A 56,384-nucleotide genomic window follows, 5' to 3' on the forward strand; every position below is an offset into this window, starting at 1 on the left:
AAGGCTTCGCGATGTTCGCGCTGAATCAGGGCGAAGTCTGCACCTGCCCGTCGCGCGTGCTGGTCGAAGAATCGATTTACGACCGCTTCATGGAGCGCGCGGTGAAGCGCGTCGCCGCCATCCAGCAGGGACACCCGCTCGACTCGAAGACGATGATCGGCGCGCAGGCTTCGCGAGAGCAACTGGAAAAGATCCTGTCGTACATCGATCTCGGCAAGCAGGAAGGCGCGCAATGCCTGATCGGCGGCGAGCAGAACAAGCTCGACGGCGAACTCTCGAAGGGCTATTACGTGAAGCCGACCGTGTTCCGCGGTCACAACAAGATGCGCATCTTCCAGGAAGAAATCTTCGGCCCCGTCGTTTCCGTCACGACGTTCAAGAACGAAGAAGAAGCATTGGAGATCGCCAATGACACGCTGTATGGCCTCGGCGCCGGCGTCTGGACGCGCGACGGCACGCGCGCCTATCGCTTCGGTCGCGAGATTCAGGCGGGCCGCGTGTGGACGAATTGCTACCACGCGTACCCGGCGCATGCGGCGTTCGGCGGCTACAAGCAGTCGGGCATCGGACGCGAGAATCACAAGATGATGCTCGATCACTACCAGCAAACGAAGAATCTGCTGGTCAGCTATAGCGACAAACCGTTGGGCTTCTTCTGAGCGTAGTGCTCCTGTTGGGCGGATCGCGCGATGCGGTTCGCCCTTTTTTCCCAGCGGATCAAGCCAAAAGAGGAAGCGCGATGAGCAAAGAAGGCGTTGCGCGTGTCGTGGCAACGGATGCGGCGGTCAAGCTGATCCAGCAGTTGAGCGCCGAGCACGGCCCGATTATTTTTCATCAGTCGGGCGGATGTTGCGACGGCAGTGCGCCGATGTGCTTTCCGTCGAATGAATTCATGGTCGGCGGATCGGATGTGAGGCTCGGCGAGATTGCAGGCGTGCCGTTCTACATGAGCGAATCGCAATTCGAATACTGGCAGCACACGCAGTTGATCATCGATGCCGTGCCGGGCAACGGCGGCATGTTTTCACTGGAGCGGCCGACGGGTCTGCGGTTCTTGACGCGCTCGCGCCTGTTCGACGATGAAGAGAATGCGTGGCTCGAAAAGCATCCGGTGAGCAAAGCCGACGCTGTTTGATGTCGATGTTTCGAGTGCCCAAACGCTGCGTGCGTCTGGGCACTTTTCTATTTCTTCGAGGCGTCAGGTATAGCGGACGCAGCTTCTTCAGCCTGAAGCAGCGCGTCGCTGTCGTCCTTCAAGCCGACGCCCGTCAACCCCAGACGACGCGCATGCGTCAGCAGATAGTGCAGCTTGTGCGCCGCGGCTTCGTAATCCAGTCCTTCCGGCCGCACGTTTGAAATGCAATTGCGCTGCGCGTCGCTGCAACCCACTTTCGGTGCGTACGTCAGATAGATGCCGAGACTATCCGGCGAACTCAGCCCCGGCCTTTCGCCGATCAACATCACGACGAGCTTCGTCTTCAACAACTCACCGATCTCATCGCCCAACGCGACACGCGATTGACGCGCGACCACGACAGGTCCGATCTTCCAGTCGGTGAGACGCTTCGTGATCGCTTGCAGGAACGGAATCGATTGTTTCGACGCGGCGAATGCAGATAGTCCATCGGCGATGACGAACACAACATCGGGCGCATCATTGGTCGCCGCCTTGCTTAGCGCGTCGCGGCTCTCATCGGACAGGCGCCGCCCCATATCCGGACGCCGCAAGTAATGCGCGCGATCCGGCGCCGCGCTATGCACGTCGAGCGACGTGAAGCCATGCGCGCGCAACTGTTCATGCAATACGTCAGCATCGAGCGGATGATGCACGGCGTCGCGCGCCTGCGCATGCGACAGATTGAACGCGAGCAGCGGCGCAGTCGGCAGACTGTTGCCCGCGCGGCCCAATGCGATGCGTGCATTCGTGAACGCACGCAACGCTTGCCACGCATTCTTTTCGATCGAATCGCTCATGCGATGCCCATCCATTCGCTCGCGCCTTCGAGCAACGGCTGACGCGTCGGCGCATTGAGCAGCGCACCGCGCGGATCGGTGATCTGCATCGACTCCAGCCATTCTTCGAACTCGGGCGCGCGGCGCAAACCCAATACGTCACGCACATACAGCGCGTCATGGAACGACGTGCTCTGGTAATTCAGCATCACGTCATCCGCGCCGGGAATGCCCATGATGAAGTTGATGCCTGCCACGCCAAGCAGAGTCAACAGATTGTCCATGTCGTCCTGATCGGCTTCCGCGTGATTCGTGTAGCAGATGTCGCAGCCCATCGGCACACCGAGCAGCTTGCCGCAGAAGTGATCTTCGAGACCCGCGCGCGTGATCTGCTTGCCGTCGTACAGATACTCGGGGCCGATAAATCCGACTACCGTATTCACCAGAAACGGATTGAACTGACGCGCGACGGCGTACGCGCGCACCTCGCAGGTCTGCTGATCGACGCCATGATGCGCATCGGCCGAGAGCGCACTGCCCTGACCCGTCTCGAAGTACATCACGTTGTTGCCGACCGTGCCGCGCTTGAGCGACAACGCCGCTTCATACGCTTCCTGCAACAGCGCAAGCGAGATACCGAAACCTGCGTTCGCCTTCTCGGTGCCTGCAATCGACTGGAACACGAGATCGACGGGCGCGCCCTTCTCGATCGCCGCAATCGTGTTGGTGACGTGCGTGAGCACACATGATTGCGTCGGCACCTGATAGCGCGTGCGGAAGTCGTCGATCATCATGAGCAGCTTCGTGATCGCCGAAAGACTGTCGGACGCGGGATTGATGCCGACCATCGCATCGCCGCAACCGTACATCAGGCCGTCGATCATCGATGCAGCGATGCCCTTCACGTCATCCGTCGGATGATTCGGCTGCAGACGCACCGACATGTGACCCGGCAAACCGACCGTGTTGCGAAAGCGCGTGACGACGGGACGCTTGCGCGCCGCGAGGATCAGATCCTGATTGCGCATCAGCTTCGACACGGCCGCGACCATCTCGGGGGTGAGCCCTTTCGTGATGCGCGTGAGCGCGGCCGTATCCGTCGAACTCGAGAGCAGCCAGTTGCGAAACTCGCCCACCGTCAAATGTGAAATCTCGGCGAATGCTTCCGGCGAATGCGTATCGACGACGAGGCGCGTGACTTCGTCGCTCTCGTATGGAACCAGCGCTTCGTTCAGGAACGTGCGCAGGGGCACTTCCGCGAGCGCCATCTTCGCGGCGACGCGCTCTTCCTCGCTGGCCGCCGCGATGCCGGCGAGCTGGTCGCCAGACCGCAGCGGGCTCGCCTTCGCCATTAGCGTCTTCAGATCGGCAAAACGATACGTGCGGCTGCCGATTGTCTCCGTGTAGCTCATGTCGTGTACTCCATCGCCGCAGCTACTGCACGGCTTGTTGCAGGTACGCCAGTGCTTCTACAGCTTGGTCATTCTTCGAGCAGTGCGTCGGCAGGTGCGATTTCGCGTTGATGACGCGTCATCAGGAAGTAGCCGTAGCCGAGCGCGATGAACGCGGCGAAAACCAGCGCGACGAGCAGATTGAAGTAGATCATCGTCGCCAGCGAAATCACCGCGGCCACCAGCGCGAACGCCGGGAAGTACGGAAACAGCGGCGCGCGGAACGGGCGCTCCATGTCCGGGTCGCTGCGGCGCAGCTTGAAGAGCGAAAGCATGCTGATGATGTACATCACGATAGCGCCAAATACCGACATCGTCACGATGTTCGCTGTCAGCGTCTGGCCGCCGAACTGGATCAGCTCGTCGCTATAGATCGCTGCAATGCCGACCACGCCGCCCGCAAGAATCGCGCGATGCGGGGTCTTGAAGCGCGGATGCACTTTCGACAGCCATTCGGGCAAGTAGCCTGCGCGCGCCAGCGCAAAGATTTGCCGCGAGTAGCCAAGGATGATGCCGTGGAACGACGCGACGAGGCCGAACAGTCCCAGCCAGACCAGCATGTGCATCCAGCCGCTGTTTTCACCGACGATGTATTTCATCGCTTGCGGCAGCGGGTCGTTGATGTTGGAGAGCTTGGTCCAGTCGCCCGCCGCGCCCGCGAACACCATGACGCCGATGGCCAGCACGACGAGGGTCAGGATGCCCGCCACGTAGGCGATCGGGATGGAGCGCTTCGGGTTTTTCGCTTCTTCGGCGGCCATCGCGACGCCTTCGATCGCGAGGAAGAACCAGATCGCGAACGGAATCGCAGCGAACATGCCGTGGAACGAGCCCATGCTGAACGTGTCGGCGCCGGCCCAGCCGCCCTTTGTGAAGTTCGACCACTGGAAGCCCGGCGACACGACGCCCATGAACACGAGCAGCTCGAAGATCGCGAGCAGCGTCACGCACAGCTCGAACGCCGCTGCGATCTGCACGCCGACGATATTCAGCGCCATGAACACCAGGTATGCGCCCATTGCCGCGTGCTTCGGCTCGAGGCCGGGGAACTGCACATGCAGATACGCGCCGATCGCGAGTGCAATCGCGGGCGGCGCAAACACGAACTCGACGAGCGTTGCAGCGCCCGCGATGTAGCCGCCCGTCGGGCCGAACGCGTGGCGCGCATAGGCGAACGGGCCGCCCGCGTGCGGAATCGACGTGGTGAGTTCGGTGAAGCTGAAAATGAACGTCGTGTACATCGCGGCGATGAACAGCGCGGTGATCACGAAACCGAGCGTGCCGGCACTCGCCCAGCCGTAGCTCCAGCCGAAATACTCGCCGGAGATCACGAGGCCGACGGCGATGCCCCAAAGCTGCCAGGTGCCGAGCGTCTGCTTCAGTTCGTGATGCGTAACGGCCCCTTTGTGCTGGGTTGTCGACTCTGATTTCATCTGAGGCTCCCTTGTTGAAGTTGCCGGCTGATCGGCCCGCGTGGTGGGCCCACGGAGCGGTCTTTTTGGCGGCGGCATCTGGCGATGGTAGGAAGCCATTAATCGAGGTGTTATCGAAAATCGGCAAAGTTTTGATCGGATTGTTGTGTTTTCTTTTGTTGAGCCCGGGGTTAAGTCGATGCTGAATATGCGCGACGATTGACGGGCAGCAGCAGCGAAAAATCCGCAGGATTTGGTAAATCGCCGCGTGCTATCGTGTTTTCATCGATCCTTTTCCGATCCTTGCCATGAACGATATCGGCCATCGCGCGCGCTACGCTGCACGGCTCGCTCACGTGCTCGACCATATCTACGATCACCTCGACGAACCGCTCGATATCGACCGGCTTGCCGGAATTGCGTGTCTGTCGCCGTATCACTGGCACCGGATTTATCAGGCCATGTACGGCGAAACGGTCGCGACGACCGTGCGCCGGTTGCGTCTGCATCGCGCGGCCGGCTTTCTCGCCAATGGGTCGATGCCGATTGCCGAGATCGCCGAGCGGTCCGGCTATAGCAGTTTGCAGTCGTTCACGCGGACGTTCAGCGCCGTCTTCGGCATGCCGCCCGCGCTGTATCGGAAGGCCGGGACACACAGCCGGTTCCGGCCATCACTTGCGGATTCAGGAGAGTGCCAAATGACGATGAGAGATGTGGTGATACGCGATATCGAGGGCTTCGACGTGCTGAGCGTCGATCATGTCGGGCCGTATATGCAGATCGGCAAGGCGTTCGATACGCTGATGGGATGGCTGGCTTCCCGTGGCCTGCTGTCGAACGAGATGCGGATGATCGGGATTTACTACGATGATCCGACGGCCGTGGCCGAGGGTGAGTTGCGGTCGAAGGCGGGTGTATGGCTGCCGCGTGCCGTCGATGTGTCAGGTGATGGGCTGGTGAGCGTCACGTCGATCGCGGGCGGCAGGTACGCGGTGTTGCGGCATAAGGGGCCTTACGCGGATATGGCGTCGGCTTATCAGTGGCTTTACGGCGAGTGGCTGGTGAACTCAGAACATGAGGCCGCCGACGCCCCGGTGTTCGAGGAGTATTTGAATAATCCTAAGGAGACCGCTCCGGCGAACTTGCTGACGGATATTTGCTTGCCGGTGGTTTAGGAATGGTTCGTGCTCGATTCCGATGTTCTGCTGGTGTCGGATGTGGGTGTGAGGATGAAGCGGTATCGGGATTTGAGCGGCCAGTCGGGTGTCGTGGCTTACGAGGTATCGGATGACGCGATCACCGTGAAGTTTCGTGACGGTGACGTGTATCTGTACGACCATGCGACGACGGGACGGCGGGAAGTTGAGGAGATGAAGCGGCTGGCCGTCGCAGGGCAAGGCTTGTCGACTTATATCTCGCGCGTCGTGAAGGATCGGTATGCGCGTAAATGGTCTTGAGATTTCTTCGGCGATAAAAAAACTCCAACCGGTGACGGTTGGAGTTTTTGTTGGTGCCTAGCTGATTCCGCTCGGGACGCTCAAACGTCGATATTCCCCGCCCGCAACGCATTGCTCTCGATAAACGCGCGACGCGGCTCGACTTCATCGCCCATCAGCGTCGTAAAGATCCCATCCGCTGCAATCGCATCTTCGATCTGGACGCGCAGCAAGCGACGCACGCTCGGATCCATCGTCGTTTCCCAGAGCTGTCCAGGATTCATCTCACCGAGTCCCTTATAGCGCTGCTTAGAAACGTTCCGCTCGGCATCGGCGATTAGCCATTTCATCGCGCTCTTGAAGTCGCCGACAGCCATGCTCCGCTCACCGCGCTTGATGACAGCGCCCTCGCCGATCAGTCCCTTGAAGGTGTTCGCCGTGTTCACGAGTTGCTGATAGTCCGCCGTGAGCTGGAACTCTTCGTCGATGACCGAAACCTTCACGTTGCCATGATGACGACGCTCGACGCGCAGCGAACGCAGTTCGCGCACCGGGTCGTACATCGGGATCACGTTGACTTCGGGTTTGAGCGGATCGTCGCGCAGCTTGGCCTGAAGTGAAGCGGCCGATACCTCCGTCGACTGCTCGCTCGACAGATCGATCGTCACGCCATCCATCACCGCGCCAAGCGCCGCTTCGTCGTACAACCGGCTCAGACGATCCACGACTCCCTGCGCCAGCAGATAGGAACGAGCCAGCTCGCCCAGCGCATCGCCCGCAATCGGCGTCGCGCCTTCTGACGGGATCAGTTCAGACCCGTTCAGAGCCAGACGCAGCATATGTGCGTTCAACTCCGCGGTGTCCTTCAGATAACGCTCGTCCTTGCCCGCCTTCACCTTGTACAGCGGCGGTTGCGCGATGTAGATATAGCCGCGCTCGATCATCTCCGGCATCTGACGATAGAAGAACGTCAGCAGCAGCGTACGGATGTGCGCGCCGTCGACGTCCGCGTCGGTCATGATGATGATGCGGTGATAGCGCAGCTTGTCGAGGTTGTAGTCTTCCTTGCCGATGCCGCAGCCCAGCGCCGTAATCAGCGTGACGATCTGTTCCGACGACAGCAGCTTGTCGTAACGCGCCTTCTCGACGTTCAGCACCTTGCCGCGCAGCGGCAGAATGGCCTGGAATTTTCTGTCGCGACCCTGCTTTGCCGAGCCCCCTGCCGAATCACCCTCGACGATGTAAATCTCAGACTTCGCGGGATCTTTCTCTTGGCAGTCTGCCAGCTTGCCGGGCAGACCGACGCCGTCCAGCACGCCCTTGCGTCGCGTCATTTCACGCGCCTTGCGCGCTGCGTCGCGAGCACGCGCGGCATCGACGATCTTGCCGCAAATGATCTTCGCGTCGTTCGGTGTTTCGAGCAGGAATTCTTCGAGCGCCTTCGCGACCACTTCTTCCACGGGCGCGCGCACTTCCGAAGAAACCAGCTTGTCCTTCGTCTGCGAACTGAACTTCGGCTCGGGCACCTTCACCGACAGCACACACGACAGCCCTTCGCGCATGTCGTCGCCCGACGTTTCGACCTTCGCCTTCTTCGCGATTTCATGGTCGACGATGTACTTGTTGATCACGCGCGTCATGGCCGCGCGCAGACCCGTCAAATGGCTACCGCCGTCGCGCTGCGGAATGTTGTTCGTGAAGGTCAGTACGTTCTCGTTGTAGCTATCGTTCCACTGCATCGCCACTTCGACGCCCACGCCGTCCTTCTCGCCGACGATATGGAAAATGGTCGGATGCAGTACGGTCTTCGTCTTGTTGATGTACTCGACGAAGCCCTTCACGCCGCCGACAAATGCGAAATCGTCTTCCTTGCCGGAGCGTTGATCCGTGAGACGAATCCGCACGCCGTTGTTCAGGAACGAGAGTTCGCGAATACGCTTCGCGAGAATGTCGTAGTGATATTCGACATTGCCGAAGATTTCCAGATCGGCCATGAAATGCACTTCGGTGCCGCGATTCTCGGTGTCGCCAACCACGGGAATCGGCGACAGGCGTTCACCGTCCGCTTCTTCGATCACGCGGTTTTGCGGCACGCCACGGTGGAACTCCATGAAGTGCTTCTTGCCGTCACGACGCACGGTGAGGCGCAGCCACGACGACAGCGCGTTCACGCACGACACGCCCACGCCGTGCAGGCCGCCCGACACCTTGTAGCTGTTCTGGTCGAACTTGCCGCCCGCGTGCAGCTCGGTCATGACGATTTCAGCGGCGCTGCGCTTCGGGTCGTGCTTGTCGTCGCGCTTGATACCCGTCGGGATACCGCGGCCGTTGTCGGTGACGGAAATCGAGTTGTCGGCGTGGATGATGACCTGAATGTCGTCGCAATGACCGGCGAGTGCCTCGTCGATCGAATTGTCGAGCACCTCGAACACGAGGTGATGCAGACCGGTCCCGTCCGACGTATCGCCGATGTACATACCCGGTCGCTTGCGCACGGCCTCCAGACCTTCGAGGATCTGAATGGACGAGGCGCCGTAGCTGTTATCGGGTTGCGAATTGTTCGTTTCAGTCATGGATTTCTTCCGGATCTGCGTTACTGCTTCGTTACTGCTCGGAGCTTTTCAAAACACCATAAAAACACCAAAGGGGCGCTGCGCCCCTTGGTGTGTTCTTCGTGTTGGACGCGTCAGATGCGCATCGGCATCACCACGTATTTGAACTCGTCGTTCTCGGGAATGGTGATCAGCGCGCTCGAACTCGCGTCGCCGAGGCTGATTTCCAGCAGGTCAACCTTCAGGTTCGCGAGCACGTCGAGCAGGTACGTGACGTTGAAACCGATGTCGATGCTGTCGCCCTGGTACGGGATTTCGAGTTCTTCCTGGGCTTCTTCCTGGTCCGCGTTGGTGGACATGATCTTCAGCTGGCCCGGCTCGACGATGCAGCGCACGCCCTTGAACTTGTCCGAGGTCAGAATGGCCGCGCGTTGCAGCGAACGTTGCAGCTCTTCGCGGCCGATCACGAACGTGTTCTTGTGCGACTTCGGAATCACGCGCTGGAAGTCGGGGAACTTGCCTTCGACCAGCTTCGATACCAGTTCGACGCCGCCGAACGTGAACTTGACCTGCGTGGGCGCAATGTCGATCTTGAGGACATCGTCGATGTCTTCGAGCAGACGCTGCAGTTCGAGAATCGTCTTACGCGGGATGATGACTTCCTGGCGCGCGAACGAGCCTTCGATCTTCATCGACGAGAACGCGAGACGGTGACCGTCCGTCGCGACAGCCATCAACTGGTCGCCATCGACCACCAGCAGCATGCCGTTCAGGTAGTAACGGATGTCCTGCTGCGCCATGGCGAAGTGGACCATACCGAGCAACTGGCGGAATGTTTTTTGGGGAACCGCGAGATTTGCGCCGAAGTCTTTAGCTTGAGCGACGGTCGGGAACTCGTCGGCCGCCAGCGTCTGCAAGGCGAAACGGCTTTTGCCGGACTGGACCGTCAGACGTTTGTCGTTCAGGGTCAGCGTGACTTGCCCGTCGGGCATCGCGCGCAGAATGTCGAGCAGCTTGCGTGCCGCTACCGTCGTGGCCACCGAGTCACCGCCGACGCCAAAGTCGGCACGCGTGGTGATTTGTAGTTCGAGGTCGGTGGACAGGAACGAGACGTCCGGGCCGTTCTTGGTAATCAGCAAATTGGCGAGGATCGGCAACGTATGACGGCGTTCGACAATGCCGCTCACGGTTTGCAGCGGCCTGAGGAGGTTATCGCGTTCGGTCTTGACCAGTTGCATAGAGTTCCTTCGTTGATGTGACGGCCTGCGCGCCTTGCCCGGCAGTATTGAAGCGCGCGGCCCCGGCCCCCCGCCGGCGCGGTACTGCGCCAGTCACGGCATTTGAATCCCGTCCGCTTTTGCCGGACGGTTAAACCTGTATTGTGCCTGAAAATGGAAGCACTTCCCTAAATTGGGGGTGGCTTGCGCAATAAACAGATCGAATTTTCCGACCGGTTCGAGGAAACCCTCGACCTGATCCGGCCCTCCAACCTCGCCTCAACCCTTCAGCGTCTGCTCCAGCACGTGAAGCTCGTGATTGAGTTGCGCGTCCTTGCCGCGCTCGTCGGCGATCTTGCGCACCGCGTGCAGCACTGTGGTGTGGTCGCGCCCGCCGAACAGCTCGCCGATTTCCGGCAGGCTCTTTTGCGTCAGCTCCTTGGCCAGGTACATCGCAATCTGGCGCGGACGCGCGATATTGGCCGGGCGCTTCTTCGAATACATGTCGGCGACCTTGATGCTGTAGAAGTCGGCGACCGTTTTCTGGATGTTTTCCACCGAAATCTGCCGGTTCTGCACCGTCAACAGGTCTTTCAGCGCTTCCTTGGTCAGCTCGATCGTGATTTCGCGGCCGTGGAACTTCGAGTACGCGAGAATCTTGCGCAGCGCGCCTTCCAGTTCGCGAACGTTCGAGCGCAGATGCTTCGCGACGAAAAACGCGACATCCTCGTTCAGATTCACGCCTTCCGACTGCGCCTTGCGCATCAGAATCGCGACGCGCATCTCAAGCTCGGGCGGTTCGATTGCGACGGTCAGGCCGGAATCGAAACGCGAGATCAGACGGTCGTCGATACCCGAGATTTCTTTCGGATAGGTATCGCTGGTGATGATCACCTGTGCCTTGTTCGCAACCAGCGCTTCGAACGCGTAGAAGAATTCTTCCTGCGTACGGGATTTGCCCGAGAAGAACTGAATATCGTCGATCAGCAGCAGGTCGAGCGAATGGTAGTAGCGCTTGAAGTCGTCGAATGCCTTGCGCTGGTATGCCTTCACCACGTCCGAGACGTACTGTTCCGCGTGGATGTAGCGGATGCGTGCGCCCGCTTTGTCCATCAGCAGCTGATTGCCAATCGCGTGAATCAGGTGGGTCTTGCCAAGGCCCACGCCGCCGTACAGGAACAGCGGGTTGTACGAGATGCCGGGATTGTCGGCGACCTGGATCGCGGCCGCGCGCGCCAGTTGGTTCGCCTTGCCGGTCACGAAATTGTCGAAGGTGAGCACGGGGTTCAGCTTCGAACGCTCGTACATCGAGTCGCTTTCGCCGTTCGCGGCCGCGCCTGGACGCCACGTGCGGCGTGCGGCAGCGGCTTCGTTCGCGTCGAGGCTGGGAAGATCGAGGTCGGCGGCATCGTCGGTCAGTTGCGCGGCGTGCGTGTGCGCGCCGTGGCCCGCGCGTGTCGCGTGCGCCGCCTGGACGGCGCCGACTGCCGCGTCGACGGCTGCGGCGGCACTGCGCGCGCCCACCGACGATGGCCGCGACGGCGCGGCAGGCGCCGAACGCACGCCTGCTTTGGGATCGAGGACGAACTGGACGTCGACGGGCGAATGCCAGAAGTCACGCGCGAGATCGGTGATGCGACCGGAAAACTGGCTCTTGACCCAATCCAGCTTGAAACGGTTCGGCGCTGCGATGCTCAGGGTATTCGCATCGGCGTCGAAGGCGACCGGGGCCAACGGTTTGATCCACGTCACGTACTGCTGGGGCGTCAATTCACGCTCCAGCAATGCGGAACAGTGTTGCCAGAATTCGTTCATCAAGTTGCTATCGTTATGTTTGCGACGCGTCCCGCCGGCGCTCTGATCGCGTGATACGCGACGAGGCCCGAAGCAGCCAGGCGGAAAAGCCCCAGACGCTTGTGCCACAAGGGTTTGCGGGGTCAAGCGGGCCGGGGCGGCGTGCGTGATTTTTGGGAAGTAAGGCGAGATTCTACCGCCAAAACGGTGCGTAAAGTGAGTTATCCACAGGGCCCGATCAAACACCGCCGGCAATCGCCGCCTGTGGATCATCGCCCTAAACTATTGACGACTCAGAGAAAACCGGTTTAAATAGCGGGTTCCGCGAAAACCAATTTTCGAACCTCCGGCCATTGCACTTTCAGCGATGCTCGCGCGGTTATTTCTCAACAAGTGAGAGCAACATGAAACGTACCTACCAACCTTCCGTGACGCGCCGTAAGCGCACCCATGGCTTCCGCGTTCGCATGAAGACCGCTGGTGGCCGCAAAGTCATCAACGCACGCCGCGCGAAGGGCCGCAAACGCCTCGCCATCTAAGGCAGGCTGATACGCGGTCAAGCCGAGTGCGCGCTGTGTCCGACACCCGTGACGCTGCGGGAACGGCAGACGCGCCGCATCAGAACGTCGTTCCGGTGCAGGCGTCCGCAGCCTTTCCCAAAGCCGCAAGGCTGCTAAAAACGGATGAATTTTCATCCGTTTTTCGTTTGCGCCCGTGGCGTCGAACGGCTCACTTCGTCGTGTACGCGCGGCCCACGGGCAACGAAGCGCGGCTCGGCCTCGTAATCGGCAAGAAGTTTGCGCCGCGCGCGGTCACGCGCAATCTGGTGAAGCGCCTCGCGCGCGAAGCGTTTCGCTTGCGTCGCGCGGAGTTCGGCGGTTGGGACGTGTTGCTGCGCCTGCACGCCAAATTCGACAGGAAGGCGATGCCCAGCGGATCGTCGCCGCCGTTGAAAGCGCTGTGCCGTGGCGAAATCGATGTGCTGCTCGACAAGGCGGCGCGCGAAATCGCCCGTCGCGAAGCGCCGGCAGCATCGGCAGGACAGGCGGCCGACACGCCGCCAGCCGCGCCATGAGACCCGCGCAGTCCACGTGCGCGGCTGTTTTGCGGCGCTTCTTATCGGGCGGCGCGGTTGGGCCGCACTAGTCATGCAAACGGTATTATTCGCCTTGCTGCGTTTCTACAAGATTGCCGTGAGTCCCATGCTCGGCAATCGGTGCCGTTTTTATCCCTCCTGTTCGGATTACGCGCGCGAAGCAATCCAGTATCATGGCGCCGCGCGTGGTACTTACCTCGCCGCCAGGCGCCTGTGCCGCTGTCACCCGTTTTCGGCGGGCGGCATCGATCTTGTCCCGCCTCCAACTCCTAAGAAGCGCTGACGCGCTGTGCCATCGACACTGAGACAACGCATGGATATCAAACGCACCGTCCTATGGGTCATCTTCTTCATGTCAGCTGTCATGCTGTTCGACAACTGGCAGCGCGACCATGGACGCCCGTCGATGTTCTTCCCGAGCGCGACGCAGACCAAGACGGCAGCTCCTGCTGCGCCGGGTTCGGCGGCGGCGGGAAGCCAACCAGCCGATTTGCCGCAGACGAGCGCCGCGGCGCCCGGCTCGACGGCACCCGCTACGCAGCAGGCCCAGCTGGTTTCCTTCAGCACTGACGTCTACCGCGGCCAGATCGACACGCGCGGCGGCACGCTGTCCAAGCTCACGCTGGTCAAGCCGGGCGAGGGCAAGCAGCCCGATCAGGTGATCACGCTGTTCGACCACACGGCCGATCACACGTATCTCGCGCGCACGGGCCTGCTCGGCGGCGACTTCCCGAACCACACCGACGTGTTCACGCCCGTTCCCGGTCAGGCGACCGACATGACGGGCAACACGCTGAAGCTGTCGTTCGAGTCGCCGGAAAAGGGCGGCCTGAAGGTCGTGAAGACCTACACGTTCACGCGCGGCAGCTATGTGATCGACGTCGACACGAAGATCCAGAACGTCGGCACGACGCCCGTCAAGCCGACCGCGTACATGGAACTCGTGCGCGACAGCCAGCCTGTCGAAACGCCGCGCTTCTCGCACACGTTCATCGGGCCGGCTGTGTACACGGAGCAGCATCACTTCCAGAAGCTGACGTTCGGCGACATCGACAAGAACAAGGAAGACTACGCAACCTCCGCCGACAATGGCTGGGTCGCGATGGTGCAGCACTATTTCGCGTCGGCGTGGATTCCCCAGCAAGGCGTCAAGCGTGATATCTACGTCGAGAAGATCGATCCGTCGCTGTATCGCGTGGGCGTCAAGCAGCCGCTGCAGACGATCGAGCCAGGTAAGACGGTCGACGTGAATGCGCGTCTGTTCGCCGGTCCGGAAGAAGAGCGCATGCTCGAAGGCATCGCGCCGGGTCTGGAACTGGTGAAGGACTACGGCTGGGTGACGATCATCGCGAAGCCGCTGTTCTGGCTGCTCGAGAAGATCCACAGCTACGTCGGCAACTGGGGCTGGGCAATCGTGCTGCTGACGCTGCTGATCAAGGCGGTGTTCTTCCCGCTGTCGGCTGCGAGCTACAAGTCGATGGCCCGCATGAAGGAAATCACGCCGCGTATGCAGGCGCTGCGCGAGCGTTTCAAGGGCGATCCGCAGAAGATGAACGCGGCTCTGATGGAGCTGTACAAGACTGAGAAAGTGAATCCGTTCGGCGGCTGTCTGCCCGTCGTGATTCAGATTCCGGTGTTTATCTCGCTGTACTGGGTGCTGCTGTCGTCGGTGGAAATGCGCGGCGCGCCGTGGATTCTCTGGATTCACGATCTGTCGCAACAAGATCCGTACTTCATCCTGCCGGTGCTGATGGCCGTCTCGATGTTTATTCAGACGAAGCTCAACCCGACGCCGCCGGACCCCGTCCAGGCCAAAATGATGATGTTCATGCCGATCGCGTTCTCGGTCATGTTCTTCTTCTTCCCGGCGGGTCTCGTGCTGTACTACGTCGTGAACAACGTGCTGTCGATCGCACAGCAGTACTACATCACGCGCATGATGGGGCAAAAGAGAAAGGCCGCCTGATAGTGCTCGGATCGGACGGATAACCCTCCGATCCGATCCGAAGTAGACGTAAAAAAAACCGCCCGGTTTCAGCCGGGCGGTTTTTTACGTCTGCAACTTTTTACGCGTTATCAGCGTCGCCGTAAAACTGCGAGATCAATTCCTGAACCAGATAACGATGATGCGGTGTCAATGATTCGATTTTCGACGCCAGCTCGAGCGTCTCGGGCGAAAGCGGATATTTCTCACCACGCGCCAATGGCTTCGGAACATTCCGGGTCGATCCTCCGGGCGAAGGCCCGTAATGAAGCCAGTGGACATCCACTTCGAGCCATGCCGCGAGCGTGCGCAACTTGTCGTCAGTGGGGATCGTGCGGCCGCTCAGCCACTTATGCACCGTTTGCGGTGACACGGGTTGATCGCCGCGATGGCGTAGATTGAAGTGCAATGCGAGATCGGTCCCGCCCTTGAGTCTTTCCGGGGCGCGTCTCATCGCGAATTTGAGTCGCTCGGCAAAAGCCGCTTTTTCTTCGACGGTTGGCATCGGCAGATTGTGCAGTCCGTCGCATCGCAGGTAGACAACTGTACACGCTACATTTCGCGTGTCTGAGATTTGCCTATCTCGTTACAGCAACCCATCGGAAGCGTTCTCCAAAATACTCTGGAGTCCGCTTAACGTTTATTTGTAGGGCTTAGACTACACGAAGAGTCCGAATTCCTCTATTTGTAGTCGTCGGAATCTCTTAGCTTAACTAGGCTAAATCTGAAACATCTCGTTCACCAGCGACGACGAGGTCCCCGCGCTAACGCCCGAAAGGCCCGCGTTACAATGCCAGGCGTTCAGCGCACCGCCAGTGTGCTGCTTTCTTACTCCTCTCTGCCGCTTCCGACATGCTCGCAACCGATTCCGATCCGATCGTCGCCATTGCCACCGCGCCCGGCCGCGGCGGGATAGGTGTGGTGCGGATTTCGTTCGGGCGCGCCGGCGAAGCGGCAGCGCAGCCGATGATGCAGGCGCTCACCGGGCAACCGCTGACACCGCGCCACGCGAGCTACGTCCCGTTTCTTGACGGCGGCGGAAATGCGCTCGATCGCGGCATCGCGCTGTATTTTCCGGCTCCGCATTCCTACACCGGCGAGCATGTGCTCGAGTTGCAGGGGCACGGCGGCCCGATCGTGCTCCAGCTGGTTCTGCAGCGCTGCATCGATGCCGGCCGCGCATTCGGTCTGCGACTTGCGGAACCGGGTGAGTTCACGCGTCGCGCGTTTCTCAACGACAAGCTCGATCTCGCGCAGGCCGAGGCGGTCGCCGATCTGATCGAAGCCAGCACGGAAGCGGCCGCGCGCTCGGCTGGGCGCTCGCTGGAAGGCGCGTTTTCGCGCGATATCCATGCTTTGGTCGAAGAGGTGATCACGTTGCGGATGCTCGTCGAGGCGACGCTCGATTTCCCCGAAGAAGAAATCGATTTCCTCGAAGCCGCCGACGCACGCGGCAAGCTTGCTCGCATACGCGAGCGTCTCGCACTAGTGCTCAGCGAGGCCCGGCAAGGCGCGCTGCTGCGCGAGGGCTTGTCCGTCGTGCTGGCCGGGCAGCCGAACGTCGGCAAATCGTCGCTGCTGAATGCGCTCGCGGGCGCTGAACTCGCAATCGTCACGCCGATTGCCGGCACGACCCGCGACAAGGTCGCGCAGACGATACAGATCGAAGGCATCCCCCTGCATGTGATCGACACGGCGGGGCTGCGTGAGACGGAAGACGAGGTCGAGAAGATCGGTATCGAGCGGACCTGGGGGGAGATCCAGCGCGCCGATGTCGTGCTACATCTGCTCGACGCCCGCTCGGGCATGACCGCCGACGACGATTCGATCGCCGCGCGTTTTCCGATGGGCGTGCCCGTCGTGCGCGTGCTGAACAAGACCGATCTGACGGGAATCGCACCGGGCGTTACCAGCTTGAATGGCGCGGACGAGGGCGATTCGTGCGAAGTTCGCCTGTCCGCAAAAAGGGGCGACGGGATCGACTTGCTGCGGGGCGAACTACTGCGCATCGCGGGTTGGCAAGCCGGCGCGGAAACCGTCTATCTGGCGCGCGAGCGGCATCTGATTGCGCTTCGTGCCGCGCAAGAACATTTGGGACTCGCCGCAGAACACGCTGATCAGAATGCGCAAGCTCTGGATCTGTTCGCTGAAGAATTGCGACTGGCTCAGGATCAACTCAATTCGATCACCGGTGAATTCACTTCCGACGACCTACTTGGTGTAATTTTCAGCAGGTTTTGTATCGGCAAATAGGCATTTACCGATGGGCCATATACATGGCTTTTCTGCACTTCCATCGAAGCTGGTTTTCGGTACACAACCCTGTACACTCTGTATTTGACGCACCCTGTGTACCGAACCCGCAAGCATGCCAAAACTCGCGACGCCACTCAGCGAATCCCACATCCGCACCTTGCAGCCGCGCGCCACGCGTTACAGCGTCGCCGACGGCAACGGTCTCATCCTCGAAGTCATGCCGACCGGAAAGAAGGTCTGGCGCTTCCGCTATACGCTCAATGGGCGTCGACAACCGATGGTCACGATCGGCGACTATCAGCTGATGTCATTGCGCGTCGCTCGAGCCAGGGCGCAGAAGTATGCGGAAATCGTCGGGCAGGGCTTGTCGCCCGTGTCCATAGCGAGGCAGGACCGGGGCGCCGAAAAGCGCGTCGATGTGCTGCGCGACGGCGCCGAACTCTACGTGACGTCGGCGATGGCCCGCAAGTCCGACGAGTACCGACGCACGACGCAGCGCGCGCTCGACAAGGACATCCTGCCCGCGATCGGGCACAAAGCGATCGCGCAGGTCACGACGGAAGATATCCAGTCGATCTGCGACGCAATCAAGAGTCGGGGCGCGCCGCAGATGGCGCTCCATACGCGCAATGTCGCAAGGCGGCTGTTCGCGTTTCTGATCGCGCGGCAACTCGCGAGCATCAATCCCGCCGATGCCATCCCCGCGCGCACGATCGCGACGCAGGACGGCCGCTCGCGCGTGCTGACGGGAAGCGAAATCGGCACGTTGCTGCGTACGATCTATACGTCGAGCATTCGGCGGCCTCTAAAGCTCGCGCTCCATCTACTCGTGCTCACGATGGTCAATAAATCCGAGTTGATCGAAGCGGCGTGGCGCGAATTCGATCTCGACGCAGGTGTCTGGGCGATTCCCGCCGCGCGTGCGAGCAATGGGCGCGAGCGCCGCGTCTATCTGTCAAGTCAGTCGCTGGCGATGTTGCGCGAGTTACGCGGCATCGGAAGCAGTCGCAACCATGTCTTCCCGTCGACGCGAGGCAGCGAAGATCGACCGATTGCAAAGGGCACGCTGAATCAGGCGGCCAAAACGCTCCGACTGGAGGGCGAACATTTCGTACTCCACGATTTCCGCCGCACGGGGTTGAGTCATCTGCGCGATTTGTTGCAATCGGCAGATGGCGAGGATGCATTTGCAGAAGCCGAGGACACGGTCACTGTGCGTGAGATGCAGCTCTGGGCCGATTACGTCGACGCGCAGGTTGAAGAGCAAGCAAATTCGCCGATGGGGATACGCTGATCTTAAAGACCGATTTATTGGTACACAGTGCCGGATCGCTTGCGCGTACAGGCTCGCCTGCCAACGAAGCATCCCTATTAAACGAGGTTTCCAGACGATTCAGCACGGCACGTGCGGCCCAAGATACACTTTAAGGTACACACGGCTCGCTCAATGTGCCTGCATCCCTTGTTGCGAATATCTTCGCGCGATAAAACCACGGTTACACCCCGGAATCCGTCCCGCCGAAACATCACCCGTGCAAAGCTACCTGCTCAACATCAGGCTCTACGAATACCTCGGCGACAGGCGCCGAGTAGACATCTGAGCCGTGCCGGTCGTAGTGATCGAGCCGGAGCAACAGACTGTCGAGCGCGCACAGTTGAATTTTGGTGAGAGAAGGAGCATCGAGCAGCGCGTGCAACCTCATGCGCCAGTACTCCGAAGTAAGGATCGTGCCGCCCATGTCCCCAAGCAGCGATGGCCACATGACGCGCGAAATGTGCGCGATTTCCTGATCGATCAATCGGTTCATGTCGTCCCCCGTGACGTCTCGACAAGGCCAAAGTTTTTTACATCTGATGATTAACTTTAGCCGGATTTCAGCCAGTCACTACCTATGCAAACAAATAGGTATCCCGGCGATGTCGGGCCACAAACTAACGACATCGCATGGCCTAAAGCGTACGCATGCCGGTCGCATGACAATCGGGGGAACAGAATGATGTTTGGGCGTCAGTTTGACGACGTGACGCATACGGGCGCGTGAGATGGAGCGCATCCGCAAGGCGACACGGTGCGCGAAACAGGACATTCAAGCGAGGAGTACAAAGCAGAGCACGCAAAAGAGCTAAGCGTCATCCTCCGGCGGCTCGGGCGCGCGCGGCACTGAACCGCAAAGCGAGGTCAACGCGACGCTGACCACAATCAGCGCCGACATGAACAGCCAGTACTCCGTCCATGAGAAAGAGAAGGCCAGCACATTAGCCTCCGTTCGCTCCGGATACTGTCAACCCGCCTAATGATGCAGCAGGCTGCGAATCGGATGCCGCCAGTCCATCCGCCTGTGATGGTCGTCATCGTGCAAGGCTTGGCGATGTTCCTGCCAGAGTTCGTCGGAAAACAGAAACGCGACGATGAGTAGCGGCACGATCAGAAACGCGCCCAGAATCAGATGCTCGATCACAATAACCTCCTGATCGATGGAACAGCGACAATTTCATTGTAGGCGTGTTGCAAGTCACTGCGTGTGATCCACCGCGCACACCATGTGCGCGATTCGAGTGACGCAAGTAGCGCGCCCGATGCGTCGCGTTCTGCCGATCAGAATGCGCTTACGCTGTCGACTTCTTCCACGCCGCGGCCAGAAGTCCCGCGCCGATCAGCAGCGTGCCTCCTGTGCAGTTGACCCCGCGCTGCACGCGCGGACTGCGGATCGCGCGCCGCGCGGCTGAAGCAAGCACGGCATATCCCAACGCATTCAAGGTCCCGAGCGCGACGAAGGTGGCTTCGAAAATCGCAATCTGCGACCACGTGGCGACTTGCGTATCGATGAACTGCGGCACGAATGCCACGAAGAACACGATGCTTTTCGGATTGAGTGCCGTCACCGCATAGGCGTGCGCGAAGATCCGGCTCGGGCGGGTCTCGCCTGTGGAGGGCGCGTCGGCCGTCGACACGGGAGCACGCCACAGCTTGATGCCGAGATAGATCAGATACGCTGCGCCGAGCCACTTGAGGGCAGTGAACAGCGTCGCGGACGCGGCGAGGATCACGCCAAGCCCGAGCATTGACGCCGTCATCGACGTCAGATCGCCAAGCGCGACGCCCGCGGTCGTCACCATGGCAAATCGACGGCCGTGGCCGAGCGCATAAGAAATTACAAGCAGCACGGTAGGTCCGGGAATCGCGACGAGGATCGCGGAGGCGATGGCAAAGGGAAGCCAGTGTGCAAGTGTCATGAAAGTCTCCTGGGGACCGGGCCCGGCGCTTCGGCGCGTCGCTCCCGTTCGTGTTTTTGGGCCGATCGATTTATCCACGAACTCGGCGTTCGTGCAAGCGCCCGTTCGAATTCGTTCAGGAACACAGAGCGCATCGCCCTCAGGCATCTTTTTTATTCTGCGTTCGCTTCAGTTCGCGACGGTTTTTCATGAGTCGCGCGAATGACTTTGTGTGCAACGCATCAATGGCTTAGTCATTTATCGCAAACCGTTTAAAAACCATTTAAGCGTAAACGCTGATCCTGTCCGCAAAAGATTATCCACTATGCCTTCGCGCCTCCAATCGCAATTCGCAATCCGTCTAATAACCGCGGTATTACGTCATTAGGGCAGCATCAATTCGTACTCCAACGCAGTGCGACATTTAGCCGCTGTTGCGAGCGCACACAAAATGTGCTTGCCGTTCAAAACATTTCTTCTAGATTGAGAGACGTGCTTGTTTTTCGGCAGTTAAACACATAGCTAACCTGAGACGTACCCCGCAAGGAGGTAACCATGAACAAGCGAGTCGCCATTCTTTTCGCGCTGACGGGTCTATTGGCAGCTGCAGGCGCGCAGGCGCAGGACGTCGTGATCAAGCCCCAGCAAACGGTGCAGTTCAAGGCGAATTCATATGGCTGCCTGTCGAAGGACAAACTCGACGCCGTCACGCAACACGCGCAGGCCGGCGAGCAACAGCAAATGCAGGAGTTCTTCTCCGGTTTTCAGTGCATTTCCACGCCGGAGCATTCGGATTTCCGCGTAGTCCGCGTGGTTGGACATGACGTCGAATTCGTCAATGCCGGCAATAGCGATACGCAAGGTCTTTGGACTAACGACCGATTCATCAAGCAATAAGCATTTAAGTCGGATTGCACCCGACAGAAAATGTCGGGTGAATACAAACATTCCAACGAAAGCTTTCCTTTCGCGTTTCGGCATGGCCAGGTTTTAGCTTGGCCATCGTCGTTTTTCAGCTGACCTTTGGTCCGACGTCAGTGCGCCGATCGGTCGCGCGAAACCTGTCTACTGATTCCATCCGCTCATCATCCGCGCCCGGCGGCCTCATCAGGCTGTCATACCGCGCCCGCATATTCGGTATCATCACGGTCCCACCTTGCAGCCAGACGCGAAAAGCGCGCGACGGCTCGATAGCGCGGACTCGGCACATATGTTGCTGCTTTCAAGGCAAGCGAAAGCAGGAAGGTTGGTGCGACAGGGCTTTACGACCCGACGTCGCAGCGATCCGGCAAATGTGTTTCATCGGCGAGACGCGCGACCGAGGCGCCACCGCTGCAAGGCAGGGGACGATCATGGCAAGGTACGCCGACTCTCTATTCACTCTCCGGTCCGCATTCGCGGGACCAGGTTGTAGCATGGCTCTGAAATCGACAATCTATAAGGCTGACCTCCAGATCGCCGACATGGACCGGCACTACTACGCGGACCATTCGCTGACGATCGCGCTGCACCCGTCGGAAACGAACGAGCGGATGATGGTCCGCGTCGCCGCTTTCGCGCTGTTCGCGCAAGAGCGCCTCGAATTCTGCAAGGGCCTGTCGGACATCGACGAACCCGATCTGTGGGCCAAGGATCTGACAGGCGCCATCGACACGTGGATCGACGTCGGTCAGCCGGACGAACGCCGCATCGCGAAGGCGAGCGGGCGCGCAAATCAAGTGATCGTGATCGCGTATGGCGGCCGGACTTCGGACATCTGGTGGCAAGGCGTGCGCAGCAAGGTCGAACGCCTGCGCAACGTGACCGTCTGGACGCTCGGTGAAAACGTCGCGCCGGCGCTGGCCGCGTTGGCCGAACGGACGATGCGCCTGCAATGCACGGTTCAGGATCACGCGGCGTGGCTAGGCAGCGAAACCGCCGACGCCGTTCCCGTGGAATGGACGGTGCTCAAGGCTGCTGCGAACGCGCGTCCCGCGGCCCACGGTGGCCGCTGACCGGTGGTGATTGCACGCTCTGTGTACCAAAAAATGAGCGTGGCGACTATGGCTTGCCAGCCGGCGGGCCTTTGAGTTCGACCATATTTCCCTCCGGATCGAACAGATACAGCGACGGTCCATAACCATCCGCACCATAACGTTGCGCCTCTTCGCCGATGCGCACGTCATGCGCGGCGAACCATGTCTTCAGCGCGTCGGCGTCGAAGGGTTCGACGCGCAGGCAAACGTGATCCATGTTTCGCCCCGCGCCGGGCGCACCGCTTTCCGGCCGGTCGATCTTTCCGCCAACCTGCAACAGATCGATCAACGAGCGTCCCGCGCGCAACTGGATCAGGCCGATTTCGAGTTGTTCCCTGTCTACCGTGCAGCCGAGCACGTCCTGATAAAAGCGCGTCATCGCGTCGAGGTTAGCAGCGCGGATGACAACGTGATCGATATCGAGAATCTGGAATTTCATGGCGCGGCGTCCCGTCTCTGAGGTTCCGGTGAAGAGCCCAGTGTAGAAGGAATTGCGCGCGAAGATGGCGGCCAGCCAGCCGAGAGATCAAAACGATGAGGCAAAAAAAAAGCCCGCTCGATTGGAGCGGGCTGAATCCATATCAGGAGGAGACATGGAGGAGACAAGAACCACTATACACGCCGACTTGATGCGACGCAATAACTTTTTAAGGGAAAACCCCAACTTTTTTAAGGGGCAGATTCTCCCGATATTTGGGAAAAATGTCCTCGCAGTGCGGCCCAAATGACACAGCAAGAAGCGGAGCGTACTGTGAGAACCTGCCCGCTAAAGTGGTAAGCATCAAAACCGTCCCCGGGGCAAACGATGAACACAGCCACCTCCCAAGCAACGCCCGCCACGTACGCCAACGACGACGAGCGCTGGACAGCCGTCCTGAAACGCGACATGTCCGCCGACGGTGCCTTCTTCTACGGCGTCCGGACGACGGGTGTGTTCTGTCGTCCGTCGTGCGCCTCACGCCTGCCGCGCCGCGAGAATGTCGACTTCTTCGCTTCAACCGACGAAGCGCGCGCCGCCGGCTATCGAGAATGCAAGCGCTGCCAGCCGGGCGGCCTGCCGCGCGAACTAGAAATCGTGAACCGTGCCTGCGCCGCACTCGACGCAGACCCGCAGCAACGCCTCACGCTCGCGCAACTGAGCGACGCAGTGCATGTCAGCCCGTTTCACCTGCAGCGGCTTTTCAAGCGCGTAGTCGGCGTGTCGCCGCGACAATATCAGGCGGCCCATCGCGGCGCGGCATTGCGCGACGCGCTGCAACGGGGCGCGGACGTGACCCGCGCCACCGTCGACGCAGGCTTCGGCTCGCCGTCCCGGATGTACGATACGGCGGCCGCAGAGCTGGGCATGGCGCCGTCCGAATATCGGCGCAAAGGCGCGGGGCTGCGGGTCCGCTACGCGAGCGCGCAGACTTCGCTCGGCCTTGTGCTGATCGCGACGACCGACAAGGGCATCTGCAAGATCGCCTTCGGCGACGATGATGCGTTGCTCGTCGATGATCTGCGCAACGAATTCGCGAGCGCGGAACTGATCGACGATCCGAAACGGCTCGCGCCTTTCATCGAGCAAATCGACGGTTATCTGCACGGCAAGCGACAGCGTTTCGATCTGCCGCTCGATATCGCCGCCACGGCGTTCCAGCAGCGTGTGTGGGAAGCGCTGCGCCGCATTCCGTACGGTGAGACGCGCAGCTATTCGCAAATCGCCGAAGCGGTCGGTTCGCCGCGCGCAGTGCGGGCCGTCGCCAATGCATGCGGATCGAACCCTGTCGCGCTCGCGATACCTTGCCACCGCGTTGTGCACAAGGACGGCGCGCTGGCGGGCTATCGCTGGGGTGTCGCGCGCAAGGCCGTGCTGCTCGATACCGAGACACACCGCGAATCCCGCGATGCCGCCGACGCCACTCATCCCACCGCCGACATGGACCACGCCGCTTGAGCCCCACGCCGACCGCCACACTCGAACTCCCGTTCAAAGCTCCCTATGACTGGCCGCGCGTCCTCCGCTTCTTCGGAGGACGCGCGACGCCGGGCGTCGAAGCCGTCGAAGACGGCGTATGGCGTCGCTCGATCGGCTGGAACGGCGACAGCGGCACGCTCGCCGTCCGCAAGCATGCCCGCAGGCATTGCATCGTCGCGACCATCGACGGCGCCGCGAGCCGTCACGCGGACGGGCTTGCCGCGCCGATCGCGCGCATGTTCGATCTGCACGCGGATCCGAAGGCGATCGGCGCGAGCCTCGCCGGCGATCCGTGGCTCGCACCTCTGGTCGCCGCAACGCCCGGCCTGCGCGTACCCGGCGCGTGGTCCGGGTTCGAGCTCGTCGTGAGGGCCATCGTTGGCCAGCAGGTCAGCGTGAAGGCCGCGACGACGATCATCGGACGGATCGTGCAGCGCGCCGGCGAGCGCATCGACGGCCATCCGCACGAGAGCACCGCGTGGCGTTTCCCGACGCCCGCCGCGCTCGCCGCCGTCGATCTTGCGCAGATCGGCATGCCCGGCAAGCGCATCGCCGCGTTGCAAGGCTTTGCGCGCGCCGTGGCGGACGGAGACGTGCCGATCGACAGCATCGGCAGCGCGTCCTTCGATCTTGCGCAGTTGCGCGCGTCGTTGCTCGCGCTGCCCGGAATCGGTCCCTGGACGGTCGAATACGTCGCGATGCGCGCCTGGCGGGACGCAGACGCGTGGCCAGCGTGGGACCTCGTGCTGATGCAGGCGATCGCAGCGCGCGATCCGGCGCTCGTGCGTCCCAACCAGCAGCGCGCGCGCACCGACGCGTGGCGGCCGTGGCGGGCCTACGCGGCGATGCATCTGTGGAATGAAGTCGCCGATCGGGCGGGCGCCGCACGCGGCGGCTAGCGGCCTTCGCACATATCGGCGAACGTCGTCGATCGACTTCGGCGCCCTGCGCGGCGTACAGTGAGAAGACGCGCAGCAGGCGCCCGAAGCCCGCCTGCAAACGGCGCGGGAGCGGCCTGAGGCAACGCCAAGCAGCCGTTCTGGCGAGATGTTAAAGTGCCCGCTACTGAAAATTCCGCCGAACATGGTCGACCGCGCCGAGCAGCACCGTGCGGCGCACGGCGGCCGACCCTGTTCGACCCGCATCAATGCCAAACACGACATCCTCCCGCACGACCGACGCGCTGCTGCACCGCCTGTCCGTGCTGACATCCGGCCCGCAGCGTGACGCGCTGACGACCGGCTTGCGCGGCATCGAAAAGGAGAGCCTGCGCGTCATATCCGACGGCCATCTCGCGATGACCCCGCATCCACGCGCGCTCGGCTCGGCGCTCACCCATCCTTCGCTGACCACGGACTATTCGGAAGCGCTGCTCGAACTGATCACGTCCGCCGAGCACGACGCGGCGACCACGCTCGAGTGTCTCGACACGCTGCATCGCTTTGTTTATTCGGCCATCGGCGACGAGGTGCTGTGGAACAACTCGATGCCCGGTGTTCTGCCCGAAGACGACGAAATTCCGATCGCGGACTATGGCACGTCGAACATCGGCAAGCTGAAGTACGTCTACCGCGTCGGACTCGCGCTGCGCTACGGACGCACGATGCAATGTATCGCGGGCATCCACTACAACTATTCGTTGAACGAAGAAGTGTGGCGGCTGCTGCATGCCGACCAGAAATCCACGGCCAATGCCGTCGATTTCCAGTCGGACCGCTATCTCGCGCTGATCCGTAATTTCCGCCGCACGAGCTGGCTGCTGATGTATCTGTTCGGCGCGTCGCCGGCGCTCGACAGGCGCTTCTTGCGCGGCCGCGCGAATACGCTCGAAACGTTCGACGCCGACACGCTGTATCGCCCGTACGCAACGAGCCTGCGCATGAGCGATCTCGGTTATTCGAATACGACCGCGCAAGCCGCGCTGCACGCCGACTACGACACGCTGCCTGGCTACCTCGACGCGCTCGCGAAAGCCGTTAGCCAGCCGTATCCGCAGTACGAGGCGATCGGCACGCAGCGCGACGGCGAATGGGTGCAGATCAACACGAACGTGCTGCAGATCGAAAACGAGTTCTACTCGACGATCCGCCCGAAGCGCGTTACGTATCCGGGCGAGCGTCCGTTGCATGCGCTTGGGGCGCGCGGCGTCCAGTATGTCGAAGTGCGCTGCATGGATATCGATCCGTTCGAACCGACGGGTATTTCGCTCGAAGCCGCGCGTTTTCTCGACGCCTACCTGCTCGTGTGCGCACTCGACGACAGCGCGCCGCTGCCGCCGCCGGCCTATACGGAAGCGAATCAGAACTTCGGCCGCGTGACGATGGAAGGGCGCAAGCCCGGCCTCGAGCTGGTGCGCGACGGACAACCCGTCAAGATGCTCGACTGGGCCAATGAACTGCTTGCGAAAATCGATCACGCAGCCGCCGTGCTCGATTCGATTCGCGGCGACGACAGCCACGCGCGCGCGGTCGCGGCGCAACGCGCGAAGCTGGCGGATGCGTCGTTGACGCCGTCGGCTCGCGTGCTGCAGATCATGCGCGACAAGCAGCAGAGCTTCCTCGACTTCGGTCTCGCGCAGAGCGTCGCGCACGCGGAGCATTTCCGCGCGCGTCCGCTGGACGAAGCGCAAACGCAGGAGTTCGCTGCGCTCGCGACACGATCGCTCGCCGAACAGGCCAAGCTGGAGGGCGAGGAAGTCGGTTCATTCGACGCGTTCGTTGCCGCGTATCGCGCTTATACGTTGAACCGCTTCAGCGTTTAGTCTCGTACGCCGTCGCGTACGCGACTCGCATCTGATGAGGGCAGCTGCGTGCTGCCCTTTTTCATGGTGCGCAAGCCGGGGACGGAAATTGCTGCAAGAGATCTTGCGGTGCCCGAAAGTCGCTCTGACTTCATGCGCGCGGTATGAAACGTGTCGGCAACGTCGCGGTCCAACCTGTATAACGCAACGCTTCGCCGCTCCGACATGGGTGAGGGAGGAATCCGGGTTATGAACAAAGGTCTGATAGCCGCGCTTTGGGTCGCGGTTTGCGTGTCAGCCGCCGGCTGCTCGACGCGAGGGCAGGTCAATCCCGATGTGATGCAGATCGCGACCGCGCCGCTGACCTGCGACAGCAAGAGCCAATGCGACGCGTGGTGGCAGCGCGCGCGCACGTGGGTCACGACGCATTCCAGTTACGAGGTCGCCACCGCGACCGATACGCTGATCCAGACAGCGGGGCCGGACGGCGGCAAGCGCGATCTCTCATTCGAAATCACGAAGACACCGAACAACGACGGCACGTCGACGATCGGTTTTGCCGCGCATTGCGACAGCTCGCTTGGATGCAAGCCGAATCCGTGGGAAGCGGGCGCCGACTTCAAGCAGTTCGTGCGCGGCGGCGCGGCGAATGTGGCGACGCCATTGCCATCCGGACAAGCTGGCGGATCGAGTGGTCAATCGGTCTCGTCGCCGACGGGCGAACCCGTTTCACAGTAGGACGAATCAAATCGAAGCAAATTTTTGATTAAGACTTCTCCGATTGGAGTCGAGACCTGCAGCCCCTATCGTCTCGTAACTCTAATTTCTTCTGCGAGAAGTCTCATGTTCTTTCGTATCTTGACGGCGATCGCTTGCGTCGTCGGCATCGCGGGATGCACATCCTATTCCGGGCCTGCCCACAACACCGATGTCGTGACTTTGGCCAACGGTACCCAGGCGTACCGCGTCCAATGTCTCGGTTTGTTTGAAAGCTCCAAGACCTGCATGGCCGAAGTAAAGCGCATTTGCGGCGACAAGCCGGCTATGCGTATTTCGTCGGTTGATCACATCACGTCGGATCTCAAGTCGGAAAACAATCCGCGTGAAATCACGTTCCAATGCGCGACGCCCGTTGTCGAGCAACCCGTCCAGCCGGCGCCTGTCGTCGTAGCGCCTGTCCCGGTTCCCGCTGTGGCGCCCGCTCCTGCTCCTGTCCGTCACGCACCGCAGCGCAAGATCACGTTGCAAGGCGACGCAACGTTCGCTGTCGGCAGCGCAACGCTGACGCCTGTTGCAACAGCGAAGCTCGATGATTTCGTCGCGGCCAACCAGGGTGTCGATATCGAACGTATGACGATCGCCGGCTATACCGATTCGACGGGTTCGGCCGAACTGAACAACCGTCTGTCGGCAGCACGTGCGCGTTCGGTGCAAAGCTATCTGGCAACGGCTGGCCTGCGTGCTTCGAAGTGGGATGTGGAAGGCTACGGTAGCGCATCGCCCGTCGCGCCGAACACGACGGCTATCGGCCGCGCGAAAAACCGCCGCGTCGAGATCCAGGTCGACGGCAAGTAATCTCTCTTGTCGAAGCATCGGGAGCCGCAGCGCTCCCAATCCCGCGGCGGCGTCAATGTCCCATTGACGCCGCCGCGCCCTTTTTGGGCTTCGTAACCCACACGAGACACGCAAGCACCACGAAGCCCGCACACGAGATGCGGAAGAAATCGTTGGTCGCCATCATGTAGCCCTGTTGCGTGACGATTTCGTTCAGTTGCGCCGTCACCGCCTGCCCCTTGAAACCCAGCGTCGTCAGCAGATCGCTATAAGACGTCGTATTCGCCGAATAGGCGCTCACCGATTCCGACAGCACCGCATGGTGATAGATCGCGTCGTTTTCCCAATACGTCGTGCTGATCGCCGTGCCGATTGCGCCTGACAGCGTGCGCAGAAAGTTCGATAACCCCGATGCGCTTGCCAACCGTTCATCGGAAATGCTGGACAGCGTGATCGTCGTCATTGGCACGAAGAAGCAGGCCACGCCGATGCCCTGCACGAGACGCGGGAGAATCACCTGATTGAACGGTGCATCGAGCGTGAACGTCGAGTTCCACAACGACACGAGCGCGAACACCACGAACGCGAAGCTCGCCACGATCCGCAAATTGAGCCGGTGCATGTTGCGCCCGATCATCGGCGACAGCACGAGCGCGAGCAGTCCGACGGGCGCGGTCGCGAGCCCCGCTTTCCCCGCCGTGTAGCCCATCACCGTCTGCAGCCAGAGCGGAAAAATCACAACGGACCCGAAGAACGCCATAAAGCCAAACGAGATGATCAGCGCGCCCAGTGCGAAGTTGCGGTCTTTGAAGAGCGACAGGTCGACGATGGGTTCATTCTCCGTCATCTCCCACACGATCATGAACGCAAGCGACGTCACCGCGATGATCGCGAGCGCGACGATGAACGTCGAACTGAACCAGTCGCGGTCCTTGCCGAGGTCGAGCATCATCTGCAGGCACGACACGCCGATCACCAGCAGTCCAAGGCCGATGCCGTCGATGCGCTGTTTCGACGTCTGCGTTTCGCGTCCGCGCAGCAGAAAGTACGCGCACGCCGCCGAGAAGAGGCCGATCGGTAGATTGATGTAGAAGATCCACGGCCAGGTGTAGTTGTCGGTGATCCAGCCGCCCATCACGGGACCGAAAATCGGCGCGACGATCACGGTCATCGCCCATAAGCCGAGCGCGAGGCCGCGCTTCTCGAGCGGATAGGAGCGCATCAGAATGGTCTGCGAAAGCGGCACCATTGGACCGGAAACCAGCCCCTGAAGCAGACGGAACGCGATCAGCGACTCGAAATTGTGCGCGAAGCCGCAAGCCGCGGACGCGATGGTAAAGAGCAGCACCGACAGCGTGAACAGCCGGACTTCGCCGACCCGCCGCGCGAGCCAGCCCGTCAACGGCACCGCGATCGCCGATGCCACGGAATACGACGAGATCACCCACGTGCCTTCGCTGGTCGCGACGCCGAGGCTGCCCGAGATGGTCGGCACGGCGACGTTCGCGATCGACGTGTCGAGCACTTCCATGAATGTACCGAGCGCGAGTCCGACGGTTAGCAGCGCGAGCCTTCCGCCCGTGAGCGGAGCAGGGGCGGCGGGGCGGGTGGAGGCTGCGCCGCCGTGCAGCGGCAGGTCAGCCGTTGAACCGGTGGAATCGGAAGCCGAAGGCAATGCGGCCATTTGGCGTGTTCTCCTTGTCACGTGAGAAAACTTGACGCGACATGAAAAAGCCCCAAGCTCGACCCCCGGCTTTCATGTCCCGACACTCTCTGCCCAGACAGATAAATCGATAAAACAAAACCGCGCCGAAGCGCGGCTGCCTAGCGATCGTCGGTAGAAACGGACGACCCGCTTTTTTCTTCGCCGGACGCACCGGCCGTCTCGCATCCGACAGCGCCGTTTCCGCCATCGATCCCGTTTGCAATGAAGCGGCTCAACAGATCGATCAGCGTCGCGAGATCCTCGCCCGAAAAACCGCGTAGCTGTTCATTGAGCACGTCCGCGCCAATCTCCGGCAACTGCGATGCCGCGTGCTGACCTTGCGGCGTCAGGCCAAGCTTCACGATGCGCCGGTCCTTGTCGCTACGCGAGCGCGCGATCAGCCCTTTCTTTTCAAGGCGATCGAGCATCCGCGTCATCGATCCGCTGTCGTATGACATGGCTCGCGACAGTTCGAATGGCGTCGTCGCGCGGCCGCACGAAAGCAGCAGGATCACGCCGATCTGCTGGGTCGTCAGCCCGAGATGCGCAACCGCGCGATCCGTGCGCTCGACCAGCACGTTCCGCGCTTTGGTCAGGTAATAACCGAGGCTCGATTCGAGATGAATCGACTCCGGCTGGTAAGGACCGTCCGTCATGAATGCTCTTTTGGAAGCTGCGCGCGGGCGCGACAAACGCGAATGTCCCGGATTGTATCTGCCCAGGCAGTGAAGTCAATCGTGCGTACTAACCGCGTCAAGACACAGCCGAAAAACAACGAAAGACCATGTTGCAATGCACACTATCTTGAAAATTGATTGCATGGTCAATATTATTACAGGCAACGAGTTACGCGACCCGCGTCCATCGGAGACCATGTTCTGACCGCACTTGCGTGCGCCTTCTTTTACCGGCGCACAGAGGATTCCCGCGATGCTGTACCTGAAAAACACCCTCGGCGGCTTGAGCCGCTCACTGACCGATTCTGCGCTGCAAACATTTCAAGGAGCCAACCGCTGGTGGAAAGTGGCTCTGTACGCGGTGATCTTCGTCCTTCCTGGCGGATCGATCGGGGTGCTGCTTTTCGCGTGGTTCGAACACCGGCGCACCCGTAGCGCCAAAACGCGGGCCGCCAAGCCGGCTACGTTGCTCGCTTCCCCGCTCAAGGCCCGCTCGACGGGCAACCATCAGTCGATCGCTCCCGCAGCCACGGTTTGCCAGGCGCGCCCCGATGCGCCGCCGTGCCGTGCCGCCGCGGGCAAGCAGGCGCGGCAAACCACCGCCGATCCGCGCGTCTAAGCGTCTCGCGCATCGCTCTGGGATAAAGGCCGCCGTAGGGCGGCCTTTGCTTTTTCAGCCTGCAGCATGCACTCACGCAAATAGCGCCGTAACAGCGCGTAACCGTCGCCTCACCGTCGGTAACACACACGGGGCGCGGGCGGCATTACTCTTTCGATTTCATTGCCGGGCAATGCGTGCGCTACCATTCGAGCCATCGCGAGCACGCGCCGTCCATCGCGCGGGGAGCCGCTCCGCATTTCGCCTCGGCGCATGGCGCCTTCCGAATCGACAGGAATTCATTTGCATGCAGTTTGATCGAACTTCGCGCGCACGCGCCTCGGTCGCGAACGTCGCGGGGCAACGCGTCCTGAACATCGCCGTTTGCGCCGCGCTGGCGTTCGCGCTGGCCGGCTGCGCCGTCGGTCCTGATTACAAGCGGCCGTCGGTCGACATTCCGGCCTCGTACAAGGAAGCCGCCGACGGCTGGAAAGTCGCGCAGCCCGCCGACCAGCAAGACCGCGGCGCGTGGTGGGTCATCTACAACGATCCGCAGCTGAGCGCGCTCGAAGACAAGCTCAACGCGTCGAACCAGACCGTCGCGCAATTCGCCGCCGCCTACCGGCAGGCACGCGCGCTGGTTGGCGAGGCGCGCGCGGCGTACTTCCCGGTGATCAGCGCAGGGGCGAGCGCGTCGCGCTCGCGTACGCCGAGCCGCAGCTTCAGTGGCTCGGTAACGGGCGGAGGCGGCGGCACGACGTCGTCGCTCAGCAGTTCGGGCACGATCAGCAACAGCTACAGCCTGTCGCTCGACGCCACCTGGGAACCCGACCTCTGGGGCAAGGTTAGCCGCACCGTCGCGAGCCAGCAGGCGGGCCAGCAGGCCGCCGCCGCCGATCTGGCGAACGCACGCCTGTCCGCGCAGGCAACGCTCGCGCAAACCTACTTCAACATCCGTTCGCTCGACGCGCAACAAAAGCTGCTCGACGATACCGTCGCCGCCTATCAGCGCTCGCTGACGCTCACGCAGAACCGCTACGCGCAGGGCGTCGCCGCCCGCTCGGATGTGATTCAGGCGCAAACGCAGCTGCAATCGGCGCAGGCTGCCGCCATCGACAACGGCGTCGCGCGCGCGCAAAACGAGCACGCGATCGCCGTGCTAGTCGGCGAACCGGCTTCCGCATTCTCGCTGCCGCCCGCGCCGCTCGATGCCGTGCCGCCCGCCACGCCCGCGCAACTGCCGTCGGCGTTGCTCGAACGGCGCCCGGATATCGCATCGGCCGAGCGCAAGGCAGCGGCGGCGAACGAGCAGATCGGCGTCGCGATTTCAGCGTTCTTCCCAACGCTGACGCTGTCGGCCAGCGGCGGCTTCGAAAGCTCGGTGTTCTCGCAGCTGCTGCAAATGCCGTCGCGCTTCTGGACGCTTGGGCCCTCGCTCGCCCAGACTATCTTCGACGCGGGTCTCCGCAAGGCGCAGACGGACGCCGCGCGCGCCGCCTACGACCAGGACGTCGCCACCTACCGGCTGGCGGTGCTGACAGCGTTCCAGGACGTCGAGGACAACCTTGCCTCGCTGCGCATCCTCGAGCAGGAAGTCACGGTGCAAGAGCAGGCCGTCCAGTCCGCGCAGCAGGCGCTCGAGATTGTCACGAACCAGTACAAATCGGGCACCGTCGACTATCTGAACGTGCTGACGGCGCAGACCACCGCGTTCACCGCCGAGCAGAAGCTGGCGAGCATCGCGGGGCAGCGGATGGTGTCGTCGGTCGGTCTCGTCAAGGCGCTCGGCGGCGGCTGGGAAGTCGATCAGATGAATCGCGAAACGGGCGATGTCGCAGCGCCTGCGCCCGCGTCCGCGCCTGCCGCGCCCGTCGCAAAAACGTCCACCTCAGCGGGCTAAACGGCGAACGCACCAACGCAAACGGCCGCCATGCGCAAACATGGCGGCCGTTGTGTTTTCTGCGGGCAGGAAGCGAAAAGGTCAGTGGACGAACGTCAGCGCGACCTGTCCGGGTCCAGTCGGGCGTCCGAGCAGATTCAGAAGACCGGCGAGATTGTCGACGGAGTCGGGTGTCGTGCTCGCCGTGCCCATGAACGACGTCGAGGCCTCGCTGAGCGTGCCGTGACCGTTCAGCAGCAGCGGCCCTTTCGTCGTCGACAGATCGAGCGTGCCCGATCCACCCTGCGCCTGAAACACCACGCGATACGACCCGAGCGGCTTCACGCGCGACACGCGCGAGCTCATGTCGTTCAGCGTCACGATCAACTGACCGAATGCCTGGCGATTGAAGCTGCGCCAGTCGGTCCACGTCAGCCGCACGTCGCCTTGCAGATCGAGCGTGTTGAACGGCGCACCGAGGCCCGCGAGCAACGCCGCAGGCACGGCGATGGTGCCGCCCGACAGCGTCGCGCTGCGCAGCGTTGCATCGACCGTGACGGGGTCGGGCATCGCCTGGCTTTGCAGCATCTGCATCCGTACGCGACCCGTGAACAGCGGCCAGAACGACGTCCGCCATTCGATGCGCCCCGGCAGCAGCGTCGCGCTTTCTGCGCCCGGCCCGGCGGCAAGCATCAGCGACGCCGAGCCGTGCCACAGCGAACCCGATGGTTCGACGAGATTGACATGCCCTTGCGTGGCCTTCGCGAACTGCGGCGTGACCCAGGCGGCGGGCGCCATCACGAGCAACACCACGACGTTCGCGATCAGCGCGACGGCGATCCAGGGCAGCGCGGCGCGCAATCGCCGCATCCAGAAACTCATGCGGGACCCCGTGGCTGCGCCGTCATTTGATCGTTGCCGGTTGCAGCGATGCCGTCAGATCGACCTGGCCGTCCTGCTTCAACCCCGTGACATGCGCCTCGGACACCTGCACCTTGAACTGCTTGCGCGCGTCGTCGAGCCACTCGGTCCACGCGGGAAACGAAGCGTTCTTCAACTGGATCTGCACCGCGTTGCCGAGCACCTGTACCTGCGTCGGTGCGAGGCCGTGGTCGCTCAGCGACGCCGTCAGCGCATCTTTCAGCGCGCCGCCCGTCGGCGCCACACCCTGCGCCGCCGCCGACAGCGCGCGCGCCTCGTTCGCCTGCGCGGTCATCTGCGAAAGCTGGCGCTGCAGGCCCGGGATCGATTCGCGCAGCCGCGCGCGCCCTTCCTGCGCGGGCGCCCACAGCACCGACCAGATGATGACGACGGCCAGCACCGCGCCACCCCATGTCAAAAGCGCCTTTTCGCGCGGCGTGCGGGCATCCCAGAATCCGGCCCACGTGTTCAACAGTTCTGCTTTCATTGTCCGTTCCTGATCGTCCACTTGCCGGTGTTGCTGTCGATCGCGCCCGTCAGGCCATTGCGCGTCAGGCGTTGCTGGAAGTCGGGATCGACCTTGACCTCGGGTTTGAACGTCACGTCGACGCGCCGGTCGTGGTAGTCCAACGCGGCAAGGCCGTTGACGGGAATCGGCCCGAGCGAACGCGCGAGTCCATCCGACAAGGAAAGGAAATCGTCCGGCGACAGTTCACCCGCCGCGACGCGCAATTGCTGCAACTGACGCGCCATCTGATCAGGCGCGTCGAGCACGACCGTCGTCTTCGGAAAGGTGTTGAGCAGGAGCTCGGTCATCTGCGTGCTGATCGCATCGCGCTGGCGCGACAGCATCAGCCATTGCACATTCGCGCCGATGATCGCGACGAGCACCGTGCCCACCAGCAGCCACAGCGGCAAACGCAGGCGGCGCAGCGTCGCGCGATCGAGACGCCACGGCTGCACGGCAAACTCGAATTGCGCGAGATCGAAGCGGCACTGAATCGCGTTGCGCGCGAGCGTTTCGAACGACAGCGGTAGCGCGCCCGAGATCGGCGTGTGACGTCCCGATTGCGCCACCGACGCCAGGCGCGGCTCGCTACCAGGCAAATCGACGAGCGTGTACAACGTGACGGGCGCATGGCCCGCGAGCGCCGCCACCGTCGAGCCGACGGCCGATTCCGGCACGGCCAGCCCTTCGCCGAGCGGACCGCGCACGAGCGCAAGCTCGACGCGCGGCGGTGCGGCATCGACGGCACCTTCGCCGAGCACGGCGGCCGTCGACGGCACGACGTGGCCCAGCACCGCCGCAACGACGGGCGTGAGGCCCGCGACGACAGGCTCGACGTGCAACAGCGCAGAATCGGCGCCAGCGGCAACGGCTTCTTCCGCACGCGCTTCAGCCGCCATCGCAGCGGCGACGGGCTGCGGCAGACAACGCGTAACAGGCACCGCCTTCAGATTGCGATGACCCGCCGCCGCAAACGTCTCGACGATATAACGGAACCAGCCGCGATCGACGATCGCGAGCACATGGCGATTGCCGTCGAGCGGCTGCGGATCGAGCGCGATGTGCGTGGTCTGCGCGTCCTGGATCAGCTGATCTTCGACGACGTTCGGCAGCGCCTGACGCAAGCGCGGTCCTTTCAGCGGCGGCACGGCCGTAGCGAGCATCAGGCAGTCGCGCGCGGCGAGCATCAGCACGGTCGCGCTTGCGCGCGGCAGCAGGCCGGGCGCCGAGCGGCCGGCGCGCTGGGTGCGCCCCGATTTGTCGAGCAGCAGAAACGGCAGCTCCGGCAGTTGCCATTCCTGCGACGGCACCGCCGGATCACGCGGCGGCAGAAGAACGATCAGCGTGCTCAAAGGCCACTCTCTCGAGAAATTGCGTTGTTCATAGTTGGTCTCGTCCCCATACGATACGCGTCGTATGCGTCAGCGCGTCGCGATAGACGAGGGTGGTGCGATCGACTTCGGCGCGCTCGTGCTCGACGCGTCCGTGGATCAGGAAGTAGCTGGTGTTCACGTCGAGCTGGTTCGGATCGAACACGAGTTGCTGGACGCCTGCGCCGCGCAACGCGAGCTGCACATCGCCAACGTTGTGGAAGAACACCGTCTCGCGCCGCGCGACGAACGCCTGCGCATTCGACAGATTCATCCCCGGCACGACAGCCGCGACCACTTCGGCGGGCGCCGTGTTCATGTTGACGGGCGTGGTCGTCGGCAGCACGGTCACGAACGGGCGCAGCCGCGCGATCATCTCCGGCGTGAAGCCGGGCACGTCGAGCAGCGAGTCGACGCCCGTCATCTGAAGCGGCGCGACGGGCGCGTTTTCATCGGCGTCTTCCAGACCGGGCTGATCGGTGTAGTTGCCGCCGCCAGTCGCGCCGCCTTGCATCTGCGTGGGATCGAGAGTTGTGGGATTGGCCACCGTCTGGAAGCGTGTCGCCGATTGCCGCAGTCCCGCACGCAATTGCAGCGCCGTGTTCTTCGCCAGTTGGCTGTTGATGCCGAGCAGCTGCAACAAACGCTGGAACGACTGAACCTGCTGGATGTTCAGCGTCAGTGCGCCCGGAACCGCCGTCGAAACAAGATTGCGCAGATTGAATTTGGCCTGCGCATCTTCGATCGAACCAGAGATATAGGTCGCCCCGCCTTCCTGTGCGCGCACCTCGCCGATCTGCCCGAGAAAATCGGACAGGCGCGTGCGCGCAATCGGCACGCCCCAGACGCCGCCAAGATAGGTGATTCCCGCCGACGTATCGCCTTCGGAACGAAGAATGAGGCGCGTCCAGTCGAGCGCGCCGCGCGACACCCACTGCGCCTGCGCCAGCAGCCGTTGATTCTCGATGCGTCGGATCTGCACCTGTTCCCGCCAGAGCATGCCGGAAACAAGAATCGCAGACAGCGCGACCACCAGCAGCGCGCTAATGATGGCAACGCCGCGTTGAGCCGCAGGTTTCGAACGGGCAGGGCGAAAGCGCTTGATCAAAACTCACTCCCCAACGAGAAAAACCCGGGTAACGGGCCGCGCGAGCGAACTCGCGCCGATGCTCACTTCGAGCCCCGTCACCGACCTTGGCAACGGCGCATTGCCGAGCTGAGGCACTTTCAGATTGTTGTCGTTCTCCGTAATCGCCGACTGCACGTCTTTCATCTGCGTCGTCCAGCCGACTTTCGGCACATACAGGCGCGCGGTAATCGCGCCGATACCGCCGATCAGCGGCACGGAGTTCCAGTTCTCGTTCTCCGAACCGCCGAGCGCGCGCCGCACTTCGCCGATGTTCGCCAACGGCGGCGACGCATAGCGCAGAATCCGTCCTTCCGTGATCCGATACCGTACAACTACCAGCCGGGGCGGCGCACCCGGCGCACGCATGTACCGCACGATCTGCAGCGCATTGCCGTTCACCGCGACGGCCGGTTCGCCCGCTTCGTCATCGGATGCGGCGTTGCGCACGTCGATGCGCATCTGATCGAAAAACTGCGCGAACACGCGCTCGTCTTCCATCGCGTTGGTTATCGTCTGCCGTCCGCGGATGATCTGATCCAGCCCGCGCCACGACAGCACCGCGATCACCGCCAGAATCGCGATGGCGACAAGCAGCTCGATCAGCGTGAAGCCGCCCGCTGTCTTCCTGAGCAGCGGCGAACGTCGAACGCGCGGCACGTCGTGCTCAGAGCGAGCGATTCGTTTCATTCGCGATCACCGTCACCATCTGCGCGAGGTTGCCCGAGTGACCGGGCGACGTCACCGAAACCTCGACGCGTCGAAACACCGGGTTCGGCGTCGCGCTTACGTTTTCCGTGCAAATCAGTTGCAGGTTGCCCTGCGAGCAGTCGAAGCTCTGCGAGCCGACTTCGGGCCACGCGTGCGCCAGATGCAGCTGGGCGAGCGCGTTGTCCGCGCTCCAACCCGCCAGCAGCCGGCGATGCAGATCGGCCTCGCCCGTCGCCAGACTGCCGACCGCGCGCAGCGAAGCGGCCAGCGCGACCGCGATGATCGCCAGCGCGACCAGCACTTCGATCATCGTGAAGCCTCCCGCCCGCTTGCGATTCTGGTTATCCACAGCGCCGCGCACGCGGCGAAGACGAAGCGCGAACTGCATCAGCGCACCTCGTACCGGCCGTTGCCCGTGCCGATGATCGTCACGCGCCCCACGGCGGAAAAGAGTGTCACCTGCACGGGCGTATCGATGCTCTCGGTGCCGAACACGATGCGATCCGAATGCGTGTCGGAACCGGGATACTCGATCGTCACGCCCGTCACGCCGCCTTCCCAGCGGCGCGGCCCGAGCAGATCGTCGCGCAATGGACGCCAGCCATCGTTGGTGTGGACATCGAAACGAAAGCCGCCATCCAGCGGCAGCCACGAAATAGGGCGGGCGCGCACCTGCGCTTCGTCGCCCGCCGATTCGAACAGCAGCGCGAGGCGCTGCGCTTCCTCGTTCAGATCCGTGCGCGGATTGCGCGTCAGCGTCAGCGATGCGAGCGACACCAGCAGGCCCGCGATCACCAGCACGACCAGCATTTCGAGCAGCGTGAAGCCGCGCTGGCGCTCGCGTGCCGCCGAGGGTATTGCATGCCGCTTCATGCAGCCACGCGCGTCGTCGACGCGGGCGGCCTCACGAAGAGCGCGCGGCATGCAGTGGTGCAATCGCATGGTGCCGGTAACGATCGATATCGATTCAATCAGCGTGATGAGCTTATTGCCACGAGCCGACGTCGGCATCGTTGCCTTCGCCGCCCGCCTTGCCGTCCGCGCCGTAGCTGAACACGTCGATCTCGCCATGCACACCCGGGTTCAGATACTGGTACGAGTTGCCCCACGGGTCGTTAGGCAGACGCTCGAGATAGCCGCCGTCCTTCCAGTTGTTCGGCGCGGGGTCCGTCGACGGTTTTTCAATCAGCGCGCGCAGGCCTTGTTCCTGCGTCGGATAGCGGCCGTTGTCGAGACGATAGAGCTTCAGCGACTGCATGATGGTGCCGATGTCCTGCTTGGCGGCCACGCGGCGCGCTTCGTCCGGACGGCTCATGATCTTCGGCACGATCAGCGCAGCCAGAATGCCGAGGATCGCGATCACGACCATGATTTCGATCAGCGTGAACCCGCGTTGACGGCGGGTGCGCTCGCCCGCGCGCATGACCGCGATCTCGTTGCGGCGACTGGTCCACATTTGCATAGCTTGCTACCTCGTTTGAATGAAGGGTCGATCGATCAGACGTCATGCAATGCATTGAGAATGCAGCACTCTGCACGTCCGGTCGGTCATTTTAATGTCATGCAGTTGAAGGGTTCCGAACTGCCGTCCGGCGTACCGCAAAATTCACAATAGTCCGTACAATCACACACATGAACGCACTCCAGATCCGCCTGATCTCGCTCGCTGTCTTCGCCGTGTTCTGCGCGACGCTCACTTACTGGGTCGTCACGCTCACGTCGCATTCCGGCGCGCCCGTGCCCGCTGCCGCCGTGCGCGCGCCCGTTTCGACGGATCAGGCCGCGACGCTGTTCGGCGGCCAGCTCACGCGCACCGCGAACCAGGACATCCATCTGTTCGGCATCCTCGCGTTGAGCCACGGCGCCGCCGCGATCATCAGCACGGGCGGCGAACCGCCGCACGCCGTATCGCTGGGCAGCACGTTCATGCAAGGCACCAAGCTCGCCGAAGTGCGCGCCCGCTCGATCATCATCGACCGCAACGGCTCCCACTCCGAAGTCTTCCTTCCCGCCAACCCGCCTGGCCCGACCATCTACGTGCGCTGATGTCATTCTCTGCCGGGTCGACGCAACCTGAAAGCTTCGGTCCGGCTTGCAAGTCTTTCGGACGCTAACGCGCCGTCACTGCACCAGGTTGTTCAACTCGATGATCGGCAGCATCACCGCGAGCACGATCACCAGCACCACGCCGCCCATCGCCAGGATCAGCAGCGGTTCCAGCAGACTCGTCAGGAACATCGTGCGCCGTTCGAGTTCGCGCGCTTCGCCTTCGGCCGCGCGGTCCAGCATCGTCGTCACGTCGCCCGTCGCTTCGCCCGAACGGATCAGGTGTACGAGCACGGGCGGAAACGTCTTCGTATTGCCGAGCGCTCGCGACAGCGACGTACCTTCGCGCACGCGCACGATTGCATCGTCGATGTTGTTGCGCATCGCCTTGTTGCTAAGCGTTTCGCTCGCGGCCTGCAGCGCGCGCAGAATCGGCACGCCCGCCGCCGTCAGAATGCCGAGCGTGCTCGCGAAGCGCACCGTGTTGTAGCCGCGCACGAGCTTGCCGAAGAGGGGCGCCGTCAAAACCCAGCGATCGAACGCGAGACGGGGCCCTGGTTGCGCGAGTATCGCGCGCACCACGTACACGACGATCACCAATGCGATCAGCACCGCCCACCACCAGTTACGCACGAAGCCGGAGAGCGCCATCATCATCACGGTGAGGATCGGCAACTGCTGCTTCGTGCTCGCAAACACATTGACGACCTGCGGCACGACATAGCTCAACAGGAACGTGACGATACCGAACGCGATGATCGTCACGATGGTCGGATACGTGAACGCGAGCACGATCTTCTGCTTGAGCGCGTTGCGCTGCTCGATGTAATCAGCGAGGCGCGACAGCACGAGTCCGAGCTTGCCCGTGTGTTCGCCCGCTGCGACGAGTGCGCGGTAAATCTCGGGAAAATCTTTCGGATGCTGCGACAGCGCGTTCGCCAGCGAATGACCGCCCAGCACTTCCGCGCGGATCGCGGCCATCAGTTCGCGGATGTAATCGCGCTCCGACTGCTCGGTGAGCACCGAAAGCGCTTCATCGAGCGGCAGACCGGCGATCAGCAGACTCGCGAGTTGCCGCGTGAGAATCGCCTGCTCGCGCTGGGAGAGCTTGCGCCCCAACGACAGCCGCTGAGTGCGCTCGCCGCGCGTGCGAGTGGCCGCCGGTTCGACGACGAGCGGCGTGAGACCTTGCGTGCGCAACTGCGTGCGTGCGCCACGCGCGCTGTCGGCATCGAGCACGCCTTTTTGCGCCTTGCCGGCGGCGTCGATCGCTTCGAAACGGAATGCGGGCATGCGCTTTAGACCCCGCCCGTCACGCGTATCACTTCTTCGAGCGACGTCAAGCCCGATGCGAGCCAGCGGTCGCCGTCCTCGCGCAACGTGCGCATGCCTTGCTTGCGGCCGGTGTCGAGAATCTCGGCATCGGAAGCGTTGCGGTGAATCAGCGAGCGGATCGATTCGTCGACGTTCAGCAGTTCATACACGCCGCGCCGTCCCGAATAGCCCGAATGTCCGCACTTGTCGCAGCCGACCGGGTGCCACAACTTGCGGCCGTCTTCTTCTTCGCGTTCTTCCTTGCACACGGGACACAGACGCCGCACGAGCCGCTGCGCCAACACGCCGAGCAGCGACGACGCGAGCAGATACGGCTCGACGCCCATATCCGTCAGACGCGTGACGGCGGACGCGGCGTCGTTGGTGTGCAGCGTCGCGAGCACGAGGTGGCCCGTCAGCGACGCCTGCACGGCGATCTGTGCCGTTTCGAGATCGCGGATTTCACCGATCATGATGATGTCCGGGTCCTGACGCAGAATGGAACGCAGCGCTCGGGCGAACGTCATGCCGATCCGCTCGTTGACCTGCGTCTGCCCGATCCCGGACAGATCGTATTCGATCGGGTCTTCGACGGTCATGATGTTCGTCGTCGCCGTTTCGAGCCGCGACATCGACGCATACAGCGTCGTTGTCTTGCCCGAGCCCGTCGGGCCCGTGACGAGCACGATGCCGTGCGGACGCGAAATCAGTTTGTCGAAATGCACGAGCGTGTCGGGCGCCATACCGAGCGCTTCGAGATTCAGGCGCTGCGCGTCCTTTTCCAGCAGACGCAGCACGGCGCGTTCGCCGTGGCCCGTCGGCAAAGTCGATACGCGCACATCAACCGGCCTTCCGCCGACGCGCAACGTAATACGGCCATCTTGCGGCAGACGCTTCTCGGCGATATCGAGTTGCGCCATGATCTTGATCCGCGAAATCAGCGCGCCGTGCAGGGCTTTCTTCGGACGCACCACGTCGCGCAGCGTGCCGTCGACGCGAAAGCGCACCACCGACGCATTCTCGAACGGCTCGATGTGAATATCCGATGCCTGTTCGCGCGCGGCCTGTGTGAGCAACGCGTTGATCATGCGGATGATCGGCGCGTCGTCTTCGGATTCCAGCAGGTCTTCCACTTCGGGAATGTCCTGCATCAGACGCGACAGATCGACTTCGCCTTCCACTTCGCCGACCACTTGCGCGGCGCTGCCGTCCTGGCGCGAATACGCCTGATTGATCGCCTGCGAGAGTTCATCCGCTTCGAGCCGCACAACCGACACCGCGCCGAAATTGCGCGCGACTTCCGCCAGCGCGGCCTGCGTCGTGCGTTCGCTGATCCAGACTTCCATTGAATCGGCGTGCTGATGCGCGACGAGAATCTGGCCGCTTTTCGCGAAGCCATACGGCACGAGTCGCGCGGCAAGCGCAGAGGGCGGCTCGCGATGCGCTCCGCCCGTGGCCGCTGTGTCGAGCGGCGCGCTGCCGGGCGCGTGCGGCGTGCTCACGGCTGCACCTTCTGTGTACTCGTGGCCGGTTGCGCGGGGACCGTTTGTGCGGGCGGCTGCATCTGCATCTGCGGCTGAGGCTGCTGCTGCGGAACGTACGCGGGAGCCGGGACGGGCACGCCAAGCGCCTGTTGACGCCGCATAGCATCGAGATCAAACAGGTTCAGCGTCGATCCGCCCTGGCTCGGGCCAACCGGCATCGGCGGCACCACGGGATCGTCCTTGTCCTTGATCAGGTTGTTATCGGACTTGTAGGCACCCGACACGCCCTGGATGTAGTCGTAGCGGTTCGCCGTCACCGCTTGCGCCGTGTCGCGGTCGTTGATGATCACCGGACGCAGGAATACCAACAGATTGGTCTTCGCGCGAATCTTGTTTTCCGAGCGGAACAACTGGCCGATCCACGGGATGTCGCCGAGCAGCGGCACCTTGCTGTTACTGACCTGGTAATTGTCCTGCATCAGGCCGCCCAGCACGATGATCTCGCCGTTGTCGGCAAGCACGGTCGACTGGATCGAGCGCTTCGTGAACTCGGGGCCGGCCGGATTGGTCGCCACATTGGTCGTGCCCGCCACGATCGCCGAATCTTCCGTATACAGCTGCAGTTTCAGGATGCCGCCCTCGGTAATCTGGGGCTTGATATGCAGCGTCAGACCTACGTCGATGCGATCGAAGGTGTTGAACGCCGTGGTCGCCGTGCTGCTCGTGAGGTTCGAATACGAGCCTGTCTGGATCGGCACGTTCGTACCGACGACGATCTTCGCTTCCTGGTTGTCGAGCGTGATGAGGTTAGGCGTGGACAGCACGTTGGCGTCGGCCGTCTGCGACAGCGCCTGCAGCAACGCGCCGAGCCCCTGCACACCGAAGAGGTTGTGCAGCCAGCCTACATTCAGGCCCTGCTGGATATTCTGCGTCGCCAGCGCGGTAGCCAGGCCACCCGTGGCGGCGTTGGCTGCTGCTGCCGCCGTCAGGTTGACAATACTATTGCCGCCGCCCGTGGCGAGATTAGTGCCCGCAAACAGGTTGCCGCTGCCGATCTGCCACTGGATACCCAGGTTCGCGTTCGTGTTCGAGTTCAGCTCGACGATCAGCGCTTCGATGTAGACCTGCGGGCGGCGCACGTCGAGCTGGTCGATCACGGTGCGCAGGTTGCGGTAGACGGGGTCGGACGCGGTGATGATCAGCGAGTTCGTCGACGCGTCGGCCTGGATCATGCCGCCGGGTTGATTGTCGTCGCCGCCGCTGCCTTCCTTCTCGCCGAGAAAGTCCGAGTTGTTGCTGCCCTGACCGCCATAACCACCACCGCCAGCGCCGCCGCCGGCGCCCAGCGGATTGCCGCCCAGCGACGACCCCGACGACCCGCCCATCGATCCCGACGGCAGCGGCGGCGTACCCGCGCCACCCGTCGACGTAGGCGAATTGTTCTGGTTGAACGAGTTCGCGTTATTGCCGCCGCCCGACGACGACTCGTTGCCACCGCCGCCGCCCTTGCCGAGCATGCCGCGCAGCGTCTTCGCAAGACGCACGGCGTCGGCATTGCGCAACGACACGACGTGCATGTTGCCGGGCTGCCCGGTTGCAGCATCCAGTTGCTTGGCGAGCGACTTCGCCGCCGCGAGACGTCCCGCGTTCGACGCGCGCAGCAGCAGCGAATTGGTACGCGGGTCGGCCTGCACGGACACCTTCAGCGTCGCATCGGTGTTACCGATCGCGCCGGGGTCGAGCATCTTCCCCATTTGCGTCGCGACGTCGATCGCATTCGCGTTCTTCAGCGGCACGACCAGCACCTGCTGGCCCGCCGCCGTGTCGACGCCCTGGATGATCTGCGCGATGCGGCGCACGTTATCCGCGTAGTCGGTAACAACGATGGTGTTGTTCGACGGATAGGCCGCGACCGTGTTGTTCGGCGAGATCAGCGGACGCAACACGGGCAACAGGTTATTCGCCGATTCGTTCCTCAGCTGGAATACCTGCGTGACCACCTGATCGCCGCGCGCCGCGGGCGCATTGCCGATATAGGTCGGCACGCCTTGCAGCTTCGCATCGGCTTCGGGCACGACCTTCAGGACGCCATGGTCCTGCACCAGCGAAAAGCCCTGCATTCTCAACGCGGACTGCAAGGTCTTCAGCGCCTGGTCTTCCGGAACGGGATTCTCGGAAACAAGGTTCAATTGCCCTTTCACGCGCGGATCGACGATGATCGTCTTACCCGTCGCCGCGCCGATCGCCCTCGCCACCTGATCGATGTCGGCGTTGACGAAGTTGAGCGTCACCTGAGCGTGGGCGATCTGCGCGGTGATCATGCCAGCGACCAGCAACGCTGTCGCGACGCGACGCAATGCCATACGATTTCTTCTCATGGATATGGTTTCGAAGCCGACGTTGTGATCCGCCGACGGTCATGCACAGTGGACGACCGGCCGACACCTGGTCGACCCCAGTCCGGCAAAACGCTTCCGTGGCAGCCAGTGCCAAGGATGCCCTGCCTCCCTGTAATCAAAAACAACGAACAGTAACAGCTTTTCATGTCGGAAATGTCACAGAACCAGGCGGTTCCGTGCGATTCCTCTAACGTTTCCGATCCAACGCTTCTCGGATTGCGTAATCTGTTAAGTTCTTGAAAGTTTTGGGTTCCGGACCGGTGCGCGTTTTCGGCCGCCTTTGGCCGCAAGTTACTCGCTTATGTCGGCTGGCCAACTTTAACGCGTCATGTCCAGCCGGTATGATACGGGCGGAATGACGGTTCGAGTATCCCGAAGGTAACGGGTTTTCCCGAGTTCAAGCCCGCCGGATATAGGTTTCGAGTCGTCTTTACCGTCCCATTGCTTAGGAATCGAACATAGTTTGTCATCTTGACCGATGAAGCCAATCGCCGTCACTGTCGCCATTGCTTTAGCCGCGCTAGTCAGCGCCGGGTCCGCGCGCGCCGACTGCTTCGACGAGGCCGCCGGCTATCAGAAGGTCAACCCGTTGATTTTGCGGGCCATTGCCTGGCAGGAATCGCATAACCGTCCCACGGCGGTGCATAAGAACGCCAACGGTTCAACCGACTATGGCGTCATGCAGATCAACTCCGTGCATCTGCCCGTGCTCGCGCAATACGGCATCTCGCAGGGCACGCTGATGGAGCCGTGCAAGAACGTGTACATCGCCGCCTGGCACCTGCGCCAGAAGATGAACAAGTACGGCAACACATGGGCGGCTGTCGGCGCCTATCACTCGGAGACGCCGTCGCTGCGCGACGAGTACGCGCGGCAGATCGTGGCCATTCTCCGTAAGTGGAATCTGATGCCTACCAAATAGATAGGCAGCGCCGTTCCTCCAGTTTCCCCAGTCGCCACAGATTAGTAGAGGCGTCGCCTCGCTCCAGTTGATGCACAATGCGGCTTCGTGCTGCTGCCTGTCCGGGTCCGTTTGAACCTCCGGCCGGCGCATGCGTCATTCACCTTCAAGTTTTCCGTACCGCGATGAACCAGCCGCTTTTGCCCGTCACCGTGATCTCCGGTTTCGTGGGCGCGGGCAAGACCGCGCTCGTCGATCAGATTCTGTCGAACCGCAATGGCCCGCGTGTCGCCGCGATCGTCACCGACCTCGCCGCCATCCGCCTCGATATCGACAATGCGGCGCCCGCATCTTCGCCTGCCTCGCAGGTTGAATTGCCGAATGGATGTCTCTGCGCGCAAGCCGGTGAAGATTTGCTCGAACAGTTGGCCGAACTGGCGTCGGCAAATCGTTTCGATGCGATCATCATCGAAGCAGCCGCTATCGACGAACCGATGAACCTCGTCGAGTCGATCATCGAAGACGACACCCTCGCGGCGCTCGTGCGCGTCGACACTGCCGTAACCGTGATCGATGCAGCGGGCTTTCTGCGCGACTACGCGTCGGCCGATGCGCTGTCCGAGCGCGGCATCGCCGCACATGAAGAGGACGATCGAACGATCGTCGAAGTGCTGATCGAACAGGTCGAGTTCTGCGACGTGTTCGTCATCAACAAGGCGGACCTTGTTTCCGCCGACGATCTCGCGCATCTGCAAGCGATACTCGCCGCGCTCAATCCGCGCGCCGCGCAGATCGTGAGCACCTATGGCAATGCGCCTTTCGAGGAAGTGATCGGCACGGCGCGCTTCGATTTCGACACGACTTCGAACGCAGCCGGCTGGCTCGCGTTGCTGCACGATCCTTCGAGCCATGAAAACGAAAACGGCGGCCGGGGTGTTGGGCATGTCGTCTATCGCGCGCGGCGGCCGTTTCATCCCGAGCGGATGTGGGCGCTGCTGCATGAAGAGTGGAAGGGCGTGTTGCGCGGCAAAGGCTTCTTCTGGCTCGCGACGCGCAACGAGATTGGCGGTTCGCTATCGCAAGCGGGCGGCGCTTGCCGGCCGGCACCGGCAGGAACGTGGTGGGCCGCGCAGGATCGCAGTGAATGGCCCGAAGGCGATGACGAGCTGCTGGAAGAAATCGCGGCGGACTGGTACGGCGACGCCGATGACTTCACGATCGGCGACCGTCGCCAGGAACTGGTGCTGATCGGCGTCGACATCGATCCGGCGCAATGGCGTGCGAAGTTCGATGCGTGTCTGCTGACCGACGACGAGTACGCGTTGGGCGCCGAGGGATGGCGCGCGCTGAGTGATCCGTTCCCCGCGTGGGATCTCGAAGACGACGATCACGACCACGATCATGGCCACGACCATCATCACCATCACGATCACGACGATGACGGCCATCATCATCACCATCATTGAACGTAGTGGACTGACGTCACGTCCGTCATCGAAAACGCAGACGAAAAAAAACCCGCCGATGGCGGGTGTCAACAACTCAGCGCTGATGCTTAGCGCTTGTTGACTGCGTCCTTGAACGCCTTGCCAGCCGTGAACTTAACGGTCTTTGCGGCCGGAATCTTGATGGTTTCGCCCGTCTTCGGGTTGCGGCCCGTACGTGCTGCCCGCTTGCCCGAACCGAAGCTTCCGAAGCCGATCAACTGGACTGCATCACCCTTCGCCACTGCCTTCTTGATGACTTCAAGCAGCGTGTCCAGCGTCTCGCCGGTTTGAGCCTTGCTGGCGCCCGTCTGACCTGCGACGGCGTCGATCAGTTCCTGTTTGTTCATTAAGGTTCCTTTCTGGTTTAGGTTGACACGAACAGCGCGAACGCGCCGATTATACGTGCGCGGGCCGCGCCGTCGAGCAGCGACGGCTCGGGAATACCCCCGACTCCCGCAGCGCGCCTGGCACCGCGTGGAGCACCGTGCTGCCGCTTCCCTCGCGGCGCTTGCTATGATAGCGCAGCGCAAACCCAATCTGGATAAGGGTTTCGAAGAATTACACGCTGCAACGCCTGATACAGCATGGAAAACAGCATTTTTGGCATGCAGAGCATCGAATAGATGCTATCCGAGTCGTCCAAAGCCCCGTCAGCGTTGGTTTTTGCCAACGTTCAACACCTCTCCGACAGGCTGCAGACGCCGTCTGGACGGGCTGTGACGGGTGTCGGCATGGCGTAACGGCTGCGAATTCGTGCTTCCAGTCAGTGCCGCGCCGTCGCCTGGTTCTCTTCCTTGCACCGCATTTCATCGCGCATGACCGACCCGCTCGTTCCCGCCATCCTCGCGTTTCGCGACAACGGCACCCCGTATTCCCCACGCCATGAGGACATCTATCACAGCGCCGTCGGTGCCCTTGCGCAGGCCGAATACGTCTTCCTGAAAGGCAATGAATTGCCGTCGCGCTGGCAAAAGCGGCGCGTATTCACGGTGCTGGAAACGGGCTTTGGCATGGGCATCAACTTTCTCGTGACGTGGGCTGCATGGCGCGCGGACCCGGATCGTTGCGAGCGCCTGCACTTCGTATCGACGGAAAAACATCCGTTCTCGCGCGACGATCTGCTTGCAGCGAGCGCGGCGGCCGTTGCGGACGCATCGATCGCACCGCTTGCGCAACAGCTCGTCGATGCATGGCCGACCCTCGTGCCCGGTACGCATCGGCTCGAGTTCGAGGAAGGGCGTGTCACGCTCACGCTCGTGTTCGGCGACGCGGCGCAAACGCTGCATTCGCTCTGGCTGCGCGCCGACGCTTTCTACCTGGATGGCTTTTCGCCCGCGAAGAACCCGGAGCTGTGGACGCCCGCAATCTTCAAGGCGCTCGCGCGCCTCGCTGGCGACGAGGCGACCTTCGCCACTTATACAAGCGCCGGCGACGTGAAACGCGGATTGCAGCAAGCGGGCTTCGAATACCGGAAGGTCGATGGCTTCGGATGGAAACGCGCAATGCTGGTCGGACGCTTTGCACCACGCTATCGCGTGCGGCGTCACGAGCCGCCGTTGCCGCTTGCCGTCGACGAACGGCATGCCATCGTGATCGGCACCGGGCTCGCGGGATGCGCGGCGATCGAACGACTCACGGCGCGCGGCTGGTGCGTTACGTCGCTCGAACGGCATGCGGGCGTCGCGCGCGATGCGTCGGGCAATCCCGCCGGCGTGTTTCATCCGATGATGTCGCGCGACGACAGCGTCGGTTCGCGCATCACGCGCGCGGGCTTTCTCTATGCGTTACGGCAATGGTCCGCGCTCGAGCGGCGCGGATATCGTCCGTTGCGTGGTCCGGAAGGTCTGCTGCAAATCGCTGCGGATGAAGACGAAGCGTCGGCAATGGCGCAGACGTTCGCGTCGTTTGCTTATCCGTCAGATTACGTGACGGCCGTTTCGCGCGACGAGGCACAACACATCGCGGGTATGCGCGTCGCGCGAGGCGGCTGGTTCTTTCCGCATGGCGGCTGGATCGATCCCGCGTCGCTCTGCGCGGCGCAATGTGAGGCGGCGGGTGGATTGCTGGAGCGCCGCTTCAATGTCGTGGCTTCACGCATCGAACGCGTTGCAAATCAATGGATTGTGTTCGATGCGAACGGCGCCGCGATTGCCGCCGCGCCCGTCGTCATCTTTGCGAATGCGCACGAAGCGGCGCGGATCGCCGGTCTGCACCATGCACCGACGCGCAGCGTGCGCGGTCAATTGACGCTGCTGCCCAGCGATGCGGCGCACGCGTTGCGCGTTCCCGTGATCGGCGAAGGGTACGCTGTGCCGCTGCCCGATGGCTCGACGCTGACGGGAGCAACCTATGACATCGACGATCCCGACACACGAATACGCGATGACGCTCACACCGAGAACATCGAGCGTGTCGCGCAGATGCTTCCTGACATGCGTGAGGCGATGGGTACGCGTGCGGCTTCGTCACTGACAGGGCGCGTCGCGTTTCGCTGCGTGACGAGCGACCGTCTGCCGATGATCGGCGCATTCGCCGACGAAAGGGCTGCGACTCACGACGCAGGCAAGTTACGCGGCGCCTGGCCGCTGGATCTGCCGCGCGCGCAAGGGCTGTATGGCGCATTCGCGTTTGGATCGCGCGGACTTGTATGGGCGTCGCTCGGCGCGGAGCTGATCGCTTCGCAGATCGAAGGCGAGCCGTGGCCCATCGAGCGGGATCTGGCCGAAGCGCTCGATCCCGCGCGCTTTCTCTTGCGTGCGCTACGGCTGGGCACCGCGAACTGACTTTCTTCCTGTGGAAAAGTTATCCACGGCGCGTTGTGGATAACCGGGAAAAAAGCGGGCGAAACTCGTGTGGAACGGATGTGGACGTAAACGGGGTAACTCGACAGACGTAAACATTGGCCAAAAGTTATTCATCGAACCCAGTCGGGCGCGCACATCAAGTGCATCCGGTTATGCGTTCGGCAAGACGCTGATTTGCCTCGGTAAACCTGGGTTATCCACAGAAATGCGGGTCCCTTGTTAACTTCTACTACGTATACATACAGTAAACCTATAGATGAAAAGCCCGCTGTCGGTCAAAGCCAGCGGCATCATCTTTCCTATTAAGAATTTCGCAAAACTCGCTTCGCTTCAGCAGCCGTCTTCTTTGCTGTTCACCGCTGCGAAACTGGAACGCCTGAGCGCAAGAGCACTCAAACTCAAGCACGCTGAAGATGCACCGCGTGAGGCCCTCTCAGACGCGCAAGAACATCGCTGACAAGGCCATTCTTCTCCGAAGTACGCGAGTTTTCCGGTCGCTTTTTCCTGTTGTCACGAAGTTAGCGTACGTTTTACCGCTTTGAGCGCTTGTTCGACGCTTTTCCGTCAAGTGTAAAAAAGCTATGGCACAATCGCCGTTCTTCCGCGTCGTGTATTGCCCCCGCAACCGACGCGCCAATGGAACGGTTGCCGGACCCACAGAATCTGATTCAAAAGTCGACGGCGCTCTTTTCACTCACGTCGGGCTGCCCGTAGTCATGCGGCATCGGCGTGGTCGTTTCAGTTTTTCACCCGATCGTTGACAACCCGCAACGCCGGCAGACGCGAACCGATCGCGGCAACGGACGCGGCGCGCGCTTTGCGTGCCGACGTCGTCTGCCCGTTCGCGTTGCCGAGCGTTGCTGCAAAGGAGAAGCCACCACGATGAAGTCGGCGTTTTCATTCTTTCCAGGCTGGCCGCTCACGCCCGATGCGATTTTCTGGGCAGGCCTCGCTTTGCTTGCCGCAGGTCTCGTCGGCGAGCTGTGCTATCGCGCGTGGCATCTGCCGCGCATTTCCGGCTATGCGGTGATCGGGCTGATCGCGGGCTCGGCGGGATCGGGCGTGATCGACGCGGATTCGGCGAGCACCGCGCGTCCATTGCTCGATGTCGCGCTCGGCCTGCTGCTGTTCGAACTCGGCAGCCGGCTGGATCTGCGGTGGATTCGCCGCAATACGTGGCTCATCGTGTCGAGCATTGCTGAATCGACGCTCACGTTCGTGCTCGTGCTGCTGGTGCTGCTGTTCCTGAACGTGTCGTCGGTGACGGCGCTCGTGCTCGCGTCGATCGCAATGGCGACTTCGCCCGCGATGGTGATCCAGCTGAAAACCGAGGTGCGCGCCGAAGGCCAGGTCACGCAGCGCCTCTTGACGCTGACGGCGCTCAACAGCATGTATGCGGTGATCGTCGAGAAGCTCGCGTCCGGCTGGCTGCATCAGGAAGCCTACGGCAACGTACTCGCGACGATCCTCCAGCCGCTGTATTTGCTGATCGGCTCGCTGATCCTCGCGTACCTGCTCGCGCGCACCATCACGTTCTTTTACAAGCGTGTGAATCTGCAGGACGAGCACTCTTTCGTCGCACTGTTCGGCCTCGTGCTGCTCGCCATTGCCATCGCGCATATCTTCAAACTGTCGACGATTCTCAGCCTGCTCGCTGCGGGCATCATCGTGAAAAATCTGGAAGCACGCCCGCAACTCTGGCCGGAGCACTTCGGCACGGCGGGCTGGCTGCTGACGGTGATTCTGTTCGTGCTCACGCTGACCACGTTCGAATGGCGCGACGTCGCGTTGGGTGGACTCGCAGCCGTCGGATTGATCGTCGCGCGGCTGGTGGCCAAGCTGGTCGGCGTGCTCGCGTTCGCCAAGCCGAGCGGACTGGACATGAAGCAGGGCATGGCGCTGGGGCTGTCGCTGTCTCCCATGTCGGCGCTCGCGTATCTGCTCGTCGACGACACCTACCAGCTCTATCCGAATTTCGATCCGACGCTGCGCGCGGTCACGATGTGCTCGATCGTCGTGTTGCAGCTGGTCGGGCCGTGGCTCGTCTACCGCTCGCTTGCGCTGGTGGGCGAACGCCGCGAGTAAAGCGGCGCGCCTGCACCCCGTATTTTTCATGCAGCTCGAGCGTTCGGCTGCAGCATTCGACAGTCAATCCGGCCGGCGCCGCCCGCATCGGGCGCTGATGCCGACATGAATCAGGAAACGCTATGTCACTCGAAGCCTTCATCGATTCGAAACCGTTCACCTTCGGTGTCGAACTCGAGATGCAGATCGTCAATACCCATGACTATGATCTGACCAAAGCAGGAACCGACCTGCTCCGGCTCATCAAGGACGAAAAGATCCCGGGCAACATCACGCCGGAAATCACCGAGAGCATGATCGAGCTGTCGACGGGCATCTGCACGACGCACGAGCAGGCCGTCGCCGATCTGCGCACCATTCGCGACACGCTCGTCGCCGCGGCGGACCGGCTGAACGTCGGCCTGTGCGGCGGCGGCACGCACGCTTTCCAGCAATGGAGCGAGCGCAAGATCGTCGACACACCGCGCTTTCAGTACCTTTCGGAACTCTACGGCTACCTTGCCAAGCAGTTCACCGTATTCGGCCAGCACGTACACATCGGCTGTCCGGATGCCGACAGCGCGTTGTTCCTGCTGCATTCGATGTCGCGCTACATTCCGCATTTCATCGCGCTGTCGGCGTCGTCGCCGTTCGTGCAGGGCGTCGATACGGGCTTTCACTCGGCACGCCTGAATTCCGTGTTCGCGTTTCCGCTGTCGGGCCGCGCGCCGTTCGTCCTCACGTGGGACAGCTTCGAAGAGTACTTTTCGAAGATGGTGCATACGGGCGTCGTCAACAGCATGAAGGACTTCTACTGGGACATCCGGCCGAAGCCCGGCTTCGGCACCATCGAAGTGCGCGTGATGGACACGCCGCTGTCCGTCGACCGCGCGGCCGCGATTGCGTGCTACATCCAGACGCTCGCGCGCCATCTGCTGCTCGACAAGCCTTTGATGCCAAAGGAAGACGACTATCTCGTCTACACGTTCAACCGTTTCGAGGCGTGCCGCTTCGGTCTGGCGGGCACGTGTATCGACCCGCAGACGGGTGAGCGCCGTACGATTTCCGAAGACATCATTCACACGCTCGAGCGCATCGCGCCGCATGCGGATGCTTTGGGCTCGGGCAAGGCGCTCGAAGAAATCGGCGCGATCGCGCGCGGGCAGGTGAACGACGCGACCTGGCTGCGCAATGTGGCTGAACAGGAACAATCGCTGCATGAAGTGGTGCGGCAGCAGTGCCTGCAGTGGCGCGCATAAAGGGCGTGCAAAAGCCGGAGCGTTCCAGCCGCGATGAAGTCCGACGCGGCAGGCGCATCGGATGCTGCTGCTCAGGCGCCAGGCAGACTCCAACGAAACCCGCTTTTTGCGGGTTTTTTATTTTTTTCGAATGCCGATAAGGCGTCCTCTAGTTTTTCTCAAAGTTTACGTATACATACGTAGTAATAGTTAACAAGCATTGCGTTTGCCTGTGGACAACCGAATAATTCCCTGCAAACTCAAGAGGCTGCGTAAACCATAACCAAGCGGATCGGGCGTGCATCCCGACCGTAAACCTGGGAGAACGATTCTCATGGGTGCTGGGGTCGAGCGGGTTATCAAGAATCGACGCACATGTCGTCCCCTGCCTTATCCCGTGGTTATCCACAGATTGCATTGGATAACTTAGCTGTACGATTTGCCGCTCTCGCATAGAATGTCGTTTTTCGTCGTTGCGGCTTGCCGGGATCAAGGATGCGTGGTCCAAAGCGCATGAGTCGCACGGCATGAAGCGTTTGCAAAGCCTGAGAAAGCGGCCGGGACAAGGCCCGCATCACAGGAAGTTTTTGAGATAGTAGGAATCGGCGAGCCGGCTTGACCGGCGAAGCTTCCCCCCACAGACTGTCGGCGCGCCGGCATCGGAAAAACGGATGTCGACGGGCAACGGCACGCTGTCAACAACGAACGAAAGACTATGAGCGAAGGCGTATACGGAGAGCAGGCAACCGGGCGGGTGACCCACAGCCTGCTGCGACTCAGCACGGCCATGCGGAGCCAGGCATGGGAATGGGCGGAAGGCGCGGGTCTGACGCCTACCCAGGGCGAAATCCTCGTGCTGCTGATGCAGCGCAAGGGGCCGATGCGGCTCGGCGAAATTGCACGCGAAACCGCGCTGACGGCGGCGACCACGAGCGATGCCGTGAGCACGCTGGAAAGCAAGGGTCTGGTCGAAAAGCGCCGCGCGCTCGACGACGGGCGCGCACTCGCCGTGCGTCTGACGGCTCGCGGCCGCACCGCGGCCAAGCGCGCCGCGCAATGGCCTGACTTCCTCGCGAAGGCGGTCGGCACGCTGCGCGACGAAGAGCAATCCATCTTTTATCGCACGCTGCTGAAGACGGTGCGTCAGCTCGAAGTGCAAGGCCACATTCCGCCGCACCGGATGTGCGTGACCTGCACGCATTTCGAGCCGAGCAAGAACCCGAAGAAGACGCCGCATCGCTGCATGCTGCTCGATCTGTCGATGTCGGATACCGATCTGCGTCTGGACTGCTCGGTACACGAAACGGCCGACGCGGCCACGCAGAAAAAGACCTGGAAGATCTTCGCGCAGCAAGCCTGAGTCGGCTAAACTGCGGAGCCGGCCGCCGCTCGCGGGTTTGCGTGAGCGGGGCGGGCGAGCTTGCGCCGTTTTGCGCATCGGCAGACGGCGTGTCTTCCGGCGCGCCTTTTGGGCGCGTCCAGTCAACCTGACGGTGGGATTTGCCGATGCATCACGAAGTTCTCGCCATCCGCCATGTGCACTTCGAGGATCTGGGCAGTCTCGAACGGGTGCTCGGCGAGCGGGGGCGTCCTGTCCGCTATCTGGATGTCGGCTTTGCGCGCATCGAGGCGCCCGACCCCGTGATGCCGTCGCTGATGGTGATTCTCGGCGGGCCGATCAGCGCCTTTGACGACGATCGCTATCCGACCATCGCGCCGCTCGTCTCCATGATCGAAAAGCGCATTGCAGCCGGCTTGCCGACGCTCGGCATTTGCCTCGGCGCGCAGCTGATCGCGCGGGTGCTCGGCGCGCGGGTCTATCCGTCCGGACAGACGGAAATCGGCTGGACACCGTTGACACTCACCGATGCCGGCAAGCAGTCGCCGCTGCGGCATCTGGACGGAGCGCACACGTCGATGCTTCATTGGCACGGCGATACATTCGATCTTCCTCAAGGCGCGGTGCATCTCGCCTCCACGCCCGCCTGTCAGAACCAGGCGTTCTCGTGGGGCAAGCATGTGCTTGGCCTGCAATGTCACCCTGAAATCCGCACCGACCGCTTCGAGCCCTGGCTGATCGGCAATGCCGGAGAAATCGCGGGGCACGGCATCGACGTGCGCGCGCTGCGCGCCGATACCGCGAAGCATGGCCCGAAGCTGGAAATCGCGGCGACGAGCATGTTCGGCGAATGGCTCGATCAACTGGCCGCGCGACCCTGAACAAATCCCAATGACCGCCGTGGATCACCGCGCTTTTACCGTCGATGCCGTGCTGACCGGCAAGATTGCGCCGTTGGGCGGTGACCTGTCGGGCAAGACGAGTGCGATCGGCAAGACGCCTGTCGATGGCCGTGTGTGGCTCGGCGAAACAGGACTCGAAGGTGATCAGCAGGCCGAACTCAAACACCACGGCGGCCCGGAGAAAGCGCTGCACCACTATCCGTTCGATCACTACGCCACCTGGCGCAGCGAATGGCGCGCGGGCGAATCCGGTCTGTCGACGCTCGAAGGACGCGGTGCGT

General features: G+C 62.1%; 54 protein-coding genes and 2 pseudogenes (2 of these 56 running past the window's edge). 30 read left to right on the forward strand and 26 right to left on the reverse strand.

All coding sequences use genetic code 11. The features are described from left to right. Together adh and BLT65_RS14545 are read left to right on the forward strand one after the other, a co-directional pair. A protein-coding gene (gene adh, locus BLT65_RS14540; protein ID WP_042305042.1) for an aldehyde dehydrogenase crosses the window boundary here: on the forward strand, positions 1-659 show its final stretch. The gene continues 862 nt to the left of window position 1, outside the view; 659 of the gene's 1,521 nt are visible here — the last part of the coding sequence; the start codon falls outside the window, past its left edge; its stop codon occupies positions 657-659. 80 nt (positions 660-739) lie between these two features. Continuing rightward, positions 740-1,135, forward strand: a complete 396-nt coding sequence (locus BLT65_RS14545) for a DUF779 domain-containing protein (RefSeq protein WP_042305043.1) — start codon at positions 740-742, stop codon at positions 1,133-1,135. Between the two features lie 47 nt (positions 1,136-1,182). On the opposite strand, the gene eutC is transcribed toward BLT65_RS14545, so the two are convergent. The 3 genes from eutC to eat all read right to left on the reverse strand — a co-directional run bounded on the left by eutC (position 1,183) and on the right by eat (position 4,837). Continuing rightward, a complete protein-coding gene (eutC, locus tag BLT65_RS14550) occupies positions 1,183-1,974 on the reverse strand; it encodes an ethanolamine ammonia-lyase subunit EutC (protein WP_042305044.1) in 792 nt (263 codons plus the stop codon). Further along, positions 1,971-3,365 carry an ethanolamine ammonia-lyase subunit EutB gene (locus BLT65_RS14555; protein ID WP_091778668.1) on the reverse strand — a complete coding sequence of 465 codons (1,395 nt, stop codon included), beginning with the start codon at positions 3,363-3,365 and terminating at the stop codon, positions 1,971-1,973. Before BLT65_RS14555 ends, eutC begins: the two co-directional genes overlap by 4 nt. Positions 3,366-3,433: 68 nt before the next feature. Beyond that, a complete protein-coding gene (gene eat, locus BLT65_RS14560) occupies positions 3,434-4,837 on the reverse strand; it encodes an ethanolamine permease (protein WP_091778670.1) in 1,404 nt (467 codons plus the stop codon). A gap of 287 nt (positions 4,838-5,124) precedes the next feature. On the opposite strand from eat, the gene BLT65_RS14565 reads away from it, so the two are divergent. Together BLT65_RS14565 and BLT65_RS14570 are read left to right on the forward strand one after the other, a co-directional pair. Continuing rightward, a complete protein-coding gene (locus BLT65_RS14565; RefSeq protein WP_091778672.1) occupies positions 5,125-5,991 on the forward strand; it encodes an AraC family transcriptional regulator in 867 nt (288 codons plus the stop codon). Positions 5,992-6,000: 9 nt separating this feature from the next. Beyond that, on the forward strand, positions 6,001-6,273 hold the full coding sequence (locus BLT65_RS14570) for a hypothetical protein (protein ID WP_091778674.1): 273 nt from the start codon (positions 6,001-6,003) through the stop codon (positions 6,271-6,273). 80 nt (positions 6,274-6,353) lie between these two features. Here BLT65_RS14570 and gyrB read toward each other — a convergent pair whose 3' ends face one another. The 3 genes from gyrB to dnaA all read right to left on the reverse strand — a co-directional run bounded on the left by gyrB (position 6,354) and on the right by dnaA (position 11,836). Continuing rightward, positions 6,354-8,825, reverse strand: coding sequence for a DNA topoisomerase (ATP-hydrolyzing) subunit B (gene gyrB / locus BLT65_RS14575; RefSeq protein WP_091778676.1), 2,472 nt, complete (start codon positions 8,823-8,825; stop codon positions 6,354-6,356). A gap of 113 nt (positions 8,826-8,938) precedes the next feature. Then, positions 8,939-10,042 (reverse strand): DNA polymerase III subunit beta, encoded by a 1,104-nt coding sequence (dnaN, locus tag BLT65_RS14585; protein WP_007581912.1) that lies wholly within the window; start codon positions 10,040-10,042, stop codon positions 8,939-8,941. 258 nt (positions 10,043-10,300) lie between these two features. Then, positions 10,301-11,836: a chromosomal replication initiator protein DnaA gene (dnaA, locus tag BLT65_RS14590; protein WP_042305048.1), complete on the reverse strand. Its 1,536-nt coding sequence runs from the start codon at positions 11,834-11,836 to the stop codon at positions 10,301-10,303. Between the two features lie 383 nt (positions 11,837-12,219). Between dnaA and rpmH the strand changes: the two genes are divergently transcribed. The 4 genes from rpmH (at position 12,220) to yidC (ending at position 14,877) form a co-directional block, all read left to right on the forward strand. Then, the gene (rpmH, locus tag BLT65_RS14595; protein WP_004198824.1) at positions 12,220-12,354 is read left to right on the forward strand and encodes a 50S ribosomal protein L34; all 135 of its coding nucleotides are present in this window, start codon (positions 12,220-12,222) and stop codon (positions 12,352-12,354) included. Positions 12,355-12,380: 26 nt separating this feature from the next. Beyond that, entirely contained in the window at positions 12,381-12,890 is a 510-nt protein-coding gene (gene rnpA / locus BLT65_RS14600; protein ID WP_397326813.1) for a ribonuclease P protein component, read from the forward strand. Positions 12,891-12,963: 73 nt separating this feature from the next. After that, positions 12,964-13,194: a membrane protein insertion efficiency factor YidD gene (gene yidD / locus BLT65_RS14605; protein WP_007581797.1), complete on the forward strand. Its 231-nt coding sequence runs from the start codon at positions 12,964-12,966 to the stop codon at positions 13,192-13,194. 30 nt (positions 13,195-13,224) lie between these two features. After that, the gene (gene yidC, locus BLT65_RS14610; protein WP_091778680.1) at positions 13,225-14,877 is read left to right on the forward strand and encodes a membrane protein insertase YidC; all 1,653 of its coding nucleotides are present in this window, start codon (positions 13,225-13,227) and stop codon (positions 14,875-14,877) included. A 100-nt stretch (positions 14,878-14,977) separates the two neighbouring features. On the opposite strand, the gene BLT65_RS14615 is transcribed toward yidC, so the two are convergent. After that, positions 14,978-15,400, reverse strand: coding sequence for a transcriptional regulator (locus BLT65_RS14615; RefSeq protein ID WP_042305050.1), 423 nt, complete (start codon positions 15,398-15,400; stop codon positions 14,978-14,980). A gap of 347 nt (positions 15,401-15,747) precedes the next feature. On the opposite strand from BLT65_RS14615, the gene mnmE reads away from it, so the two are divergent. Next, positions 15,748-17,148 carry a tRNA uridine-5-carboxymethylaminomethyl(34) synthesis GTPase MnmE gene (mnmE, locus tag BLT65_RS14620; RefSeq protein ID WP_091778682.1) on the forward strand — a complete coding sequence of 467 codons (1,401 nt, stop codon included), beginning with the start codon at positions 15,748-15,750 and terminating at the stop codon, positions 17,146-17,148. A 115-nt stretch (positions 17,149-17,263) separates the two neighbouring features. Continuing rightward, on the forward strand, positions 17,264-18,445 hold the full coding sequence (locus BLT65_RS14625; RefSeq protein ID WP_091778684.1) for a tyrosine-type recombinase/integrase: 1,182 nt from the start codon (positions 17,264-17,266) through the stop codon (positions 18,443-18,445). Between the two features lie 232 nt (positions 18,446-18,677). On the opposite strand, the gene BLT65_RS14630 is transcribed toward BLT65_RS14625, so the two are convergent. From BLT65_RS14630 to BLT65_RS14635, 4 genes are all read right to left on the reverse strand, one after another. Beyond that, positions 18,678-18,959 carry a hypothetical protein gene (locus tag BLT65_RS14630; protein ID WP_091778686.1) on the reverse strand — a complete coding sequence of 94 codons (282 nt, stop codon included), beginning with the start codon at positions 18,957-18,959 and terminating at the stop codon, positions 18,678-18,680. 315 nt (positions 18,960-19,274) lie between these two features. Then, complete coding sequence (locus tag BLT65_RS48410; protein ID WP_276314509.1) at positions 19,275-19,406, reverse strand: hypothetical protein; 132 nt, start codon at positions 19,404-19,406, stop codon at positions 19,275-19,277. A 36-nt stretch (positions 19,407-19,442) separates the two neighbouring features. After that, entirely contained in the window at positions 19,443-19,610 is a 168-nt protein-coding gene (locus BLT65_RS47215) for a hypothetical protein (RefSeq protein WP_028363935.1), read from the reverse strand. Positions 19,611-19,758: 148 nt separating this feature from the next. After that, complete coding sequence (locus BLT65_RS14635; RefSeq protein WP_042305054.1) at positions 19,759-20,385, reverse strand: LysE family translocator; 627 nt, start codon at positions 20,383-20,385, stop codon at positions 19,759-19,761. Between the two features lie 534 nt (positions 20,386-20,919). On the opposite strand from BLT65_RS14635, the gene sap1 reads away from it, so the two are divergent. Next, entirely contained in the window at positions 20,920-21,261 is a 342-nt protein-coding gene (gene sap1, locus BLT65_RS14640) for a surface attachment protein Sap1 (protein ID WP_042305055.1), read from the forward strand. A 518-nt stretch (positions 21,262-21,779) separates the two neighbouring features. Then, positions 21,780-22,358 (forward strand): YaeQ family protein, encoded by a 579-nt coding sequence (locus BLT65_RS14650; RefSeq protein ID WP_091778690.1) that lies wholly within the window; start codon positions 21,780-21,782, stop codon positions 22,356-22,358. Positions 22,359-22,404: 46 nt separating this feature from the next. Here BLT65_RS14650 and BLT65_RS14655 read toward each other — a convergent pair whose 3' ends face one another. Further along, on the reverse strand, positions 22,405-22,818 hold the full coding sequence (locus tag BLT65_RS14655) for a VOC family protein (protein ID WP_042305057.1): 414 nt from the start codon (positions 22,816-22,818) through the stop codon (positions 22,405-22,407). 366 nt (positions 22,819-23,184) lie between these two features. Between BLT65_RS14655 and ada the strand changes: the two genes are divergently transcribed. The 5 genes from ada to BLT65_RS14685 all read left to right on the forward strand — a co-directional run bounded on the left by ada (position 23,185) and on the right by BLT65_RS14685 (position 28,651). Beyond that, complete coding sequence (gene ada / locus BLT65_RS14665; RefSeq protein ID WP_091778694.1) at positions 23,185-24,315, forward strand: bifunctional DNA-binding transcriptional regulator/O6-methylguanine-DNA methyltransferase Ada; 1,131 nt, start codon at positions 23,185-23,187, stop codon at positions 24,313-24,315. Then, positions 24,312-25,235 carry a DNA-3-methyladenine glycosylase family protein gene (locus BLT65_RS14670; RefSeq protein ID WP_091778696.1) on the forward strand — a complete coding sequence of 308 codons (924 nt, stop codon included), beginning with the start codon at positions 24,312-24,314 and terminating at the stop codon, positions 25,233-25,235. Before ada ends, BLT65_RS14670 begins: the two co-directional genes overlap by 4 nt. A gap of 248 nt (positions 25,236-25,483) precedes the next feature. Next, on the forward strand, positions 25,484-27,097 hold the full coding sequence (gene gshA, locus BLT65_RS14675; RefSeq protein WP_091778697.1) for a glutamate--cysteine ligase: 1,614 nt from the start codon (positions 25,484-25,486) through the stop codon (positions 27,095-27,097). A gap of 228 nt (positions 27,098-27,325) precedes the next feature. Further along, on the forward strand, positions 27,326-27,814 hold the full coding sequence (locus BLT65_RS14680) for a hypothetical protein (protein ID WP_091778699.1): 489 nt from the start codon (positions 27,326-27,328) through the stop codon (positions 27,812-27,814). A gap of 267 nt (positions 27,815-28,081) precedes the next feature. After that, the gene (locus BLT65_RS14685; RefSeq protein WP_244186502.1) at positions 28,082-28,651 is read left to right on the forward strand and encodes an OmpA family protein; all 570 of its coding nucleotides are present in this window, start codon (positions 28,082-28,084) and stop codon (positions 28,649-28,651) included. 52 nt (positions 28,652-28,703) lie between these two features. Here BLT65_RS14685 and BLT65_RS14690 read toward each other — a convergent pair whose 3' ends face one another. Next, positions 28,704-30,314: a DHA2 family efflux MFS transporter permease subunit gene (locus tag BLT65_RS14690; RefSeq protein ID WP_244186503.1), complete on the reverse strand. Its 1,611-nt coding sequence runs from the start codon at positions 30,312-30,314 to the stop codon at positions 28,704-28,706. 140 nt (positions 30,315-30,454) lie between these two features. Further along, a complete protein-coding gene (locus BLT65_RS14695; protein WP_091778702.1) occupies positions 30,455-30,991 on the reverse strand; it encodes a MarR family winged helix-turn-helix transcriptional regulator in 537 nt (178 codons plus the stop codon). 274 nt (positions 30,992-31,265) lie between these two features. On the opposite strand from BLT65_RS14695, the gene BLT65_RS14700 reads away from it, so the two are divergent. Then, the gene (locus BLT65_RS14700; RefSeq protein ID WP_091778704.1) at positions 31,266-31,631 is read left to right on the forward strand and encodes a hypothetical protein; all 366 of its coding nucleotides are present in this window, start codon (positions 31,266-31,268) and stop codon (positions 31,629-31,631) included. Between the two features lie 286 nt (positions 31,632-31,917). After that, positions 31,918-33,510: an efflux transporter outer membrane subunit gene (locus BLT65_RS14705; RefSeq protein WP_091778706.1), complete on the forward strand. Its 1,593-nt coding sequence runs from the start codon at positions 31,918-31,920 to the stop codon at positions 33,508-33,510. 81 nt (positions 33,511-33,591) lie between these two features. Here the strand turns inward: BLT65_RS14705 and BLT65_RS14710 are convergent, their stop codons facing one another. From BLT65_RS14710 to gspG, 8 genes are all read right to left on the reverse strand, one after another. Further along, complete coding sequence (locus BLT65_RS14710; protein ID WP_042305066.1) at positions 33,592-34,371, reverse strand: type II secretion system protein N; 780 nt, start codon at positions 34,369-34,371, stop codon at positions 33,592-33,594. Between the two features lie 22 nt (positions 34,372-34,393). Further along, positions 34,394-34,897 carry a type II secretion system protein M gene (locus tag BLT65_RS14715; RefSeq protein ID WP_042305067.1) on the reverse strand — a complete coding sequence of 168 codons (504 nt, stop codon included), beginning with the start codon at positions 34,895-34,897 and terminating at the stop codon, positions 34,394-34,396. After that, positions 34,894-36,270 (reverse strand): type II secretion system protein GspL, encoded by a 1,377-nt coding sequence (gene gspL, locus BLT65_RS14720; RefSeq protein ID WP_042305068.1) that lies wholly within the window; start codon positions 36,268-36,270, stop codon positions 34,894-34,896. The genes BLT65_RS14715 and gspL overlap by 4 nt, the downstream gene beginning before the upstream one ends. 28 nt (positions 36,271-36,298) lie before the next feature. Continuing rightward, positions 36,299-37,396, reverse strand: coding sequence for a type II secretion system minor pseudopilin GspK (gspK, locus tag BLT65_RS14725; RefSeq protein ID WP_091778708.1), 1,098 nt, complete (start codon positions 37,394-37,396; stop codon positions 36,299-36,301). 3 nt (positions 37,397-37,399) lie between these two features. Next, complete coding sequence (locus BLT65_RS14730; RefSeq protein ID WP_091778709.1) at positions 37,400-38,104, reverse strand: PulJ/GspJ family protein; 705 nt, start codon at positions 38,102-38,104, stop codon at positions 37,400-37,402. Continuing rightward, complete coding sequence (gspI, locus tag BLT65_RS14735) at positions 38,082-38,513, reverse strand: type II secretion system minor pseudopilin GspI (protein WP_208545770.1); 432 nt, start codon at positions 38,511-38,513, stop codon at positions 38,082-38,084. Before gspI ends, BLT65_RS14730 begins: the two co-directional genes overlap by 23 nt. After that, positions 38,513-38,998, reverse strand: a complete 486-nt coding sequence (locus tag BLT65_RS14740; RefSeq protein ID WP_229513494.1) for a GspH/FimT family pseudopilin — start codon at positions 38,996-38,998, stop codon at positions 38,513-38,515. Before BLT65_RS14740 ends, gspI begins: the two co-directional genes overlap by 1 nt. A 112-nt stretch (positions 38,999-39,110) precedes the next feature. Continuing rightward, positions 39,111-39,587, reverse strand: coding sequence for a type II secretion system major pseudopilin GspG (gspG, locus tag BLT65_RS14745; protein WP_091778713.1), 477 nt, complete (start codon positions 39,585-39,587; stop codon positions 39,111-39,113). A gap of 170 nt (positions 39,588-39,757) precedes the next feature. Between gspG and BLT65_RS14750 the strand changes: the two genes are divergently transcribed. Next, on the forward strand, positions 39,758-40,171 hold the full coding sequence (locus tag BLT65_RS14750; RefSeq protein ID WP_091778715.1) for a type II secretion system protein N: 414 nt from the start codon (positions 39,758-39,760) through the stop codon (positions 40,169-40,171). A 75-nt stretch (positions 40,172-40,246) separates the two neighbouring features. On the opposite strand, the gene gspF is transcribed toward BLT65_RS14750, so the two are convergent. The 3 genes from gspF to gspD are packed head-to-tail and all read right to left on the reverse strand — an operon-like array spanning position 40,247 to position 45,332. Next, positions 40,247-41,464 carry a type II secretion system inner membrane protein GspF gene (gene gspF / locus BLT65_RS14755; RefSeq protein ID WP_007735158.1) on the reverse strand — a complete coding sequence of 406 codons (1,218 nt, stop codon included), beginning with the start codon at positions 41,462-41,464 and terminating at the stop codon, positions 40,247-40,249. Positions 41,465-41,469: 5 nt separating this feature from the next. Next, positions 41,470-42,987 (reverse strand): type II secretion system ATPase GspE, encoded by a 1,518-nt coding sequence (gspE, locus tag BLT65_RS14760; protein ID WP_091778717.1) that lies wholly within the window; start codon positions 42,985-42,987, stop codon positions 41,470-41,472. Continuing rightward, entirely contained in the window at positions 42,984-45,332 is a 2,349-nt protein-coding gene (gene gspD, locus BLT65_RS14765; protein WP_091778719.1) for a type II secretion system secretin GspD, read from the reverse strand. Before gspD ends, gspE begins: the two co-directional genes overlap by 4 nt. Before the next feature lie 514 nt (positions 45,333-45,846). Between gspD and BLT65_RS14770 the strand changes: the two genes are divergently transcribed. The 3 genes and pseudogenes from BLT65_RS14770 to BLT65_RS48705 form a co-directional block, all read left to right on the forward strand. After that, positions 45,847-46,290 (forward strand): lytic transglycosylase domain-containing protein, encoded by a 444-nt coding sequence (locus BLT65_RS14770; RefSeq protein WP_091778721.1) that lies wholly within the window; start codon positions 45,847-45,849, stop codon positions 46,288-46,290. A 164-nt stretch (positions 46,291-46,454) separates the two neighbouring features. Further along, a pseudogene (locus BLT65_RS14775) lies at positions 46,455-47,558 on the forward strand (GTP-binding protein); the annotation flags it as partial. Between the two features lie 82 nt (positions 47,559-47,640). After that, a pseudogene (locus BLT65_RS48705) lies at positions 47,641-47,706 on the forward strand (hypothetical protein); the annotation flags it as partial. A gap of 118 nt (positions 47,707-47,824) precedes the next feature. On the opposite strand, the gene BLT65_RS14780 reads toward BLT65_RS48705, so the two are convergent. Then, positions 47,825-48,103: an HU family DNA-binding protein gene (locus BLT65_RS14780; protein ID WP_007581741.1), complete on the reverse strand. Its 279-nt coding sequence runs from the start codon at positions 48,101-48,103 to the stop codon at positions 47,825-47,827. Between the two features lie 468 nt (positions 48,104-48,571). Between BLT65_RS14780 and mnmC the strand changes: the two genes are divergently transcribed. The 7 genes from mnmC to BLT65_RS14810 form a co-directional block, all read left to right on the forward strand. Beyond that, positions 48,572-50,539: a bifunctional tRNA (5-methylaminomethyl-2-thiouridine)(34)-methyltransferase MnmC2/FAD-dependent 5-carboxymethylaminomethyl-2-thiouridine(34) oxidoreductase MnmC1 gene (gene mnmC / locus BLT65_RS14785; protein WP_091778725.1), complete on the forward strand. Its 1,968-nt coding sequence runs from the start codon at positions 48,572-48,574 to the stop codon at positions 50,537-50,539. 277 nt (positions 50,540-50,816) lie between these two features. Next, positions 50,817-51,017 (forward strand): hypothetical protein, encoded by a 201-nt coding sequence (locus BLT65_RS46450; RefSeq protein WP_143036516.1) that lies wholly within the window; start codon positions 50,817-50,819, stop codon positions 51,015-51,017. A 425-nt stretch (positions 51,018-51,442) separates the two neighbouring features. Then, positions 51,443-52,645 carry a cation:proton antiporter gene (locus BLT65_RS14790; protein WP_042305165.1) on the forward strand — a complete coding sequence of 401 codons (1,203 nt, stop codon included), beginning with the start codon at positions 51,443-51,445 and terminating at the stop codon, positions 52,643-52,645. Positions 52,646-52,767: 122 nt separating this feature from the next. Next, positions 52,768-53,883 carry a YbdK family carboxylate-amine ligase gene (locus BLT65_RS14795; protein WP_042305079.1) on the forward strand — a complete coding sequence of 372 codons (1,116 nt, stop codon included), beginning with the start codon at positions 52,768-52,770 and terminating at the stop codon, positions 53,881-53,883. Between the two features lie 694 nt (positions 53,884-54,577). Beyond that, positions 54,578-55,222 carry a MarR family winged helix-turn-helix transcriptional regulator gene (locus BLT65_RS14800; RefSeq protein WP_028363966.1) on the forward strand — a complete coding sequence of 215 codons (645 nt, stop codon included), beginning with the start codon at positions 54,578-54,580 and terminating at the stop codon, positions 55,220-55,222. A 146-nt stretch (positions 55,223-55,368) separates the two neighbouring features. Further along, positions 55,369-56,082, forward strand: a complete 714-nt coding sequence (locus tag BLT65_RS14805) for a glutamine amidotransferase (protein WP_091778727.1) — start codon at positions 55,369-55,371, stop codon at positions 56,080-56,082. A gap of 10 nt (positions 56,083-56,092) precedes the next feature. Continuing rightward, positions 56,093-56,384, forward strand: the beginning of a protein-coding gene (locus BLT65_RS14810) for an MOSC domain-containing protein (protein WP_091778729.1). The gene runs 440 nt beyond the window's last position; the window shows 292 of its 732 coding nt (coding positions 1-292); its start codon is at positions 56,093-56,095; its stop codon lies beyond the right edge, outside the window.

This window comes from Paraburkholderia steynii, assembly GCF_900100565.1.
GTDB classification, from domain to species: Bacteria; Pseudomonadota; Gammaproteobacteria; order Burkholderiales; family Burkholderiaceae; genus Paraburkholderia; species Paraburkholderia terrae.

Bases quoted from the DNA above. Each gene is read 5' to 3' on its own strand.
- BLT65_RS14715 (WP_042305067.1), bottom strand. From the start codon at position 34,897: ATGAAAGCAGAACTGTTGAACACGTGGGCCGGATTCTGGGATGCCCGC.
- rpmH (WP_004198824.1), top strand. From the start codon at position 12,220: ATGAAACGTACCTACCAACCTTCCGTGACGCGCCGTAAGCGCACCCAT.
- mnmE (WP_091778682.1), top strand. From the start codon at position 15,748: ATGCTCGCAACCGATTCCGATCCGATCGTCGCCATTGCCACCGCGCCC.
- BLT65_RS14710 (WP_042305066.1), bottom strand. From the start codon at position 34,371: ATGAGTTTCTGGATGCGGCGATTGCGCGCCGCGCTGCCCTGGATCGCC.
- BLT65_RS14650 (WP_091778690.1), top strand. From the start codon at position 21,780: ATGGCTCTGAAATCGACAATCTATAAGGCTGACCTCCAGATCGCCGAC.
- dnaA (WP_042305048.1), bottom strand. From the start codon at position 11,836: ATGAACGAATTCTGGCAACACTGTTCCGCATTGCTGGAGCGTGAATTG.
- BLT65_RS14685 (WP_244186502.1), top strand. From the start codon at position 28,082: ATGGCCGAAGTAAAGCGCATTTGCGGCGACAAGCCGGCTATGCGTATT.
- BLT65_RS14615 (WP_042305050.1), bottom strand. From the start codon at position 15,400: ATGCCAACCGTCGAAGAAAAAGCGGCTTTTGCCGAGCGACTCAAATTC.
- BLT65_RS14730 (WP_091778709.1), bottom strand. From the start codon at position 38,104: ATGAAACGAATCGCTCGCTCTGAGCACGACGTGCCGCGCGTTCGACGT.
- BLT65_RS14635 (WP_042305054.1), bottom strand. From the start codon at position 20,385: ATGACACTTGCACACTGGCTTCCCTTTGCCATCGCCTCCGCGATCCTC.
- BLT65_RS14565 (WP_091778672.1), top strand. From the start codon at position 5,125: ATGAACGATATCGGCCATCGCGCGCGCTACGCTGCACGGCTCGCTCAC.
- BLT65_RS14630 (WP_091778686.1), bottom strand. From the start codon at position 18,959: ATGAACCGATTGATCGATCAGGAAATCGCGCACATTTCGCGCGTCATG.
- BLT65_RS14795 (WP_042305079.1), top strand. From the start codon at position 52,768: ATGTCACTCGAAGCCTTCATCGATTCGAAACCGTTCACCTTCGGTGTC.
- gspF (WP_007735158.1), bottom strand. From the start codon at position 41,464: ATGCCCGCATTCCGTTTCGAAGCGATCGACGCCGCCGGCAAGGCGCAA.
- BLT65_RS14780 (WP_007581741.1), bottom strand. From the start codon at position 48,103: ATGAACAAACAGGAACTGATCGACGCCGTCGCAGGTCAGACGGGCGCC.
- gspG (WP_091778713.1), bottom strand. From the start codon at position 39,587: ATGCAAATGTGGACCAGTCGCCGCAACGAGATCGCGGTCATGCGCGCG.
- BLT65_RS14740 (WP_229513494.1), bottom strand. From the start codon at position 38,998: ATGAAGCGGCATGCAATACCCTCGGCGGCACGCGAGCGCCAGCGCGGC.
- gspI (WP_208545770.1), bottom strand. From the start codon at position 38,513: ATGCAGTTCGCGCTTCGTCTTCGCCGCGTGCGCGGCGCTGTGGATAAC.
- BLT65_RS14700 (WP_091778704.1), top strand. From the start codon at position 31,266: ATGCTGTACCTGAAAAACACCCTCGGCGGCTTGAGCCGCTCACTGACC.
- BLT65_RS14750 (WP_091778715.1), top strand. From the start codon at position 39,758: ATGAACGCACTCCAGATCCGCCTGATCTCGCTCGCTGTCTTCGCCGTG.
- yidC (WP_091778680.1), top strand. From the start codon at position 13,225: ATGGATATCAAACGCACCGTCCTATGGGTCATCTTCTTCATGTCAGCT.
- BLT65_RS14800 (WP_028363966.1), top strand. From the start codon at position 54,578: ATGAGCGAAGGCGTATACGGAGAGCAGGCAACCGGGCGGGTGACCCAC.
- BLT65_RS14690 (WP_244186503.1), bottom strand. From the start codon at position 30,314: ATGGCCGCATTGCCTTCGGCTTCCGATTCCACCGGTTCAACGGCTGAC.
- BLT65_RS14655 (WP_042305057.1), bottom strand. From the start codon at position 22,818: ATGAAATTCCAGATTCTCGATATCGATCACGTTGTCATCCGCGCTGCT.
- eutC (WP_042305044.1), bottom strand. From the start codon at position 1,974: ATGAGCGATTCGATCGAAAAGAATGCGTGGCAAGCGTTGCGTGCGTTC.
- gshA (WP_091778697.1), top strand. From the start codon at position 25,484: ATGCCAAACACGACATCCTCCCGCACGACCGACGCGCTGCTGCACCGC.
- gspD (WP_091778719.1), bottom strand. From the start codon at position 45,332: ATGGCATTGCGTCGCGTCGCGACAGCGTTGCTGGTCGCTGGCATGATC.
- BLT65_RS14790 (WP_042305165.1), top strand. From the start codon at position 51,443: ATGAAGTCGGCGTTTTCATTCTTTCCAGGCTGGCCGCTCACGCCCGAT.
- mnmC (WP_091778725.1), top strand. From the start codon at position 48,572: ATGACCGACCCGCTCGTTCCCGCCATCCTCGCGTTTCGCGACAACGGC.
- sap1 (WP_042305055.1), top strand. From the start codon at position 20,920: ATGAACAAGCGAGTCGCCATTCTTTTCGCGCTGACGGGTCTATTGGCA.
- ada (WP_091778694.1), top strand. From the start codon at position 23,185: ATGAACACAGCCACCTCCCAAGCAACGCCCGCCACGTACGCCAACGAC.
- yidD (WP_007581797.1), top strand. From the start codon at position 12,964: ATGCAAACGGTATTATTCGCCTTGCTGCGTTTCTACAAGATTGCCGTG.
- BLT65_RS14545 (WP_042305043.1), top strand. From the start codon at position 740: ATGAGCAAAGAAGGCGTTGCGCGTGTCGTGGCAACGGATGCGGCGGTC.
- BLT65_RS14805 (WP_091778727.1), top strand. From the start codon at position 55,369: ATGCATCACGAAGTTCTCGCCATCCGCCATGTGCACTTCGAGGATCTG.
- BLT65_RS46450 (WP_143036516.1), top strand. From the start codon at position 50,817: ATGAAAAGCCCGCTGTCGGTCAAAGCCAGCGGCATCATCTTTCCTATT.
- BLT65_RS14680 (WP_091778699.1), top strand. From the start codon at position 27,326: ATGAACAAAGGTCTGATAGCCGCGCTTTGGGTCGCGGTTTGCGTGTCA.
- dnaN (WP_007581912.1), bottom strand. From the start codon at position 10,042: ATGCAACTGGTCAAGACCGAACGCGATAACCTCCTCAGGCCGCTGCAA.
- BLT65_RS14695 (WP_091778702.1), bottom strand. From the start codon at position 30,991: ATGACGGACGGTCCTTACCAGCCGGAGTCGATTCATCTCGAATCGAGC.
- BLT65_RS14555 (WP_091778668.1), bottom strand. From the start codon at position 3,365: ATGAGCTACACGGAGACAATCGGCAGCCGCACGTATCGTTTTGCCGAT.
- eat (WP_091778670.1), bottom strand. From the start codon at position 4,837: ATGAAATCAGAGTCGACAACCCAGCACAAAGGGGCCGTTACGCATCAC.
- BLT65_RS14705 (WP_091778706.1), top strand. From the start codon at position 31,918: ATGCAGTTTGATCGAACTTCGCGCGCACGCGCCTCGGTCGCGAACGTC.
- BLT65_RS14770 (WP_091778721.1), top strand. From the start codon at position 45,847: ATGAAGCCAATCGCCGTCACTGTCGCCATTGCTTTAGCCGCGCTAGTC.
- BLT65_RS14625 (WP_091778684.1), top strand. From the start codon at position 17,264: ATGCCAAAACTCGCGACGCCACTCAGCGAATCCCACATCCGCACCTTG.
- gyrB (WP_091778676.1), bottom strand. From the start codon at position 8,825: ATGACTGAAACGAACAATTCGCAACCCGATAACAGCTACGGCGCCTCG.